Origin of the sequence: uncultured Salinicola sp. (assembly GCF_937921195.1) — a bacterium.
In the GTDB taxonomy this organism is placed as follows: Bacteria; Pseudomonadota; Gammaproteobacteria; order Pseudomonadales; family Halomonadaceae; genus Salinicola.
Window position 1 is genome coordinate 1 of the sequence record NZ_CALFQK010000109.1, and the last position, 54,543, is coordinate 54,543.

Genomic DNA, 54,543 nt, shown 5'->3' on the forward strand with positions numbered 1-54,543 from the left:
CGTCTATGTCGGCGGCGCCGGCGCCCAGGCGGCCGGCAGCAGCGTCTCCGTCAACCACCTGGCGGCGGGACGAATTCCGGGTGGCGGACTGGTCGAGCAGGAGGTGCCGGTGCGCCTGGGCGACGCCAGCGGGACGCTGGACCTGTTCCTCAAGCGGTCCGACTTCGAGAACGCGCGCCGCATGGTGGCGGCCATCAACCAGGAGTTCGGTGCGCCGGTGGCGGCCGCGCTCGATGGGCGGACGGTGCAGCTCAAGCTGCCCGCCAACAGCAACGATCGTGTCACCTTCCTGGCCCGGGTGCAGGGTGTCGACGTCACCACCGAGCGCGGCCCGGCCAAGGTGATCGTCAACGCCCGCACCGGGTCCGTGGTGCTGTCGGATACCGTCACCTTGAACCGCGCTGCGGTGGCCCACGGCAACCTGTCGATCGTCATCGACTCCAATCCGCAGGTCAGCCAGCCCAACGCTCTGGCCGGCGGCGACACGACCGTGGTACCCAATGCCGATATCAGCGTGCAGCAGGAGGGCGGCGCGCTGCAGGTGGTCCAGACCAGCGCCGACCTGATGGATGTCGTCAATGCGCTGAACGCGCTGGGGGCTTCGCCCCAGGACCTGATGTCGATCCTGCAGGCATTGAAGTCCGCGGGCTCGCTCAACGCCGAACTGGATATCATCTGATGACGATGGGCAACGATCTCTCCGGCCAGTTCGCGCTCGACGTCCAGAGCGTGCAGCGGCTCAAGTACAGCGCGGCGAACTCGCCGCAGGGCAGCCTCAAGGAAGCGTCGCGCCAGTTCGAGGCGGTCTTTCTGCAAATGATGCTCAAGAGCATGCGCGATGCCAGCCCCCAGTCCGGTCTGCTGCAGAGCCATCAGATGGACATGATGCGCTCGATGCAGGACCAGCAGTGGGCCCAGCAGTTGGCGGGGAAGGGGCTGGGGCTGGCCGATCAGCTCGTGCAGCAGCTGGAGGGAAGCGGCTTGCCCGGGACGATGGCGCTGCCGGCGGCCAGCGGCAAGGAGGACGCCTCGGCCTTGATTGCCGGCATCCCGCGTGGGACGCCGCGACTGCTGCACGGTGGCCTGCGCACTCCCGGATTCGCGTCGGACGCATCCCGCCATGACATGGCGATCTCTGGAACGCCCGGCAACGGCGCGACGGACAACGATGTCGACGTCGCACCTTCGTCGGCACGCGCCGATGGCGACGATCGTCCGGCCCACGTTCGTGCCTTCCTCGAGCAGTTGGCGGGGCCCGCCCGGCGCGCCGAGCAGGCGTCGGGAGTGCCCGCCGAACTGATCCTCGCCCAGGCGGCGCTCGAGACAGGCTGGGGTCAGCGGGAAATTCCCACCGCCAACGGCGGCAACAGCCACAATCTGTTCGGTATCAAGGCCGGGCGGTCATGGCAGGGCGCCACCACGGAAATCACCACCACCGAATACGTGAATGGCCGGCCGCTCAAGATGGCCGACCGTTTCCGCGTCTACGACTCCTATACGGAGGCATTCGCCGATTACGCCAGCTTGATCGGTGACAACCCCCGTTATCGGGGCGTGGTGGCGGCGTCGTCGCCCGACCAGGCCGCACGGGCGTTGCAGCAGGGCGGTTACGCCACGGACCCGCGGTATGCCGAGAAGCTTCAGGGGATCATGGCGCAGCTGGGCGGATTGGACGCCCTCCCTGACCGCGGGCTGCTGGCCGCCGCCAGCGATGACGACAACCCCTTCGGTCCGGATACGTTACCCTCCGCGATTTTCTAGTGGCTGTTCGGGAGGCGGTGTGCAGTAACAAAACGTTGCGAAATCACCCCGGCCAAGATTCAAGAAGTGGCGGATACAGCCGATAGAAATCATAACTTTGCACGGATCCGCGCCGGACTCTCGATGGCGTTTCACGGGATAGCGATATGAGCCTGTTTTCGATTGGTCTCAGTGGGTTGAGCGCGGCACAGAACGCGCTGTCCACCACCAGCAACAACATCAGCAACGTCTACACCGATGGCTACAGCCGACAGCTGACGCTACTGGGCCAGAACGCCAGTGGCGGCGGAGCGGGCTCCGGCGTCAGCGTCGACGGCATCCAGCGCCAGTACAACGGCTATATCAGCTCCCAGCTCAACCAGGTCAACAGTCGGCAGGCGGCACTGGAGACCTACCAGAGTCAGGTCAACCAGATCGACGATCTGCTGGCGGACAGCGACTCCGGCCTGACGACGCTGATGCAGGGGTTCTTCTCCAGCGTGGAGGATCTGACCGGCTCGCCGGCGGATGCGGCGGCTCGGGAGGGCGTGCTGGGTACGTCCCGCAGCATGGCGGCGCAGTTTCGTGCCTATGACAGCTATCTCAGCGACATGCGTGAAGGCATCAACGGCCAGATCGGCGACGTGGTCACCCAGGTCAACAATCTCAGCGACCAGATTGCCGATCTCAACAAGCAGGTGACGCTGGCGCGCGCCCGCAGCGGCGAAGAGCCCAACGCCCTGCTCGATCAGCGCGACAAGCTGGTCAGCGACCTGGGCGATCTGGTCGACGTCAACGTTCAGGTGCAGGACGGATCCACTTATCAGGTATCGCTCTCCAACGGCATGCCGCTGGTCGCCGGCAACAAGTCCTTCGATCTGGTGGCGGTGAAGAGCAGCGAAGACCCTTCCTCCGTCACCATCGCGTATGAAGATGGCGCCGGAGCGCGCTCTCCGCTCAAGGAATCCGTGATCAAGGGGGGCGAACTGGGCGGGCTGCTGAGCTTCCGCAGTGAAACCCTCGATAGCACGCAGAACCAGCTCGGCCAGTTGGCGGTGACGCTGGCGCAGAGCTTCAATGCCCAGCACGAGGCCGGCGTGGATCTAGACGGCAATGCCGGCGAAGCGTTCTTCGCCATCGGCAGCCCGACCGTCGTCAGCGATGCCACCAATGCGGGCAGTGGAGCCCTGGCTGCCGAGTACGGCGATGTCGGCGAGCTGACGGCGGACGATTATCGACTCACCTACCAGGCTGACGGCAGCTACTCGGTGGAGAATCTCGGCAGTGGCAAGACCAGCTCGGTATCGCTGGCGGCGGATGGCACGTTATCCGTCGGCGGCGTGACCCTGACGCCGAGCGGCACGCCGGCAGAAGGCGACGTCTTCATGCTGCAGCCGACGCGTAACGCTGCCGCGGCGTTCGATGTCGCGGTGAGCGATACCGACAAGATCGCCGCCGCGGATGCCGACAGCGGCGGCAGCGGCGATAACCGAAATGCGTTGGCGCTGCTGGACCTGCAAAACCAGAGGCTGGTCGGGGGAAGCAAGACCTTCAGTGGCGGGTACGCCTCGCTGGTCAGCGATGTCGGTAATCGGGCCGCGATCACCCAGGCCAATCTCACCACGCAAACGGGGTTGAGCGACCAGCTCTTCGCCTACCAGCAGGCCGACTCCGGCGTGAACCTGGATGAGGAGTACGCCAACCTGCTGCAGTACCAGCAGTACTACTCGGCGAACGCCAAGATCATCGAGGCGGGCTCGACCATCCTGGATACGATCCTGGGGCTGCGTGCCTGAGCCAGCGACGAGCCGGTAGCATAGCTCGCGTCGTTATTGAATAATCATTGAGTGCGCCGAGTCGAGGCGCACTCCGAGGAGAGAGCCGTGCGTGTCAGCACCGTGATGATGTTCGAGCGCAGTGTCAGCTCGATGAACCGCCAGCAGAGCGCCTTCATGCAGGTGGGCGAACAGATCGCCTCCGGCAAGCGTGTGGTGCGTCCCTCCGACGACCCCCAGGCCGCCTCGCGCGCGGTCGGCGTGTCGCAGTCGCTGGCGTCCAACGCCCAGCAGAGCGACAGCCGGATCACGGCGCGCAACTCGCTGAGCCAGGAGGAGAGCGTCCTCAACAGCGTCTCCGACTCGCTTACCCGTGCCAAGGAGCTCATGATCCAGGCCGGCAACGGTACCCTGAGCGACGCGGATCGCCAGTCGATGGGGACGGAGCTGCGCGGCGTCTACGAAGCGCTTCTCGGCCAGGCCAACTCGGCCGACGGTAACGGCAGCTATCTGTTCGGCGGTTACCAGGACGGTGCCGAGCCCTTCGTCAAGGACGCTGCCGGCGCGGTGCAGTACGCCGGCTCCGATCAGGTTCGCCAGCAGAAAGTGGACTCCTCGCGCCTGATGGAAGTGGGCAATACCGGTCGTGACGTGTTCCAGACCGTGGCGGGAGGCGCCGGCTACGTCGCCAGGGCCGGCGCCGACAATGCCGGCACGTTGACGTTCACCGGCCCGCAAGTCGTCGATACCACGGCCTCGGGGTATGGGGACGACTACGCCATCTCGTTCGCCGCGAACGGGGATGGTACTTTCGACTACACCATCAGCGGGCCGGATGGCGATACCACCGGCAATTACGACGGCACCAGCGCCACCCTGGAGTTCGGCGGGGTGCGCCTCACCCTGGAGGGCACGCCGGAAGATGGCGATGCGCTGGACGTCGGCACCGCCAGGAACATGAATCCGGATGTATTCGCCACGCTGGAGAACATGCTCTCGGCGCTGGAGAACCCGCTCGATTCCGACGCCGACAAGGCGGCCTTCGCCAATACGCTGTCGACTTCCAGCCGGGAGATGGACAACGCGCTGGATAACGTGCTGACCGTTCGGGCTTCCGTCGGTGCTCGCCTCAACGAGCTGGATACCCTCGACACCGTGGGCAGCGATCGCAAGATCAGCTACACCCAGACCCAGAGCGACCTGATCGATCTCGACTACACCACCGCGATCTCCGATTACGTGCTGCGCCAGGTGGGTCTGCAGGCGGCGCAGAAGGCCTTCGTCGATCTGCAGGGAACGTCGTTGTTCGAGATGATGTGACCGCACTGGTGCTCCGGCGGGCAGCCGGATAGCGGTCGAAGGCGGGCGCGGCGGGACGACGGCACGAAGAAGGGCGCATCCAGATGGTGCGCCCTTGTCGTTGGTGTCGTCCGACGATGGCATCGTGCCCGTGGAAGAGGTGGCTTTCGGGCCGACCCCGTCGCTCGTCTCAGGGAGCGCCACCCATCTGTTCGATCATGCCTTGCATGAAGCGCAACTGCTGAGTGAACAGATCGTTCCAGAACCCGCCCAGATCCGGCATGAGTGCGGTGATGAGCACCAGGCCGGCGGTCAGCGTCATCGGGAAACCCACCGAAAAGACCGACAGCTGCGGAGAGGCCCGGTTGAGAATGCCCAGAGACAGGTTGATCAGCAGCAGCGCGGTGACGATGGGGATGGCCATCAGCAGGCCCGAGGAGAATATGGTGCCTCCCCAGCGGGCCAGCGTCTCGGCAAAGCTGGCGTCGATCGAGGTGGCGCCGATGGGCAGCTCCTCGAAGGTCCAGGCGAGGATTTCGATGGTGATCAAGTGCCCGTTCATCGCCAGGAACATCAGTAGCGTCAGCAACTCCAGCATGCGCGACAACACCATGGTGTTGGTTCCGGCATCCGGCTGATAGAAAGTCGCAAACGCGAGGCCCATCTGCATGCTGATGAATTCGCCGGCGGTCTGCACCACGGCGATCATGATTCGCAGCACCAGCCCCATGGCGACGCCGATCAGGATCTGCTGCAGCATGATGCCGAAGCTTTCCAGCGAGAAGAGAGGAATCGCCGGCATCGGTGGTAAGGAAGGGGCGATGGCGATGGCGATGCCGGCGCCGAACAGCGCCTTGACCGGTGTCGGTACGCTGGGCAGGCTCCACAGCGGCGAGGCCATGAAGAAAGCGAGAATGCGAACGGTGGGCCAGAAGAACAGCTGCAGCCAGCCCAGCCATTGGTCTGAGGTGATGTCGATCATCGCCGGCGACGGGGCCTCAACTGACCATCTGGGGAATGTTCTGCAGCAGTTCCCGGGTGAAGTTGACCAGCAACTGGATGATCCAGGCGCCGGAGACGATCAGCATGGCGAAGACGCCGAGGATCTTGGGGATGAAGGAGAGGGTCATCTCGTTGATCTGCGTCGCGGCCTGAAACAGGCTCACCAGCAGGCCGATCAGCAGCGCGGTCAACAGCAGCGGCGCGGCCATCATCAAGGTCACCTTCATGCCCTGATAGGCAAGGCTCATTACCATCTCGGGAGACATTGCTCACCTCCGTACGGTCGTACGACGCTCCATGACGACGCGATTCATGTCAGGAGTCATGAAAAATAGAAGCTCTGGGTCAGCGAACCGATCAGGAGTTGCCAGCCGTCGACCAGCACGAACAGCATCAGCTTGAACGGCAGCGAGATCGTGGCGGGCGGCACCATCATCATCCCCAGCGCCATCAGCACGCTGGCCACGACGAGGTCGATGATCAGGAACGGGATGAAGATCGTGAAGCCGATCTGGAACGCCGTCTTCAGTTCGCTGGTGACGTACGCCGGCACCAGTATCCGCATCGGCACGTCTTCCGGACCCTGCATCTCGCCGATATCGGCGATACGGGCGAACATCGCCAGGTCGGCCTCCCGGGTCTGCGCGAACATGAACTCGCGGAAAGGCTGGCTACCCCGGTCCAGCGCCTCCTCCAGTGAAATCTGCTCGGCCGAGAACGGCTGCCAGGCCTCGTCGTAGACACGATCCAGCACCGGTGACATGACGAAGAAGGTGAGAAACAGCGCGAGCCCCAGCAGGACCTGGGTCGGCGGCGCCGATGGCGTGCTCATGGCCGTGCGCAGCAGCCCGAGGACGATGATGATTCGCGTGAAGCAGGTCATCATCAACAGCATCGCCGGCAGGAAGGCGAGCGACGACAAGAACAGCAAAGTCTGCAGGCTCAACGACCAGCGCTGGCCGCCATCGGGCAGCGGCTCGCTGATGATGCCGGGCAGGGCCTGGGCCACCGCCCAATGGCTGGCCGTCATCGTCAGCAGGGCCACCAGCAAAGCGACGACGTGGCGCGGCCTGGGTCGGAGTGCAATCGCCACTAGCTGCGGTCCCGCCCGTTCTGTCGACCCCGGGCCGCGCCACGCGCGTTCTGCTTCAGCGCCTGTGCAAAGCGGCTGGCGAAGGAACCGGCGAGCGGGGGCCCCGGAGGCGCCGCGTCGGGTGTCGCCGGTGGCTCGAGCGTGTCCAGTCGGGTCCCCTGTCCGCCACCGACACCCAGCACCAGCCAGCGATCCGCGACTTCGACGATCACCACGCGTTCGCGCTGTCCCACCGGCGTGCTGGCGACGACGCGAAGATGTTGCGTGCCTGCTCGCCGATTGGGTCCGATGCGCTTGAGCAGCCAGGCGCAGGCCAGGATGATCGCGACGACCACGAGCAGGGAGGCCGCGGTCTTGCCCATCATCAGCAGACCGATGCTGTCGCCGCCGCCGGCCTGGGAGGCCTGCCGTAGGGTATCTTCGTTCATCGGTTCAATTTCTGGACGCGCTCTGACGGCGTGATGATTTCAGTGATACGAATGCCGTATTTGTCATCCACGACCACTACCTCGCCCTGGGCGATGAGGTAGCCGTTGATCAGGATGTCCATGGGCTCGCCGGCGAGGCCGTCCAGCTCCACCACCGAGCCCTGGGCGAGCTCCAGCAGCTGCTTGATGGTGATGCGCGTTCTGCCCAGCTCCACCGACAGCTTGACCGGAATGTCCATGACCACGCCCAGGTCGCGGGGCTGGCGAGTGTCGTTCTCCCCCTGGTCGAAGGATTGGAACACCCCGTGATCCGAACTCGGCGCCGCGGCTTTCGCTTTCGCGTCGACATCGGGCGCCTGGGCGGATTCCGTCTCGTCGGCCCGTGTCTCGACGGTCTGTGTCTCGACGGATCCGGCCTCGTCGGTCTCGGGCTCCACGCCCTGTTCCGCCATCGCCGCGGCCCACAGGTCCTCGGCTTCCTGCTGGCTGTCTTCAGCCGCCTCGGAGGATCCCTTCTGGGATCCCGGTTTTTGATCGTCACTCATTGTCGAAGTCCTTCATGGCGGAGTACGTACCATGGTCGATGAGATGTTTCACCCGCAGCGCGCGCTGGCCTTGCCGGCTCCCGTACTCGCAGGTCATGACCGGCACGCCGTCGACTCGCACGTCGATGGCTTTGGGAAGTTCGATGGGAAGAACGTCCCCGACCTCCAGCGACAGCACATCGCCGATGGTCGAGGGGATCTTGACGAAATCGGCGATCAGTTCGACCTGGGTCTGCTTGATTTCGCCGGCCATGCGCGACTCCCACTGGGTGTCGTCGCTGTCGAGCGCACCGATCGGACTGGAGAGAATGTCCCGGATCGGTTCGATCATCGAAAACGGTATGCAGATGTTGAAGTCGCTGGCCAGATTGCCGACTTCGAGATGAAAGGTGCTGTTGACGACGATCTCGTTCGGCGAATTGGTGATGTTGGCAAAGCGGACCTGCATCTCCGAGCGCATGTAGTCGATCTCCAGGGGGTAGATCGATTTCCAGGCGTCGCTGTAGCCCTCCAGCGCCAACGACATCAGGCGCTGGATGATGCGCTGCTCGGTGGCGGTGAACTCGCGGCCGTCGGATTTGGTCAGAAACCGTCCGTCGCCGCCGAACAGGTTGTCCACCACCATGAACACCAGCCCCGGGGGAAACACCAGCAGTGCCGTACCCTTGAGTGGCTTGAGGCTGATCAGGTTGAGGTTGGTCGGCACCGGCAGGTTGCGCGCGAACTCGCTGTAGCTCTGGTAGCGCACGCCGGATACCGTGATATCGGCACTGCGCCGGATCAGGTTGAACAGCGCAACCCGAAACAGACGCGCGAAGCGTTCGTTGATGATGTCCAGCGCCTGCAGGCGTTCGCGAACGACCCGGTGCTGATTTGCCGGATCGAACGGGCGGGTGCGACGTCCGCCTTTCGGTTCGTCGGCGGGTTTGTCGTCATCGCCGCTGACGCCGTTGAGGAGGGCATCGATCTCTTCCTGCGATAACAGGTCGTCTTGGGACATGGTTGGCCTGGCGTCCGCTTACTGCACGATGAAATCGGAGAACAGCACGTCACTGATGGCTAACGTGGGCTGCGGCGTGGTGATCGGCTCGTCGAACAGGCCGAGAATCTGCTGCTTCAACTTGATCTTGCCCTCGGGCTTGATCAGCTCCTCCGCGCTCTTGCCGGAGAGGAGCATCAGCAACCGGCTGCGAACTTCCGGCATGTGCTGGGTCAGGAAATCGCTGGTCTCGTCGTCGTTGACGCGTAGCGACAACCCCACGTAGAGCAGCCGATCTCCGTAATCGCTCTGCAGGTTGACCGTGAAAGGCTGAATGGTCACGAATATCGGCACGGGCGGTTCGGCCGGCTGCTCCTCGACGACATCGGTCGACTCGTTGCCGTCACGGGCATCGAGGAAGAAGTACACGGCGATCGAACTCGCGATCGCCAGCAGGACGATCAACAGGCCCACGAGAAGTAGGGATCGACTTTTACGGGGTGCGGCCATTGCTTCTGCCATTACGGGTCATCTCTGGAAGTTGCAGCGGATTATGCGGTGGCGGGGGGCCTGGCGATCGACGGAAAAGACGCCTTCCGGTCGGCCAACTTCCCCTTTCGTGCCCGAGTGGCGCAGGGCGGGGAGTTGGCCGCCGACGCACCGCACGGCGTAGTGCCACGACTGGCACCGGCCAGTCGCCACCCGTGTTATCGGCAGCGTCGGTCAGGCGTAAAGGTTGATATTGCCATTGTCGGTCAGCGTCAGGTTCCGCACCGCGACGTCGTCGACCGGATCGATACCCGACGCCGTCAACAGCGAGCCGGCGGCGCCGGCTCCGCGGTGCGGGCGGTCGTCGCCGGAAGACTGGCCCTGCTGGAAGTGGCCCTGGTCGCTCACCATCGCCTCGCCCAGCGCGATGCCGCTGTCGGCCAGAGCCTGGCGAAGCTGGGGAATCGCCGCTTCGACCGCGGCGCGAACCGGGGCGTGTGCTGACAGAATCTGAAGCTGTGCCTGCTGGTCCTGGACCGTCAGGGAGACGCTCAACGGGCCCAGTTCCTGGGGATGGAGGCGGAGCGACATCTGCTGGTCGCCGCGCTGGTGCATCTGCAGTACCTGCTGGCCGAAAGAGGCGGGCCACTGGGGGGACTGCACGGGGGCGTTGACGAAGCCTGGCGTTGCCGCACTCGCCGTCGCGGGGCTCGCGGCGCTGGAGGGGGCGGCGGTGGCGTTCGTCAACGCGCCGATGTCCGAGCGGGGAGTCGGGGCGGGACCGGCATCCTGGGCGCTTCGCTCGGGCAGGCCGATCGATGCGGCATCGCCAATCTGGCTGGCCGTGGTCACGGCTGCGTTATCCGGCGTGCCGGGGGTGACGGGCATCTGGCCGTTGGTGGCGGTCATGCCGGGATTTGCCCCTGGCATGGCGCCGTCACTGCGTCGACTATCGATGGCTGACAGCAAGCCACCGAAGCCCGGTTGACCACTGGATGCCTTGGGGCGGTCCGAGGCGTCGCCCTGATCACCTTCGGTGGCTGGTGCACCGATCGCGGCGGCGTCACCGGCCGTCGGTGCGGTGGCGGTGACCTTGAGAGCCAGCTGCGCCGGTACCGGCTGTCCGCCTCTAGGCAAGGTTGCGGTGCCAGCACCGCCCGCGACGGAGGGGGTCAGCGGCTGCGACGCCATGGCCAGCGACAAGCCGGCCACCATGGCCGCAAGCGCTTCGCCATCGGGCGAGCCCGAACCGTCATCGACGTCCTTGGTGCCTGACGACGGGTCGCCGGCAGCGGGCGAAAGGCTGGACAGAATGGCGCGGAGCCGGGACATGTCTCCTTCGTCGAGCGGCTGCAGGACGGGTGCGGTAGCCGCGGCGGAATCCCCCGCGCCGGCTGCCGCGCTTTCGTCGGCTGGTCGCTGTCCCGCGCCGTTGGCGACTTCATCCGCGGGGCGTCGGTTGGACTCCGAATCCGACGCCTTGGCGGCGGATGCGCCTTCCTGTGCAGCTGGCCGCGGTGATTTTTCGGCCGCCACGCGCCGCAGGGAATCGGCGAAGGGGGCGCTCTCGCTGGACGCCTTGCCTTTGGCACTGGCGCTGCGGTCCGAGGACGGCGTCACGGCGGTGATTGAAGAAAGTTCCATGGGCAGGCCATCGGTTTCGTGGTCGGGTGACGCTTCGGATCAAAGCCTCGAGCCGGTGCGTCGAATCTCTACTTCAGCCTTGCTGTGAATGCCGGTCTCGCTGCCGACGGAGCAGCTGTGCGGCCATCTCGTCGCTGTGACGCTGCTCCTGACGAGCGTTGCGATACGCGGCGTCGCGCTCCCCTCTGGCATGCAGGGTCTCGTAGGCGTTGAGCTTCCGGCGTTCTCCCTGCCAATGCTCTCTGCCGCTGTCGACTCGCGTCTGATGCTCCCCGAGCCGCCGCTGCTGCTGTTCGATCGCCTTGTCGAGGGAGCCGATGAACTGCTGGTAGTCGCGCCATTGGCTGGAGGAAACGCCTTGGGTCAGGCTGTCGTGAAGCTTGCGCTGATACTCGTCTCGATAGCGCTGGAGCTGTCCCAGCTGTGTCTGGGCTTCCTGTTGTTGACGCTGCAGCCGGCCGAGATTCTCCACGGCCTTTTCGCTGCTGCGCTGTGCCAGGTCTCGAAGCATCTCCATGGCTTGCATGTTGGCCAAAGCGTTACCTCCTATCCAACCATCCGTCGACGTGGCGACGGGAGAATTCAACGGTTCCCATTGTGACGGTGCCGACACCACACTAAAGGTTCGATAAGCGGCAAAAAAAGCCACTATTCCCGATCGCGGTCAGTGAGGAAGGGGGCGTTGAAACGGCACGCCTGGATGACGGGTCAATCGTCGATCGGAATGAGCCGGTCGAGTTCCGCTCGGGTGTGTTCGATGCCGGCCGTCTCATTCATCCGCTGCTGCAGGAAGGTCTCCAGCCGGGGATAGAGAGCGACGGCGCGGTCGAGCTGGGGATCCTGGCCGCTGACATAGGCGCCGACATTGATCAGGTCGCGATTGCGCTGATAGCGGGAGATCATCTGCTTGAATCCCTGGGCCTGACGCAGGCGCCTGGTGTCGACCACGGCGGGCATGGCGCGGCTGATCGAGGCTTCGATGTCGATCGCGGGATAGTGGCCGCTCTCCGCCAGCTGGCGTGACAGCACGATATGGCCGTCGAGGATGGCGCGAGCCGAATCGGCGATCGGATCCTGTTGATCGTCGCCTTCCGTCAGGACGGTATAGAACGCGGTGATCGAGCCACCGCCGCGCTTGCCGTTGCCGGCTCGCTCGACCAGCGCCGGCAGCTTGGCGAACACCGACGGCGGATAGCCCTTGGTGGCCGGCGGCTCGCCGATCGCCAGGGCGATCTCGCGGGCGGCCATGGCGTAGCGGGTCAGCGAGTCCATGATCAGTAGCACGTTGCGCCCCTGGTCGCGGAAGTCCTCGGCCAGGCGGGTGGCATAGGCGGCGCCCTGCATGCGCTGCAGCGGCGAGGTGTCGGCCGGGGCCGCTACCACCACGGCGCGGGCCAGTCCCTCCTCGCCGAGGATGTTCTCGATGAAATCCTGGACCTCGCGTCCGCGTTCGCCGATCAAGCCGACGACGATGACATCGGCGTCGGTGTATCGGGCCATCATGCCCAGCAGAACGCTCTTGCCGACCCCCGAGCCGGCGAACAGCCCCATGCGCTGGCCACGACCCACGGTCAGCAGGCCGTTGATGGCGCGAATGCCCACGTCGATGGTGGTATCGATGGGAGCTCGTGCCAGCGGGTTGATGGGGGGTGTCTCGAGCGGGGCATGTGGCGCCTGCTCCAGGGGGCCGTGGTCGTCGAGAGGACGGCCATTGCCATCGACGATGCGCCCCAGCAGGCCATCGCCCAGGGGAAAGCGTCTTGCGCTGGCGACGTCGAGGCGGTTGCCGCTGAGCGCCAGCACGCGGGCCCCGGGGAGAAGGCCGCTGGTATCGGCCAGCGGCATGAGGAACAGCTTGTCTCCGGCGAACCCGACGACCTCGGCCTCGGCGAAGCGTTCGTCGTCGCCACTGCCATTGCCGGCCGAGAGTTCGATCAGGCAGGCGCTGCCCAGGGGCAGGCGGATGCCGATGGCTTCCAGTACCAGCCCGGTGGCGCGGGTCACTCGGCCTTCATGGCGATAGTGGGAGAGCGACTCGACCCGCTGGGTGACCTTGTCCAGCGCGAGGCGCCAGCGTTGATGGTGCGAAGCCATCTCCGGCGCCTGAGGCGAACGTGCGGCATCACCCATCGAGGGCCTCTTCGTCGCCGTCTTCCTGCTCTGCGGGGGGCGCTGCATCGGTGTGGGGCGAAGCGGCCCTCGAGCGCCTGCGTTGATCGAGAATGGCCTTCCACTGTGTGCTCAGGCTCGCATCCAGGCCTCCGCCGGCGCTGGTGGCGCGGCATCCGCCGCGTTCCAGCGTCGGATCGGCATGGCACTCCCAGCCGCTGGCCTCGAGGGTGTCACTCATCGTCGAGCTCACCAGCTCGAGATCCTGAGGATTCAACCAGAGCCTGGGTTTGCCGCTCAGCGTGGTGTCGGCATCGAGCAGCTCGCGGACCACGCTGAGGATGTGCTCCGGCTTGGCGGCCAGTGACTCGCCGGCCAGTTGGCGACCGGCGATCAACGCCAGTTCGACCAGTTGGTCCCCGATCTCGGCGTCCAGCGAAGCCAGCGCCAGCCGGAAATTTTCCGCCAGCCCGGCGAGGGGGGTGAGCGTCATCTCCATCCGCTTGTGAAATTCCAGCTCGGCGGCGGCGTTGCCCTCCTTGACACCTTCGCTGTAGCCGGCGTGATATCCCTGCTGGTGGCCCTCGCGGTATCCCTGCTCGAGCCCTTCGCGTCGGGCTTTTTCGACGATGCTCTGACGAGCCCTGGCCTCGGCGTCCTGCTGTTGGCGACGCCGGCGGGTTTCGGTATGGGTGGCGGGGGCGTCGGAAGAGGGCGGATGGCCCAGGTCTCCCATCTGCCAGCGGTGCCACTCGCCATGGTCGCCGGATGCAGGACGATCGCCGCGATCAGACGTAGCCATCGTCGCCACCGCTCAGGGCGATTTCGCCGGAGTCCGCCAGTCGCCGCACCACGCCCAGGATCGCCTTCTGTTCGTTTTCCACCTGGGACAGGCGTACCGGCCCGCGGTTTTCCATGTCCTCGCGCATCAGCTGTGCCGCGCGCTGGGACATGTTGCGCGTGAACTTGTCGATCAGCGCTTCTTCCGCGCCCCGCAGCGCGATGACCAGAGAGTTGGTCTCGATTTCCCGCAGGACCAGCTGGATGCCGCGATCGTCGATGTCCAGCAGATTCTCGAACAGGAACATCTCGTCGATGATGCGCTGTGCGAGGTCCTCGCTGTGGGCGCGAACCACGTCGATGACCTGCTCCTCCTGTGCGGAGTTCATGAGGTTGAGAATCTCGGCGGCGGTTCTCACGCCGCCCATCTTGCTGCGTTTGAGATTGGTGCCGTCCAGCATCGAGGTGAGCACCTCGGTAAGCTCCTGAAGGGCCGCCGGCTGCACGCCGCTGAACGTGGCGATGCGCAGCATGACGTCGTCGCGCTGTTTCTCGTCGAACAGCTCCAGGATGTCGGCGGCCTGGCCGCGCTCCAGGTGTACCAGGATGGTGGCGATGATCTGCGGGTGCTCGTCGCGAATCATTTCCGCGACCATCGAGGCTTCCATCAGATTCAGGGAGTCGATGCCCGACGCCGTATTGCTGGTCTCGAGGATGTCCTCGATCAGGCTGCTGGCGCGCTCGCTGCCCAGCGCCTTGGTCAGCACCGCACGGATATGATCGTTGGAGTGCAGGTTGATGGCGGTGAACTGCTCGGCCTCGTCGTGGAAGTCACGCAGAACGGCCGCCATCTCCTCGTGGGAGACCTGCCCCAGCTTGGCCATTTCCTGACTGATCTCCTGCACCTCGCGACTCGAGAGGTACTTGAAGACCTCGGCAGCGCTGTCCTCATCCAATGAGAGCAGCAGGATGGCGCCGCGCCGGGCGCCGGTCATTGGCGTCGTCATGATTTGTCCATCCAGCTTCTGACGACCATGGCGACCAGGCGGGGATCTTCCTGGGCGATCTCACGGACGTCCTTGAGATCCTGCTCGTAATTCGAGGCGCCGCGCCGGTTTCGCTCACGTCCACGCTGCGCGCCACCGGCGCGATTCGCGTTGTCGGCGCCACCGCTGCCGCCGACAGCCTGATAGCTTGCCGCGGCCGCCGCCGCGTCGGCGGCGGGCATCGGGGAGGCCGCCGGCAGCGGGGCCGATTCGCGGGTCTGGCGACGCATCAACGGCTTGACCAGCTTGAACCACAGGAACAGGGCGACCAGAACCACGACCAGATATTTCAGTATGCTCTTGGCGAGGCTCCAGACTTCGGGTGTCTGCCACCACGGCGGCGTCTCGAACTCCGGCGCATTGGCCTGGAACGGGCTGTTGACGACCTCGAGGGCATCGCCGCGCGCCTCCGAGAACCCCATCGCCTGACGCACGAGGCCTCGGATCTGGTCCATCTCCGTATCGCTCAGGGCGACGCGGGTCGGGTTGCCTGCATCGTCGACCCCGTCGCGATAGTTGACCACGACGGCGACGGAGAGGCGGTCGATATCGCCACTGTGCTGCTTGACGTGTTCGACGGTGCGGTCCACTTCGTAGTTGATCGTGCTGTCACGATGCACCTGGCCGATGTCGGTATTGCTCGCGGTCTGGGTGTCCGTACCCTGCGCGTCCGTCGCCTGACCGTCGGCCTGGTTGCCGTTGTCGTTGGCGGCGTTCTGGTCCTGGGGCGGCGCCTGGGTCGCCGGAGCGTTGATCGGCGAAGCGGCGGTGCCCGGCGGCTGGTTGCTCAGGGCGCCGGGGACGCCCATGGCGAGGTCGCTGTTGCTCTGGAACGACGAGCTCTTCTGCTCGCTGCGGACCGCTGCTGCATCCGGTGACTGATTGGGGCCGTAACGTTCCGCCGTCTGCTCCCGCTGGGAGAAGTCGACCTGGGCCGTGACCTGCGCACGCACGTTGCGCGCCCCGACGATGGGCGCGAGGATCGCCTCGATGCGGTCGGCATACTGGGTCTCGAGGTTGCTGACGTAGTCGAGCTGGCTGCCGTCGAGCTGGTTGGTGTTGCCGGCGGGTCGGCTCAGCAGATCCCCGTTCTGGTCGATGACGGTGACGTCGTCCACGGACAGTTGGGGCACGCTGCTGGAGACCATGTGCACGATGGCGTTGACCTGGCCCTCGCCCAACACCCGTCCCGGTTGCAGATCGAGGACGACGGAGGCGGAAGCGGGCTGGCTTTCGCGGACGAACACCGACGGCTTGGCCATGGCGAGATGGACGCGAGCCCGTGCGACGCTGCCCAGGGTGCCGATGGTGCGGGCCAGTTCGCCCTCCAGCGCGCGCTGGTAGTTGACCTGCTCGGCGAACTGGCTGATGCCGAATGCCTGGTCATCCATCAGCTCGAAGCCGACGCCGCTGGCTTCGGGCAGGCCTTGTTCGGCCAGCTTGAGACGCACGGGTCTCACCTGATCGGCGGGCACCAGCAGCGCTTGACCGCCTTCGCTGAACTGGTAGGGGATGCCCATGGCGTCGAGCTGGGTGATGATGCGGCCGCCGTCGGCATCGGTCAGGGTGGAGTAGAGGACGCGGTATTCCGGCGCGCGAGCCCACATCAGCAGCGCGATCACGACAGCGACGGCGGCGGCGCCGGCCACGATGAGCGGAACACGCGGGCTGCCCTGCAGCTTGTTCAACCAGTCGCGTCCGCCAGCGGCTGTCTCCGACGCGGTTTGCCGGGTCGATTGCCGTGCGGAAGGATTACCTGAACCTGGAGTGTCGTTGGGCGACGTGGCCGTGCTCATGTCGTGCTCCGATCATGGCACGTGGTGCAACTCGACAACATAGCAGTAGTCTGCTCCCTGCAACGCGTCTGCTCATCCGTACCTCGACACGCTCGGAATACCGTTCCGACGCGGCGCTGGCCGGGGCGTTAGTTTGATGGCAGCCATTATGTGTCGGTCTGTTAACGCTGAAGGTAGGAAAAGCCGGTGTTTTCACACGCATTTACCGCAATGGTCGTTGTCGTGCTGTTGGTAGGCTGCGAGCGTCGAGTTCACCGGCGGTTCCCGGCGTCGTGTTCGGAAACGTGGTGCTCGGGAACGTCGTGCTCGGAAATATCGTCATACAGGAAACCCTCATGAGTGCTCCAGCCATTCAAGCAGCGCTTCAGCAGATGCAGGCGCTATCGACCCAGGCCAGCGGTCAGGGTGCGGCATCGCAGCCATCGCTGGCCGAGACCGGCGGCAGCTTCGCCGGCGAGCTGCAGGCATCGCTCGGACGCATCAATCAGATGCAGCAGGCCGCCAACCAGCAGGCGATGTCATTCCAGGCCGGCGATCCGAACGTGGCGCTGAACGACGTGATGATCGACATGCAGAAGGCGAGCGTCTCTTTCGACATGGGGGTTCAGGTGCGCAACCGTCTGGTAACCGCCTATAAAGAGATCATGGGTCTGCAGGTGTAACACCCGGCGACCTCCCTCCGCGCGACCTCCCGGTCAGCGCCCAGGTACCGCCAGCCCCGGCTGGGCATCCCTGCCACCTTCCCCCGCAGCGGAAGTCGACGCGATGCACTCATTCCGCCACTCGAGCGCGGCTGCGGGCAAGCGCCTTGCGATGATGTCGCCAAGCCTCCAGCGAATAGAGGCCGAGGCCGATCCAGATCAACGCGAAGGTCAACAGCTGCGGCCAGGCGAGCGGCTCGCCGAAGACCCACAGCGCCAGCAGGAATTGCAGCGTGGGGTTGAGATACATCAGGAAGCCGATGGTGGAGAGCGTCAGGCGCTTCGTGGCGCCGGCGAAGGCGAGCAGCGGCAGGGTGGTCACCACGCCACTGACGATCATCAGTGCCGTGGTGTCGAAGCTGCCGCCGAAGTGGGACTGCCCGTGCCATGTCAGCCAGGCCAGGGCCGCCAGACTCAGGGGCAGTAGCAGACTCGTCTCCACCAGCAGGCCGGAGAGCGCATCCAGCGGCACGCGCTTGCGCAGCAGACCGTAGCTGCCGAACGTCATGGCCAGCACCAGACTGATCCATGGCAGGGTCCCCAGCAGCACGAGTTGCAGCGTCACCGCCGCCAGTGCTAGCCCCATCGCCATCATCTGCCAGCGGCCGAGCCGTTCGCGCAGGACGAGCATGCCCAGCGCGACATTGACCAGTGGCGTCATGAAATAGCCCAGACTCGCCTGTAGCACGCGATGCGTCTCCACCGCATAGATGTAGAGCCCCCAGTTCAGCGCGATCAGCAGCGCGCAACCCAGAATCCATCCCAGTCTGCGGATCGCCTCCCGGGGTCCGGGGAAACCGTTGCGGATGGCGGCCCAGCGCCCCATGAGCGTGACCACGATCACCAGAAAGAGGCAGGACCAGAGAATTCTCTGGATGAGTACTTCGAAGGCCGGCACCCCCTCGAACAGCGAAAAGAAGAGCGGGAAACATCCCCAGAGAGCGTAGGCGGTAACGCCGTAGCCGACACCGTGGCGCGTCTCGCGGCGCGATGCGTCGTCCACCGGTTTCACGCTGCCTGGCTGGGGCTTGTCTGAGGGGGATGCCGACATGTCGCTTCTCGTGTTCTCGGGTTTGGAGGCTGGGTAATCTATCATGACGGCCATTCGCGTTGACGAATCGATGATTCCCGACATGCGGCAGGAGGAAGTGCCATGAACGATCTACGAGTCAGCCTCGTCCAGAGCGAACTCGAGTGGGAAGACCCCGAGGCCAATCGGCGGCGGCTGGATCACTGCATTGGCTCGCTGGACGGAAGCCGGACGGACCTGATCGTGCTGCCGGAGATGTTCGCCACCGGCTTCACCATGAATGCCGAAGCGGTGGCGGAGCCGGCCGAGGCGAGCCCCACGCTTGACTGGATGCGGCGCCAGGCGCGAGAGCGCGATTGCGTCATCGTCGGCAGTCTGGCGATCGCCGATGCCGGCGCCCGGTACAATCGGCTTTACTGGGTGACGCCGGACGGCGGCGTCGAGCACTACGACAAACGCCATCTGTTCCGGATGGGCGACGAGCCTCTGCACTACGCGATGGGGCGGGCCCGCAAGATTGTGGAGCTGAAGGGATTTCGGCTGCTGCTATCGGTCTGTTACGACCTGCGTTTCCCCGTCTGGCTGCGCCAACGACCGAGCGCGCCCGAGCACCTCGAATACGACGCGCTATTGTGCGTCGCCAACTGGCCGGCGCCGCGCCGGCAGCCCTGGCGAACGCTGCTGCAGGCCAGGGCGATCGAGAACCTCGCTTACGTCATCGGCGTCAACCGCGTAGGGCGGGATGGCAACGGACTGGAGTACGCCGGTGACTCGATGGTCGTGGACTTCAAGGGCGAGCCGATGATCGATCGCCCGACCGGCGAAGGATTCGTCGAGACCGCGACGCTATCCGCCGAGGCGCTGAAGACGTTTCGCGAAAAGTTTCCGGCGTGGCAAGATGCCGACACTTTTCATTGGGAAGCCTGACATGCGGTTGGATAGATTTCTTAGCGAAGCCACGGAACTGACGCGAAGCCAGGCAAAGCGCGCGCTGCGCCAGTTCGAGGTGAGCGTCGATGGCGAGGTGACGCGTGACGGCGCGAGGCAGGTAACCGACGAGCAGGAGGTCCGCTGGAACGAGGAGCGGCTGGAACGGATCGGCATTCGCTATCTGATGATGCACAAGCCGGTCGGGGTCGAGTGCTCGATGCGGCCGACGCACTATCCATCGGTACTCAGCCTGATCGACATCCCCCAGCTGGAGCGCCTGCATCCGGTAGGGCGGCTGGACGTGGATACCTCGGGGCTGCTGCTGATCAGCGACGACGGCAAGTGGACCCATCGCGTGACCTCGCCCAACCACGCTTGCGAGAAGCGCTATAGGGCGACATTGAGCGAACCCCTGTCCGCTGCCGACGCGGCGCGTGTGGCGAGGCAGTTCGCGGAGGGAGTCATGCTGAACGGCGACGAAAAACCCACCAAGCCCGCGACTTTCGAGGCCGTGGGCGAGTCCGAGGTCATGGTCGGGGTGACGGAGGGGCGCTACCACCAGATTCGCCGGATGCTGACAGCGGTCGGTTATACGGTGGTGACGCTTCATCGTGAATCCATCGGCCCCTTGGTTCTCGACCCGGACCTGGCGCCGGGGGAGTGTCGCCATCTGCGTCCGGAAGAGATTGCGTCCTTCTAGGCATCGCGGCCGTGAGGCCAGTGCGGATTGATGACTTTATACCGTTATCTTGTTTCGCGGCAAATTAACAAGCCGGAGTGTCATCAGGTCAGCGAGGACGCTTCGATGAGGGCGCGAGTGTAGGCGGTGCGGGGCGAGTGGAGCAGCGTTTCACAGTCGCCCTGTTCCATTACCTTGCCATCCTTGAGCACCAGAATCCGGTGTGCCATCGCGCGTACCACGGCGAGATCGTGGCTGATGAACAGGTAGGTGAGGTCATGCTTCGCCTGGACGTCACGCAACAGTTCGATCAACTGCTTCTGCACCGTGCGATCCAGTGCCGAGGTCGGCTCGTCGAGGATCAGCAGCTCGGGCTTCAGGATCAGCGCACGGGCAATGGCGATGCGCTGGCGTTGACCGCCAGAGAATTCGTGGGGGTAGCGGTGACCGCAATCCGCTGGCAGATCGACGTCGTGAAGGGCCTCGGCGATACGTTCTGTCACCACCGTCGGCGTTAGTTCGGGGTGATGAAACCGTAGCCCTTCGCTGATGATGTCGGCAACCGACATGCGGGGAGAGAGCGAGCCGTAAGGATCCTGGAACACGATCTGGAGCGCGCGCCGCTGTCGTCGAAGCGTCTCGCCGCCCAGCCGATCCAGACGCTGGTCGGCAAAGCGGATTTCGCCGCTGGACGGCAGCAGTCGAATCAGCGCCGAGGCCAGGGTCGACTTGCCCGACCCGGATTCGCCGACCACGCCGAGGGTCTCGCCGCGGCGGAGTTCCAGCGACAGCGGTGCGACGGCGACGAAGGCCGGGGGCCTGGGCCGGAGTAGCGGCTTGGGTCGTTTGAACGTCACGCTGAAATCGCTGGCACTCAGCAGAAGCTCGCCTTGCGGTGGCAACGGTCGGGGACGGCCGGAAGGCACGGCGTCGATCAACTGGCGCGTATAGACCGCCTGCGGTGTCTCGAAGACTGCGCGAGCCGTGCCGGTCTCCACCTGCTTGCCCTGTTGCATGACGATCACCCGGTCGGCGTGGCGCCGGACCAGGTTGAGATCGTGGCTGATCAACAGCAGGCCCATGCCGAGGCGCTGCCGGAGCTCGTCCAGCAGCGCCAGAATCTGCCGTTGCACCGTGACGTCCAGCGCCGTGGTGGGCTCGTCGGCAATCAGCAGCTGCGGCTCGTTGGCGATCGCCATGGCGATCATGACCCGTTGACGTTGCCCCCCGGAGAGTTGGTGAGGCCAGGCCGCCATGAGCTCGTCGACCCTGGGGAGCTCGACCTGTGCCAGCAGCGCCCGGGCGCGCCGTGTCGCGGCGTTGCCACGCAACCCCTGGTGCAGGCGCAACGTTTCCCGCAGCTGCTTGCCGATGGTGTGCAGTGGATTGAGCGAGGTCATCGGCTCCTGGAAGACGAAGCCGATGCTGCCGCCGCGAAGATCGTTCCATTCCCGCCGGCTCAACCGGCCCAGGTCGCGACCCGCGAAGGTGCGCCTCCCTGCCACCTGGCTGCCGGGCGGAAGCAACCCCAGCGCGCCGAGGACGCTGACCGACTTGCCGGAGCCGGACTCGCCCACGATGGCCACGGTCTCGCCACGCTCCACATGCAGGTCCAGCTCGGACACGGCTTGCGTCTCGCCGAAGTGGATCGATAACCGACGCAGTTCGAACAGGGGCGTTTGGCTCATGGCTGACTTTCCTGGTCGTGGTTCGCTGGCGTGGGACGCGCGGCAGCCGCCGAGGTGACGATATGGCGTGGGTCGAAGGCGTCGCGGAGGCCTTCGCCGATGAACACCAGCAGCGACAGCATCAGGCTCAGAGAAACGAAGGCCGTGATTCCCAGCCATGGTGCCTGCAGGTTGTTCTTGCCTTGTGCCACCAGCTCCCCCAGCGAGGGCGAGCCCGGCGGCAGGCCGAAACCGAGAAAGTCGAGCGCCGTCAGCGTGGTGATGGCGCCGGTGAACAGGAACGGGATGAACGTCAGCGTGGCCACCATGGCGTTGGGCAGCACATGGCGGCGCATGATCAGCCGGGAAGGCAGGCCCATGGCTCGAGCCGCCCTGACGTACTCGAGGTTCCTGGCGCGCAGGAATTCGGCACGCACGATGTCGACCAGGCCCAGCCAGGAGAACAGCAGCATGATCCCCAGCAGCCACCAGATATTGGGTTCGACCAGGCTGGCCAGGATGATCAGCAGGAACAGCACCGGGAGTCCCGACCAGATCTCGATCAGGCGCTGGCCGAACAGGTCGATCTTGCCGCCGTAGTACCCCTGCGCGCCGCCGATGAACACGCCGAGCAGGATCGAGCCCACGGTCAGGGCCAGGGCGAATGTCACCGACAGGCGGAAACCGTACAGCACCCGAGCGAACACGTCGCGCCCCTGATCGTCGGTTCCCAGCCAGTGGCGTGAATCTGGCGGGGAGGGGACCGGGCCCTGAATGTCGCGATCGAGGGTCTGGTAGGAGAAGGGGACCGGGGGCCACAGCATCCAGCCGTGGCGATCGATCTGCTCGCGCACGAAGGGGTCGCGGTAATCGGCCGTGGTGGGGAGGAAGCCGTCGAACTCGGTCTCCGGGTAATCCACCAGCATGGGGAAGTACCACGCTCCCTGATACTGCATCACGATCGGCTTGTCGTTGGCGATCAATTCCGCCGCGAGGCTGAGCGCGAACAGCAGCCCGAAGAGCCACAGCGACCAGTAAGCGCGTCCATGGTGCCGGAAAACCTGGAGCCGCCGCCGGGTGATCGGCGAGAGCCGCTGACGTCGATTCGGTGTCATCACGACTCCCGGGTAGCAAAATCGATGCGTGGATCGACCCAGACGTAGGTCAGGTCGGAGACCAGTTTCAGCAGCAGACCGATCAGGGTATAGAGATAGAGCGTGCCGAAGATCAGCGGGTAGTCACGCTGCATGACGGCCTCGAAACCGAGTAGGCCCAGTCCGTTGAGCGAGAAGATCACCTCGATCAGCAGCGATCCGGTGAAGAAGATGCCGATCAACGCGGCCGGCATGCCGGCGATGATGATCAGCATGGCGTTGCGAAAGACGTGGCCGTAGAGCACGCGTCGGTCGGAAGCCCCCTTGGCGCGGGCGGTCAGTACGTACTGCTTGTGGATCTCGTCCAGAAAACTGTTCTTGGTCAGCATGGTCAGGGTGGCGAAGCTGCCGATCGCCGAGGCGGCGACGGGCAGCGCGATATGCCAGAAGTAGTCCTGAATCTTGCCCAGCAGGGAGAGCTCGCCGAAGTTGGCCGAGGTCAGCCCGCGCAACGGGAACCAGTTGAGGTAGCTGCCCCCGGCGAACACCACGATCAACAGAATGGCGAACAGGAATCCGGGGATCGCGTAGCCGACGATCACGATGCTCGAGGACCAGATATCGAACGCGCTGCCATGGCGTAGCGCCTTGCGAATGCCCAGCGGGATCGAGATCAGGTAGACGAGCAGGGTGGTCCAGAGGCCCAGCGAGATCGATACCGGCAGTCGATCCAGAATCAGGGTGGCGACCGGCTGACCCCGGAACAGGCTGTCGCCGAGATCGAACGTGGCGTAGTCCCGCAGCATGAGGGCGAAGCGCTCCCAGGCGGGCTTGTCGAATCCGAACTCCTCGGTCAGCGTCTGGCGCAACTGGTCGTTGACGCCCTGGAGGCGCCGGGAGTCGTTGCCGCCGACGCTGTCCCCGCCACCGCCTTCGAGGCCGGTGCTCGCGGTGCTGCTCAACCCCTCGAAGCGTGCCATCATCTGATCGATGGGGCCGCCCGGTGCCGCCTGGACGATGATGAAATTGAGCAGCAGGATCCCCAACAGCGTCGGGATCATCAACAGCAGGCGGCGAACGACGTAGCTGGCCATGGTCGGCAGTCACTCCTGTCCGCGCTGACGGGCGGCGATGGCGCCGGCCCGTTCGGGGTCGACCCACCAGACCGAGAAATCCGGCGTATAGCGCGGGAAAGGTCTGGGATACGCGAACTTGTTCCATACCGCGACGCGGGTGCCGTCGAAGTTCCACTGCGGCACGACGTAGAACCCCCACCGCAGGACGCGATCCAGCGCTCGCGAGGCAGTATCCAGCTTTTCGCGACTGTCCGCACGAATCAGTTCATCGACCAGCGCATCGACCACCGGGTCTTTCACGCCGGCCAGGTTTCGGCTCTGGGGGACGTCGGCGTACTCGCTGGTCCAGAAATCCCGCTGTTCGTTACCCGGGTTGGCCGACTGCGGAAAACTGCCGACGATCATGTCGAACTGGAAGCGTCTCAGGCGATCGAGATATTGATTGACGTCCACCACCCGGATCTTGCTGCGAATGCCGAGCCGCTCCAGATTGCGTACGAAGGGCTGGGTGATACGCTCCCACTGGCTGTCGTAGAGCAGGAACTCCAGGGTGAATGGCCGACCGGTCTCGAGATTCACCAGCGTGCCGTCGCGCACGTCGTAGCCGGCTTGGCGCAACAGCTCCAGCGCCTTGCGCAGGCGCGGGCGGAGCGCTTCCGGTTGCGCTATCGGCAGTGGCTGGTCGAATACCGCGGCGGGCAGTCGATCGCGATAGGGTTCGAGCAACGCCAGTTCATCGTCTCCGGGCAATCCCCTGGCCGCCATCTCCGAATTCTGGAAGTAGCTCTCGGTACGCTGATAGGCGCCGTAGAACAGGTGCCGGTTGACCCAGTCGAAATCGAACGCGAGCCCCAGCGCGCGGCGGACTCTCGGGTCGCCGAGCTGTGCCCGGCGCGTGTTGATCACGTATCCCTGCATGCCGGCGGGCTGCCCATCCGGCACGATCACCCGCTGGATGGCGCCATCCTCGACTGCCGGCGTGTCGTAGGCGGTGGCCCAGTTCTTGGCGCTGCTTTCGATGCGCATGTCCAGCGCGCCGGCCATGAACGCCTCCAGGGCGACCGACTGGTCGCGGAAATAGTCGTAGACCAGGCGGTCGATATTGTAGCGCCCCCGATTGAGCGGCAGATCGCGGCCCCAGTAGTCCGCGACCCGGCGATAGACGATGCGCCGGCCGGGGTCGATCTCGGCGATCTCGTAGGGGCCGGACCCCAGGAGCTTGTCCAGCGTGGGGCGGGTGAAGTCGCGGTCCTGCCAGTAGTGCTTGGGTAACACCGGCAGTTGACCCAGGATCAGTGGCAGCTCTCTCGACTGATTGTTCGAAAACTCGAATCGCACCGTCCGTTCGTCCAGCGCCGAGACCGACTCCACGCTGGCGTAGTAGGCGCGATAGAAGGGCGAGCCCTTGTCGCGCAGCAGCCGAAAGCTGAACACCACATCCTCGGCGGTGACTGGGTGGCCATCGTGAAAATGGGCTTCGGGCCGGAGGTCGATCTCCATCCAGTGACGCTCCGGGTCGAGCCGGATTCCGCCGGCCAGCAGCCCATACATGGTGAAAGGCTCGTCGGCGCTGGACTCCATCAGCGTGTCGTAGATCTGATTGAGCCCATCCGCCGGCGTGCCCTGGATGATGAAGGGGTTGGTCGAGTCGAAACTCCCGTTGGCGGCCCGGCGCAAGGTACCACCTCTGGGTGCCTCGGGGTTGGCGTAGGGCAGATGCTCGAAGTCCGCGGGCAGCCCCGGGTCGTCGTAGAGCGCGACGGCGTGCACGGTCGGGACATCGCCAGGCGCTGTTCCGGGGTCATGAAGCTGGCCATCGGCAGATACCGGCAGCGGGGCGGCCAGCGCCAGTGTGATGACCGCCAGTAGCCATCGAAATCCGGCCATCGTCGACATCCTGCTTCCGGTGGCGATGCCTGCGCGGGTGGCAGGCGTTCCGACACGCCTTATCGGCAACGACCATGATTTCAAGGCGCTATCTCCGGAGAACTATCGGTGGCTGTTCTGGGCCAGCGCCGTTGACGGGACGGTCAACGCCTGTCCGATGCGGATGGTGCTGCCGTCGAGGCCGTTTTCGCGCTGGATCTCGCCGATACTGACCCCGAAGCGCGCGGCAATGGCGGAGAGCGTATCGCCGCGACGAACCACGTAGCGGTTCATCACCGTGCGCTCCGAGGCGGGCAGCGTTGCGAGATTGGCCAGGAAACGCTGCTTGGCCGCCACCGGTATCAGGATACTGGCATCGTCGCGCGGCCGGGTCGATGCCCGCTTGAATCCCGGGTTCAGCGCCCGCAGCGTCTGCGGGTCGACGCCCGCAAGCTCGGCAGCCATCGAGAGTGTCAAGGGGCCGTCGGTCTCGACCTGGGCAAACTGGACCTTGTCCGGAATCGACGGCAGGATCACGCCGTATCGCTCCGGCTCGGCGACCACTTCGGAGAGCGCCAGCAGGCGCGGGATGTAATCCATGGTTTCGGCGGGCAACCGCAGGTGCCAGTAGTCGATCGGCTCGCCGCGATTGGCGGCGGCCTCGCGGGCGGCGTTCACCGTGCCGGCGCCGGCGTTGTAGGCAGCCAGCGCCAGCAGCATATCGCCGTCGTACCAGCGATCCGCCTGCTGCTGGATGTAGTTCATCGCCGCCTGGGTGGCGGCGACCACGTCATGACGCCCGTCGTACCAGGCCGTGCGCGACAGCCCCATCGCATCGCCGGTTGCCGGCATGAACTGCCACAGGCCTGCGGCGCCGCCGGGGTTGGTGGCCGTCGGGTCGTAGCCGCTCTCGATGAACGGCAGTAGCGCGATTTCGCTGGGCAGGTGGTGGGATTCCAGCTGCTGCGTCACCCAGCGCAGCCAGGGCTTGGCCTGCGAGGCGACTCTTTCGACGTGCTGCGGGTGGGCGCGATACCAGTCGAGCCATTCGGCGACCCTGGGGTTGGCCGTTTCGTGGGACAGCCGGAAGCCCTTGCGCAGCCGGCTCCAGACATCGGGGGCGCTACGCCCTTGCAGGGCGAGAGCGGACCAGAACGAGTGCCGGGACGCGCTGCTCGCCGTATCCGGAGCTTCCTTGGCCATGGCCGCCAAGGGCAGCGTCGACAGCAGCAGGCCGCCGGTGAGGCCGACGAGGATCCGGCAGCGTCCGGTTCGAAAATTCATGCGTTCAACATCCTTGATGACACCGCTGGCCGATCGACGCGACCGGGCGGTGGATACCCTCGTCTTTCACGGTGATGGTCAGAATCGGTCTTTCCAGGCTCGCAGCGTGGCGAACGCGGTGGCGTCGTCATCGACGGGCCCCTGCTGGCGAAGCGTCTCGAGCAGTCCCGGATCGCCGATGCGCAGAAAGGGGTTGATCTGACGCTCCCGGCCCAGGGTGGTCGGCAGGGTGGGGCGATCGAGATCGCGCGCCCTCTGGCACTCGGCCCGGTAGCTGTCCCGGATCGCGTTGTCGGGCTCGGCGGCGGCGGCAAAAGCGAGGTTGGCCAGGGTGTATTCGTGGGCGGCGAACACCAGCGTGTCTTCCGGCAGCGCGTCGAGCTTGGCGAGCGACTCCTGCATCTGCTGGGGAGAGCCCTCGAACAGCCGGCCACAGCCACCGGAAAAGAGCGTGTCGCCAGCGAACAGCAATCCTGGTGTGCCGGGGGCGTGGAAGGCGATATGATCCAGGGTGTGACCGGGAACGGCGTAGACCTCGAAGCGACGACCCAGGACACGACATTCGTCGCCCTCGCCGACGCGGTGGAGGATGCCGGGAATGGCTTCGTTGTCGGGACCGTAGACCTGCGGCGCGTAGCGCTCGGTCAGCGCTTGCAGCCCACCGGTATGATCCTTGTGGTGATGAGTGACGAGGATGGTGTCGAGCGTCAGCTTCTCCTGCTCCAGCCAGGCGATCACGGGATCGGCGTCACCGGGATCGACGACGGCGACACGATCTTGGGTGTCCTGGCGCAACACCCATATATAGTTGTCCTGGAACGCGGGAATCGGCATCACGGTCAACATGTGGCATCCTTCTCCGGCAGGTTGGTCTCGAGATTCAGGTGTCGAGGTTCGAATGCCGTTGTGACCCGCGCGTCGAGCACAGGTTCACGGAGACGACCACCATCCGGTCGTCGAACGTGGCGTCGAACCGTCGTCAAAAAGCGATAACCTTGGGGAGTAAAGTCGTCCGTGTCAATCTCGCCGCCCGTTCAGAGCTTGCCGTCCGCCGTCCGAGAGGGGCGCCGGTTCTGGGAATCGACACCCGGAGTGGCGCTGTGGCGAGCCGAGCGTGCCTGTCTCGGGCCACACTGTGAACAGCATCGGGGCATCGTCAGCCTGCAGATGGGCATGGCGCCGATGATGAGCGACATGTGCCCCATCCGCCATGCGCTGGATTGGGCGCCTTCGCCCGATCTCGCGCGAGACGGGAACAGTCTGATCTGCCTGCCCGATAGTCTGCCGCTGGCCGACGACAGCGTCGATCTGACGCTGTTGCACCATCTGCTGGAGGCGGTGGACCGACCGCACCACGTGCTGCAGGAAGCCGCCCGGGTCACGCGCTCGGATGGCCGCCTGCTGGTGTTCGGCTGGCATCCGTTCGGGCCGGCCGCGGCGCGCCGAGACAAGCGTCCGGCGCCGTGGCGGAAACAGTGGCGAACGCCGGGGCGCCTGCGGGACTGGTTGACGTTTGTCGACTTCGAGATCGAACGGGTAGACTACTGCGGCTTTCGATTGCCGGGTCGGGCGATCGATAGCGATCGTCTGGAGACGCTCGGCCGCCGCTACAATGTGCCGCTGTCGACGGCCTATCTGCTGGTTGCGCGTCGGCGCAACGTGCCCGTCCAGCCGATCAAGCTGCGCGAGCCGGTGCTCCAGGGTCGCCGGTCGGGCGCATGGCTGGGACTGGCGAAGGAGGCCGGGCCCGATCGGCTGCGCAGCCGCGACGAATCGATCCTCACGCCGGCCAGTGCCAAGTGCCGGACGACCGTCGAACCCGTGGCACAGCCCCCGGGTGGCGGCCAGAACGATCGGCTCCCCGCGTCGAGGCGGGAGCGATCCGAGGCGCATGCCGCCGCTCGCGACGGGTCGCCCCGGACGATCGCCTGAAGCCCACGGCCCGACCGCATCGAAGACCGATAGATTTCAACGACCGCCTGCCACTGAGAGAGTACGTCTTGTCCGCTCCGACCTCCGAATCCTCGCCGATGCCCGCCGTGACGATCTACACCGACGGCGGGTGCCGCGGCAACCCCGGGCCTGGTGGCTGGGGGGCCTTGCTGGTCTCCGGCCGGCACGAGAAGCCGATGAAGGGCGGCGAGGCCGAGACCACCAACAATCGCATGGAACTGATGGCCGCCATTCAGGCGCTGCGCGCGTTGGACCGGCCGTGCCGGGTCTCTCTCTGGACCGATTCCCAATATGTCCGCAAGGGCATCACCGAATGGATCCACGGCTGGCAGAAGCGCGGCTGGGTGACCGCGGCGAAGCAGCCGGTGAAGAATGCGGAACTCTGGCGGGAGTTGCTTGCCGAGACCCGTCGTCACAGTATCGAGTGGCACTGGGTCAAAGGCCACAGCGGGCACGAGGGCAACGAGGCTGCCGACCGCCTGGTCAACGAAGCCATCGATGAAGTGGTTGCCAGGCGCCGCGCCTCCCGATAGCGGTTTACCGTCCCGAAACGACATCATTGCCGCCAGGCAAAAGCGAGGATAACCATGCGCCAGATCGTCATGGACACCGAAACCACCGGTATCGATCCGCGTGAAGGCCATCGCATCATCGAGATCGGTGGTATCGAATTGGTCAACCGCCGTTTCACGGGGCGGACCTATCATCAGTACGTCAATCCGGAGCGGGACATCGAGGCGGAAGCCGTCGAGATCCACGGCATCACCAACGACCGGGTCGCCAACGAGCCGGTCTTCGCCCAGATCGCCGACGAGCTCTGGGAGTTCATGCGGGGCGCACAGCTGGTCATCCATAACGCGCCCTTCGACGTCGGGTTCTTCGATCACGAATTCAGGCTGCTGAAAGCGTTGCGCGGCGAACCCGTGCTGGGGCCGGTAGCGGAGCATTGCAGCGTGCTGGATACGTTGAAGATGGCCCGCGAAATGCACCCAGGGCAGCGCAACAGCCTCGACGCCCTGTGCAAGCGTTACGACATCGACAACGGCCAGCGCGTGCTGCACGGCGCACTGCTGGACTCCGAGATTCTCGCCGATGTCTATCTTGCCATGACCGGTGGCCAGACCGCGCTGTCGCTGGCCGGCAACGACGAGGGCGGCGATCGCGAGGCGGGTGGTGCCAGCGGGCTGCGTCGCATCGACCGCGAAGGCTTGAGGCTGGCGGTGACCAGGCCCAGCGAGGCCGAGTGGCAGGCTCATCATCAACGTCTGGAGCAGATCCGCAAGGCGGCCGGCGAGTGTCGTTGGGACACGCTGGCAGCGCCGGAGAATCAGCACTGATGTTGCAGCGGGAGATACCGCCGATGGACGTGGTCGGCGGCTGGCTGCTGCGGATGAACGGCAGCGGTGTGGCGCCGGCCGAATCGGGCGGCATGCTCGGCTACTGTGAGCGGTGGCCCGAACAGGCGCTGCGCCTGGGGTATTGGGAGGGCGAGCCGGTCGCCGTCGTGGTCGAGGCGGACGGCGACGACTGGCCGGGCTTCCGTGACTGGCTGGCCCGGGTGAGCGTCGCGCAGAGCGAACTGCTGGCGACCGCGCTGCAGGTTACCCGCTGGGAGCGAGATCACCGTTTTTGCGGGCGCTGTGGCAACGCCACCCGTCGCCTGACTCACGAGTTCGCGATGCAGTGCGACCACTGCGGGTTGCGCGGTTATCCGCGGATATCGCCCTGCATCATCACCCTGGTGACCCATGGCAAGGACATGCTGCTGGCGCGGAGCCCCCGTTTTCCGCCACAGCGTTATTCGACACTCGCCGGTTTCATCGAGCCCGGAGAAGCCGTGGAGGCTGCCGTTCGCCGGGAGGTGATGGAGGAGGTGGGCGTGGATGTCGGGCGCGTCAGCTTTTTCAAGAGTCAGTCCTGGCCATTCCCGCACTCGCTGATGATGGGGTTCTTCGCCGAAGCGGCCAGCCGGCGTATTCGTATCGACGGCGAAGAGATCGTGGACGCGGCCTGGTTCAGTCCCGAGACGCTGCCGCAACTGCCACCGGCGTACTCGATTTCACGTCAGCTGATCGAGACGCACCGCGGCGCGGTCGCAGTGCGTTGACCCGCTGGGGTTCATTGGCTGGTGTTGGCGAAAAGCTTGGGAAGGCGGCTCGCGAGGCCGATGTCTCCGGTGACCTTGACCTTGCCGGTCAGCAAGGCCTGCATCGAGTTGAGCTCCTTCCTGACCAGAGCCAACAGCGTTCCGGTATCGCTCGAGATGGTGACGCCGGGATTCGGATGGCGACCGGGCTGAATGTCGAGCGAACCATCATTGATGGTCATGTGATAATCGTCGACATCGTCGAGGTCGAACTGATAGATGGCCGAAACGCCCTCGGCAGCCTTGGCGTCGAACCGCGCCCTGAGTTTGGCGATCAACTGATCGTCGTCCATGATGACATCTCCCGTGACAGAAGCGCTAAGCAGATCATCGCCGGTATCGGCATGCAAGCGCCGGAGCAGCTTACTCGCTCTCCCGGGAGCAGCTCAAACCGATGAGTTTCCCAACCAAGGAGCGTGATGTGATCGAATGGCTGGCCGAGTACGGCCTTTTCCTGGCGAAGACGGCAACGCTGGTCATCGCCATCGGGATCATTCTGGCGCTGGTGGCCCATGGGCGTCGCAGAGGCCGGGGCGATAGCGAAGCCCGGCTGAAGGTCACGGAGCTCGATGAGCGGTTTCAGCGCCGGTCCCGACAGCTGAGCCTGGCCGCGGTGCCCAAGGCGCGTCGGCGGCAGCTGGCCAAGCAGCTGCGAAGATCGGTCAAGCTGGACCAGAAGCAGGGGGCGTCCCAGGAGGCCGAGCGTGTCTGGGTGCTCGACTTCGATGGCGATCTCAAGGCTTCCGGCACGCCGGCGCTGGCCGAGCTGGTGTCGCTGCTGCTGGAAACGATCCGCGATGGAGACGAGGTCGTGCTGCGCCTGCAGTCCGGTGGTGGACTGGTGCACAGTTACGGATTGGCTGCGGCACAGCTCGACCGCCTGCGTGATGCCGGCGCGCGGTTGACGGTCTGCGTCGACAAGGTCGCCGCCAGCGGTGGCTACATGATGGCCTGCTGTGCCAACCGGCTGATCGCGGCACCGTTTGCGGTGATCGGATCGATCGGCGTGGTGGCGCAGATACCCAACGTCCACCGTTTGCTGAAACGACACGACGTGGACGTCGAACTCCTGACGGCGGGGCGCTACAAGCGGACCTTGACCGTGCTGGGTGAAAACAGCGAAGAGGGCCGCACCAAATTCCTCGAGGATCTCGAGTCCACCCACGATCTGTTCAAGCGTTACGTGTCCGCCCGTCGTCCTTCGCTGGATATCGAGACAGTCGCGACCGGCGAGATCTGGTACGGCAGCGAAGCCCTGGAGGCTGGTCTCATCGATGCGGTGGGCACCAGCGACGCCTATCTCCTGGAGAAGCAGAGAGATCGAGCGCGGGTGTTGAAAGTGTCGCTGACGTCTCGTTCCGGCTTGATGGGAAAGCTGGGGAAGGGCGTGGAGAGCGGTTTGGAGACTGGCATCGATCGGGTGCTGCAGCGGGTCGACGATCTTCGCTGGCAGCGCCGCTAGAACGCCCGCTACGCGATATCCAGTTCGCCGAGTGTCTGGATCAGCCGCTCGGCCACGTTGCCGCGCAGCGAGTAGTAGATCACCTGGGAACTGCGTCGCGTCGCTACCAGGCGTTCCTGTCGAAGCACCGCAAGATGCTGGGAGAGCGCCGACTGGCTGAGCGTCATCTCCTGATTGATCTGCGTGACCGAGCGCTCGCCCTGCATCAGCAGGCAGAGAATGCGGAGCCGGCTCTCGTTGGCGATGGCCTTGAGGGCAGCGGTGGCGGGGCCAATCTGGTGGTTTCCGAGCGGGATAGCCTTTGTCGTCATAGTCAGAATTCCAAGCGCGCCGGGCGGGTTGCCGCTACTGAACCCCATGTTCAGTCGTTTCTGATATTAGCTTAACGTAACTTAGAGTTACAATGTTTTTTCGCGTATACGCCCGCTGCTCCGCTGGCACTCTGCCCGCTGGATCCCTATAATTCGCGCCCGCTCTCGATAGCCCCGACAACTTCTTGCCACCCAGAGGGTTCCCTAACCCCTCGGCCTGGCTCCGCAGACAGCATTGCGGAGCCAAGGCAGACAAAAAAGGTTTCTCATGCCTGCACTCGATAATCCCCGACTCCGATTCGCCCTGCTGTGGCTGATCAGTTTTCATGTACTGGTGATCACGGCCAGCAACTACCTGGTTCAACTGCCTTTCACCCTGTGGGGGCTGCATACCACCTGGGGCGCGTTCAGCTTCCCGTTCATCTTCCTGGCAACCGATCTGACCGTGCGGCTGTTCGGCAAGTCGCCGGCGAGAAGGATCGTTGCCGGCGTCATGGTGCCGGCGCTGATGATCTCCTACGCGGTATCGGTCCTGTTTCAGCAGGGGCGTTTCCAGGGCTTCGAGGCGCTGGCGCAATGGAATCTCTTCGTTGGCCGCATTGCACTGGCGAGCTTCATGGCCTATGTGCTGGGCCAGTTGCTCGACATTCACGTGTTCGACCGGCTGCGCAGGCTTCGTGCCTGGTGGGTCGCGCCGACCCTGTCCACCATCGTCGGCAATCTGGCGGACACCTTCGCCTTCTTCGCCATCGCCTTCTGGCAAGGCCCCGACCCCTTCATGCGCGAGCACTGGGTGGAGATCGCCTGGTTCGATTATGCGGTGAAACTGTCGATCAGCCTGATCTTCTTCCTGCCACTTTACGGGGTGCTGCTGGCCTGCCTCGGCCGTCGCCTGCTGGCGCGACGCGATCAGGCCAACCTGCCGGGCATGCCGCGCGAGCAGGGATAGCCATCGCCTGCATTTGTTATCCTAGGGGCCGAAGCGGTGGCCGTTCCGGCTACCGGACCGGATTGGGGAGAGACGACGTTGCACCTTCACTGTATCGACACCGGCGCCTCGGGCGAGGAGAGCCCGGCGCTACCGCTGATCGTACTGCACGGCCTGTTCGGTAGCGCGGACAACTGGCGCTCCCATATCAAGCAGTGGCAGAGCGGTCGTCGCGTGGTTGCCGTGGATTTGCGCAACCATGGTCGCTCGCCCCATGTCGAAGGGATGCGGTACGCGGCGATGGCATCCGACGTCATCGTGCTGCTGGACGATCTCGGCATCGAGCGGTTCGATCTGCTGGGCCACTCGATGGGCGGCAAGGTCGCCATGACGTTGGCCCGGTCGAACCCGGCGCGGGTGGCGCACTTGATCGTCGCCGATATTGCGCCTGTCGCCTACGACCACGGCCACGACGACGTCTTTGCCGCGATGCGGCGGGTCGAGGCGGGCGAGCCGACGTCCCGGCGCGATGCCATGGCACTGATGGAGGAGGAGATCGAGGATGCAGCCACGCGACAGTTCCTGGCGACCAATCTGCTCCGCGGCGACGACGGCGTCATGTACTGGCGTGTCGGGCTCGACGAGATCAGTGCCGGTTACGAGGACATCATCGCACCGCCGGACGGCGATCGGCCTTTCGAAGGCCCGGCACTGCTGATTCGCGGCGGTGCCTCCCCCTACGTTCAGGATCGTCATCGCGACAGCGTCGATGCGGTCATGTCCAATGTCGAATGGCAAACCCTGAAAGGGGCGGGCCACTGGCTGCATGCCGAGCAACCCGACGCGTTTCGGGACGCGGTGAATCGCTTCACGACCGTTTCATGAGCAGGCGGCATCCCGGCCGAACCGACCTCATGTCGCGTCGATCTCGCCATCGATGGGGATCGGCTCGACGGTGTCGTCGGGCGATGAGAGGAAGCGGTTGAGAATTCGATAGGTATCGATATCGAAGCCGCGGGTGTCGGGAAGCGAATGCAGGTCGTCGAGCCGCTCGACGCTTCCCTGATAGTGCCAGTGATCGACGACATGCAGCCCGACATCGCCATGAGGGCCGTTTTCCCGGAAGGCGACGCGACCGGGCCACGGCCAGTTCTCGATACGTAGCCGTTCCATCGCGTCGCGTGCCCGCCGCGCGTGCGCCTCCCGGGTTTCCGCGCCGCAGCAGGCACCGAGACAACGGCCGATCTGATAGCCGAAACAGCGACCCTGTCCCGATTCCAGCCCCAGCACCCGCAGGCAGAGCGACGCCTCGGTGGCGATGTCTCGCAGCGTCATCTGGGCATCACGACGATTGCGAAACAGTCCATAGAACCGGCTGCGTGCCGCCACCACCCACTGGCCATCGGTCAGTGTCGGCCGCTCCTCGCCCGGCGGCCAGTTCCAGCTCACCATGCGCACGCGCTTGCGAAGCTGCCGGTTGTATAGCGGTATCCAGCGCTTGATCAGGTCCGCTTCCAGGAGTTGGGCACCAAGATCGCCGCTGGTCCGCCGCCAGGCGATACGCTGGGCCTGGGCCATCATCTGCCCGTGTCTTCTGGACACCGGCTGCTGGAGATGGCTGCGAACGCGGCTGCGGATGTCGACGCTCTTGCCGACATAGAGCGGCAGTTCGTTGTAACCGAAGAAGATATAGACTCCCGGGCGCGCGGGTAACGCGCCGAGGTCCTGCAGGCTCGTGCTGGGCAGCGTCCGGATCGGGTCCTGCTGCGGGTCGTAGCCTAGCGGCTCGGGGTTCAACCGGCCGCAACATGATGATCTTGAAGTCATATCATCAATCTAGCCGATTTTTCCCTAGGGCGCGTTGAGATCCACCGCCAGGCGAGACACCGGACTTTGCGCCTTGATCTGACCGCGCTCCAGCAGGAACGCCTCGAAATCGCGATAGCGCTTGGCGTCCAGTGCGGCAGGGCGCAGGGCGAAGCGGGGGAGGGTGGCATCCCAGGCGGCGGCATTCAGGGGAGTGTCCAGCGCGGGATCGTAGCCGATGAAACTCTGCCATGCCTGGTCCGGGTGGTTGATGATCCAGGATGTCGCCTCTCCGATGGCATCCATGAATCGCCGATCCGCGTCCCGGTGCTGGTCGAGGGTTTCACGATTGGCCACGAAGATCAGTTCGTCGTAGTCGGGGACGCCCTGCTCCTCGATATAGAACGTCTTGCTTTCGACACCCTCCTGTTTCATCTGGGCCGGTTCGAAGTTGCGAAACGCGCCGGTCACGGCGTCGACCTTTTCGCTGATCAGCGCGGGTGTCAGCGAGAAATTGACGTTGACCATGTCGACATCGTCCAGGCTCAGGCCGTTGTGCTCCAGCATGGCCGCCAGCAGGACCTCTTCGACGCCACCGACCGAGTACCCGATCTTCTTCCCCTTGAGCTGGGAGATCTCCTCGATACCGCTGTCCGCGCGCACCAGCAGCGCGTTCAATGGCGTCGCGATCAAGGTGCCGACACGGACGATGGGAAGCCCCTGATCGACCTGGAGGTGCAGTTGGGGCTGATAGCTGACCGCAAGATCGATTCGTCCGGCGGCGACCAGCTTGGGCGGAACGCTGGGGTCGGCCGGCGCCTGAATATCGACATCCAGGCCACGTTTCTCGAACAGTCCGCGCTGCTGGGCGATGATGATCGGCGCATGGACCGGGTTGACGTACCAGTCGAGCATCACGCTCAACGGGATCATTTGCGGTGGTGCCAGATCGTCATCGGCCTCCTGCGCCAGGGTGGGCAGGGCCGCGGCCAGGGCGAGCAGGGCCAGGCCTGCCGCCAGAGTGCGGCGCCACATCGTCGAAAGCGTCTTTGTCATTTCCCGTTCCTTTTCATCTCATGGTCCCTGTTTCCGTTTTTGCGCGCGTCGGCCGGTCGCGCCCCTCTCTCGCTCACTGGTCGGGCGTCATGCGGTCCTGCTGCCAAGGCATCGCCGCCCTCAGGGCAGCATCGACGCCGAAATAGAGCAGCACGGCGAAGATGACGAGTACGACCAGGGCCGCGAACATCAAATCGATCTGCAGTCGCGCGTTGGCATTGAGCATCAGGTAGCCAAGCCCCTGACTCGAGCCCACCCATTCGCCGATCACGGCGCCGATCGGCGCGGCGCTGGCTGCCATGCGGAGTCCGGAGGCCAGCGACGGCAAAGCGGCCGGCAGCTGGGCCTTCAGCAGCCGCTGACGCCGGCTCAACCCGAACGTCCGGGCCAGATCGAGCCAGCCTTGCGGTGTCTGTCGCAGGCCATCGTAGCCGGTGGAGGCAACCGGAAAATAGATGATGACCATGGCCATCAGGATCTTCGGACCCAGACCGTAACCCAGCCACAGCATCAGAATCGGAGCCAGCGCGAACAGCGGAATGGCCTGGCTGATCAGAAGCAGCGGCAACAGCGTTCGGCGAAGCGCGCGGAATCGAGCCAGGGCCAGTGCCGTCGTCAGCCCCAGCAGGATGCCGCCGATCAGCCCAGCCACGATCTCGATGGCGGTAATCGCGGCATGGCGGGCGAGCAGCTCCCGCTGTTCGATCAGCGCGCTGGCGACTGCCGCAGGCGAGGGAAGGATGTAGCGTGGCACCCCGGTCAGGGTCAGCACCAGTTGCCAGATCGCCACGAGCACGGCGAGTGCCAGCAGCGGGCGGACCCACCGTTTCCAGGCACGTCGTTCAGCCATGCGTCACCTCCCGCAGTTCGGCTACCAGCTCGGCCTGGCGATGCGACAATTCGCGGCTGTCGAGCGGGCGGGGACGGCGGCCTTCGGGCACCGGCATCGATACCAGTCGAGCGGGTTCCCCCTGCAGGATCAGGATCCGGTCGGCCAGGCGCAGCGCCTCGAGCGGGTCATGCGTCACCATGATTACGGTGCGTCCGTCCAGAAGCCGGCTGGCGAGATCATGGAGCTCCAGGCGAGTGATGGCGTCGACGGCGGAGAACGGCTCGTCCATCAGCACGATACTGGCGTCCTCGAACAGCGTGCGGGCGAGAGCCACGCGCTGGCGCTGGCCTCCCGAGAGTTCGTCGGGCCATCGACTGGCCTTGTCGGTCAGGCCGACCTGGGCCAGCAGTCGCTCGGCGCGCTGTCGATCCTGGGCGGTGGGGCGGCCCCGCCAGTGCGCGCTGAGCATCACATTGCCGATCACCCGATGCCACGGAACGAGAAGGTCGTGTTGCGCCATCCAGGCGAGCCGGCCCCTCAGCGGGGCGCCGTCACTGGTATCGAGTTCGAGGTGATGGTTGTCAGGCAGCCTCAGGCTGGCGATCATTCGCAGCAGCGAACTCTTGCCGCTGCCGCTGCGACCGAGCAGGCAGGTCCAGCTGCCGGCGTCGAATCGTGCCTGAAGCGCTCGAAACAACGGGCGGTCGCCGAAAGTCAGCGAAGCTTCGCGGACGACGAGTCCGGGTGGTGGCATGACAGCTCCCAGTGGGGCGCGGGCGGAGTCATGCGAGAACTGCTGGCATTTCCTCCGCCGGTACTAGCCGGTTCAGGTTCCAGGGTTGTGCATGGCACTCTCAGCCCGTCGACGGGCACCCCTATCCAGTGCTGCGGATTGTACGCCGACCAGCCGCCCCTGCCCACCGCCGTGGGCCTGGCCGATACGAGGACGAGTTTCATTGAGGAACGACGACGCTCCGATCGAGGCAGATGCCGCACTCACCCGTCGAGTCGCGGAACTGACCGGAAAATCACTGTCGCCACTGCCACTGCGCTGGCCGGACAGTGCCAACTGGCTCTGGAAGAGCGAAGGGCCGTCACCGCAGTTGTTCAAGCTGGCCCGGAGGTCGGCGACGACCGATGGCTTCTGGTGGGGTGTCCGGCAGCTGTTCGGTCTCGATCGCTGGCGAACGCCCGAGGCGCTGACGCGAATCCCATCGATGCTGCCCTCCTGTCTGCCGATGGCGCCAGTGCCGATGACACTCCTCGGCCGGCTGGAGGGGGCGCCGCTCTGGTGCCTGCCCTGGTGCTTTGCCACGCCACCGCCGATGAGCGAGGGGCTGGCCGCGCGGCTCGGAATCCAGCTGGCGCTACTGCATCGCCGAGCCCTGCCGGGCTTCGGCCATCCCGCAGGGGAGGTCTCCCCGCTGTCGGACTGGCCCGAGCGGGCCCGCCATTTCACGCAGACGCACCCCAATCGTGGCTGGCTCGCCGAAATGCCGGCGTGGCCATTGCCGTCGAAAGCCGTCTGGTCATTGCCGGACCTGCGCAGCGATCAGTTTCTCGCCGGAGCCCCGGATTGGCGATGGAGCGACTGGGAGGCGCTGGTCTGGGCGCCGCTGGAGTGGGACCTGTGTCTGCTCGAGCTGATACTGGAGAGTCGCGCCCAGCGTGATGCGTTCGTCGCGGCCTATCGTCGCCACCATGTCCTGCCGGATCTCGCCCGTTACCGACCTGGCATGCGATCGCTGGCGCTGTTGCTGGCACTGCATGGCGAGGGGGCAGCAGCCAGGACCCTCCATCACCCTCACTGGCTAAAAGATTAAATTTGCAGCCCTTTTTCGCCACGCAACGGCATTCGTGCATGGCATACTAAGGTATCCCAATTGATAACCGATGGCTGATTCTTGGATTCGATCAATAGCCTGTTCCTTGTCTGCGGGGCGCTGATAGCCCTGAGTATTCTCGCCAGTCGCGTGTCGTCACGGATTGGGGTGCCGCTGCTCGTGCTGTTCCTGGGGCTGGGCATGCTTGCCGGCGAAGAGGGCGTGCTGGGCCTGAAGTTCGATGACTACTCCCAGGCTTTCCTGATCGGTCACCTGGCGTTGGCGATGATCCTGCTCGATGGCGGGCTGCGGACGCGTCTGCGAACTTTCCGCGTCGGCCTGAAGCCGGCGTTGTCGCTGGCAACCATCGGCGTCTTCCTGACCAGCGGTATCATGGGCCTGCTGGCCATGTGGCTACTCGACCTGTCGCTCACGGAAGGCCTTCTGGTCGGCGCGATCGTTGGCTCCACGGATGCCGCGGCGGTGTTCTCGATGCTCAAGGGGCAGGGCGTCAATCTCAATGAGCGCGTGGGGGCGACGCTCGAGATCGAATCCGGTACCAACGACCCGATGGCGATCTTCCTCACCATCACGCTCGCCGAGCTGCTGACGGGCGCGGTGGGAGGGATCGGGGAGACGTTGATGCGATTCGCCCTGCAGTTCGGTCTGGGGCTTGCGGTCGGCCTGGGCGGCGGTTGGGTCTCGGCCAAATTGCTGCGCTGGCTGGATCTGGCTCCCGGCCTCTATTCGCTGCTGGCGCTGGCGCTGGGGTTCTGTATCTTCGGGGCGACCAGCGCGGCGGGCGGAAGCGGCTTCCTGGCCATCTATCTCACCGGCCTGATGATCGGCAATCAGCCGGGGCGCCACCTCAACCACATCCTTCCCGTCCACGATGGGCTGGCATGGTTGAGCCAGATCGGGTTGTTCCTGGTGCTCGGCCTGCTGGTCACGCCATCGGAGATGGTCGATTACGCGCTGCCGAGCGCCATCCTGGGTATTGCCCTGATCGTGCTGGCACGTCCGGTCGCCGTGATGGTCTCGCTGGTCCCGTTTTTCAACTTCCGCTGGCGAGAGATCTGCTTCATCTCCTGGGTCGGGCTACGTGGGGCGGTCCCCATCGTGCTGGCCATCTTTCCCGTGATCAGCGGGGTCGAGAACGCGACGCTCTACTTCAATGTGGCGTTCTTCGTCGTCCTGATCTCCTTGCTGCTGCAGGGTTCGACCCTGGCTCGCGTCGCCCGCTGGATGCGGGTGGTATTGCCGGAAACCACCACCCCCGACCGTCGAGGGCAGTTGGGCGTCCTGCCGGAGAACGACTACGAGATGTTCGTCTACAAGGTCGAGAACGAATCGCTGGACGACGTGCCGATTCGGTTGCTGCGCCTGCCCTCGGGAACACTGATCTCGGCGATCTTCCGCCAGCACGCCATGCTGCACCCCAAAGGAAGCACCCGGTTGCGAATGGGAGACGTGATCTGCCTGATCGGTCGTACCGGGGACCTTCCCTCTCTCAACCGGCTTTTCAATGGGGAGGCGAAACTGAAACGGGAGCGAGCCTTCTTCGGTACCTTCACGCTCGATGGTGAAGCGCTCATGCAGGACGTCGCCGGCGCCTACGGTCTGACCCTGAGCCCGGGAGAGCAGGAGATGACGCTAGGGGAGTTCGTGGCGCTGCGCGTCGGCGGTCATCCCGTCGTCGGGGATGACGTCGACTGGCATGGGTTTCACTGGGTGGTCAGTGAGATGGAAGGCAACCGTGTCACCCGGGTGGGATTGCGTCTCTACCACTGACGCTACCGAATACCGTCGTTACTCGACGTCGGCATCATCGGTGGGGTTGTCGAGGCGCTTGCCGGTTTCGCGCGAGGTCATCCGGTTCATGCTGTCGGCTCGCTTCTGAGCCTCTGAGGCGTCCACGAAATGCCCCAGGCTGCCACCCGTGTCACCGTCATAGACTTCGTAGCATGTCTGCTCGGGATTACCGGGTTTGTGCGTCTTTCTGATCTCGACGAATGGTTCTGCCATGATGGAATCCTCCTGGGGATGCATCGACTTTCAGGTTAGCTGTGGTGATGGCGTTGTGGTGATGGTGTCGTGGTGATGGTGTCGTGGTGATGGTGTCGTGGTGATGGTGTCGTACAGTAGGCTCGCGGGTGCATGGAGAAGGGCAGCGCGGGAAGCGATCAGTCCGGGTCCAGATCCCACTGCAGGCCGAACTGAAGGCCGTTGATCGCTTCGTCGATGAAGCCCGCATTCTGATCGTTGCCGCCGTCGTCGGCTTGCTCCAGCGACGTCTGTGCCTGCGGATCCGGCCATCCCAGTCGTGCCATGCACAACTGATACTCCCGCTCACCAGCGATCTGATGGGTCTGACGCTCGCAGGTGTCGCTGTCCCGCAGGAAGTTCGTGGCCGTCAGTCGCGGCGTCGCCGACACGCAGCCTGCCAAGAGAAGAGTCACGATGGAAAGGATTAACGCTCGGTGCATTGTCGACATCACTGGAAGCTAGATGCAGGGTAGCACCGTTTGCGAGTGCATCCGCCCCTTTGGTGAAAATTTCACCTGACAGCGATCAATGGGCCCCTATCTCGTTCACGAAGCAAGCCCGGTCGATGGCAGGCGCCAGTTGAGCAGCACATCGTGATGCGTGATATGAATGACCCGAATCCGGTCATCGTCATCGAACTGCTCGACGAGACGCTCCCATTCGTGGATGGGCTCGTTCTCCGCCCGGCTGATAGTGACTTGGTGGTAATGATTGGTGTGCGCTTGCGAAATGAGCTGCTCGACACGACGGGCGAGCTGTTTCTCGGGCGTCGGGAAGGGGATGATCATCGATCGCTCCGCAATGACTGTTCATTCATACAGTATCCGCTATGGGCGGAGAGAAAACAACCCGCGTCGGGCACGGGCAGGCTGCGCGCTACCGCGTCTAATGCGGATGACTTCCCATGTACGACCGAATGGCAGCGATGGTGGTCTGCATGTCGTCGCAGAATGACTGGGAGGGCTGGAATTCCGCGCCGCTCGCCAGCTTCTTCATCTCATCGTCGTGATTGGAGACCTGGCCGTTCTCGCGCAGGCCTCTGGCCATGCTGGTCAGCTCCTGTTGCGTTTGCTGCGGGTTGTCGCTGCTCGATATATAGGCGTCGATCTCCCGGGTCTGCTCGCTGACGTGCTTCATCAAGCTATCCGACGTGCACTCGAACTCCGCGGCCGTGGCCTGCGCTGACATGGTGGCCATGACCAGCAGCCCGGCAAAGGCGATATTTCTAGTGTGATGCAAGGCGATACCCCTCAAGTTGGATGATCTGTTTCCTTTACTGACCCACGACATGGACAGTGCCCGGCTCGCTGTCGGCGATCTCCAGGTCCGTGCCCCGAATGGCCGTTCCAAGCGCTTCACGGATGGACATCGTCCCGTGAATGCCATTGACCCGAACGCTAGCCGTCCTGGTCAAGTCGGTCTTCACGAAACAGCCAGTAGCGTGGGCCAGCTGCTGGGCCGTCTCGTCAAAGCGCCGCGCTGGGATATCGTAGTGTGCGACCTTGTCGCAGGCATCCGTCGAGGCGACCGATGCGTGCGGCTCCTGACCCTGACTCGAACACCCGGCCAGGGCGGTGAGCGCGAGCGCCGCCAATGCACGTTTCATCCACTCCCTCCCGGCTTGCCACTGTGAGCCCATGAGTCACGAGAGTAGCGGCTAACGATCGAGGTGAATAGGCGGTGAGGGTGTCGATGTCTCTGCCACGGGCCGGAGAAGCGGGGCTGGGTACCGGCTACGGCGGCGCGCTGGAGCTCGATCATGGCCATCGCCCAGGCCTCGGGCGCCGAGTGAGCCAATGGCAGCGAGCTGATCGAAGTGACACGCGTCGATCAGGTGCTGGCCGCGCTCCGCGGCAGGGACGCAGTCGCCAAACGCCAATCACAACCCAGTCACACTGAACGACCAGTGCATGCTATCGAGTCTCTGATTGGCAGAAGAAGAGGGCGGTATGATGAGGTCAGAAACGAGAAAAGCCCCGCAGCGCTGAGGCTGACGGGGCTTTCGAATGTAAGGTGGCGGAGGGACAGGGATTCGAACCCTGGGTAGGCTATTAACCTACGCCGGTTTTCAAGACCGGTGCATTCAACCGCTCTGCCATCCCTCCGGCTTACGGCGGGGAATACTACCAGCTTATCGGAGCGCGTCAATAGGTTCTTTAGCTTTCAAGGAGTTATTTCGCTTTGGCGCGAGCGTATAACGCTTGTCAGGGGAACTTTGCAAGGGCATTCTGGTCTATGGGTGAGTATCAACAGAACTGAGGGGACGACAAATGGATTACCGAACGTCGCACGACATCACCGATCGTCGATCGAGTGCGGTCAGCACCAACAAGGTGTTGCGCAACACCTACATGTTGCTGGCCATGACACTGCTGTTCTCTGCCGTGACCGCTGGCGTCGCCATGGCCATGGGCGTCACGCAGCTCAACATCTTCGTATTCTTCATCGGCGCCTATGGCCTGATGTTCCTGGTCCACAAGACCGCCAACTCCGGTGCCGGCATTGCGGCGATCTTCGCCTTCACCGGCTTCATGGGCTTCACGCTGGGGCCGATCATCGACCTCTACCTGTCGATTCCCAACGGCGCACAGCTAGTGATGACGGCGCTGGGCATGACCGCCGCAACCTTCCTGGGGCTATCGGCCGTGGCGCTGATCACGCGCAAGGATTTCAGCTTCCTGGGCAACTTCATGATGGCAGGCGCCATCGTGCTGGTCCTGGCCATGGTGGCCGCGCTGATCTTCAACATCCCGGGCCTGGCGCTGGCAGTCTCCGCCGGTTTCGTGCTGTTCTCGTCGGCGGCGATTCTGTACCAGACCAGTGAAATCGTGAATCGCGCCGGGGAGACCAACTACATCCTGGCGACCGTGACGCTCTACGTTTCGATCTACAATCTGTTCATCAGCCTGCTGTCGATCCTTGGGGTCATGTCTCGCGACTGACCTTAACGGCTTGATATCGACGCACGGCTTGATATCGACGGAAACGGGGCCCCACTACGGTGGGGCCTCGTCGTTTGGTACCATTGCCGTTGCAGATATATCCCGGCAGCTTGCACGGAACCATCGGTCGTCATGCTCAATTACGCGTTACTGTTACATGCCGCGCCCTACAGTCACCAGGCGGCGTTGTCGGCGCTACGCTTTGCCGACACCGTCGTGGCGAATGGTCATCGAATGAAGACGGTCTTTTTCTATCACGACGGCGTCCACAATGCTTCGGCCCTGATGGCACCGCCGCAGGACGAGGTGCACCTGGCCGACGGCTGGAAGCGGCTTCACCAAGAACATGGCACCGAGCTGCTGGTCTGTGTGGCAGCCGGGTTGCGACGGGGGCTGCTGGACGTCAGCGAAGCCAACCGTCATGGAGCGGTGTCGCACAGCCTCGAGGCCCCATTCGAATTGACCGGTGTCGGCCAGCTCATCGATGCCATGCTGACCAGTGACCGAATGATCACCTTCGCGCCATGACCGACGTCTCTACCTCCCGCCCCGTACCGCAGGATCTATTGGTGGTGTTGCGCCATCCGCCCCACGGTACCCATTGGCTGCGCGAAGGGCTGGATGTGGCGCTGGTCGCCGCGGCGTTCGGCCAACGCGTCGGCCTGCTGTTTCAGGGGGATGGCATCTACGCGCTGTTGAAGGGGCAACAGGCCGGCGCCTTGGGCCAGAAGGGCACCCATCCGCAGCTCGCCATGCTGGAGATGTATGACATCGAGACGCTGTGGGTCAGCGCCAGGGGGCTGAACGAACGCGGCCTCTCGACGGACGACCTGATGCTGCCGGTGGTACCCTTGGAGGCCAGCGCCGTGACGGAGCTTCTCCAGCGCCACCCCCACACCTTGATTTTCTAGGCTCGGAACGACGTTCATGATGCTGCATCTGCTCAACCGGTCCCCGCGATCGACCGCCACTTACCAGGATCTGAGCGAAGCTTTCGGCGCGGACGACCACCTGCTGCTGATCGAGGACGCCTGCTACGCAGCGCAGGCCTCGGCCAGCGCGGCACTCGAACCCTTCGGCGGTCGCGTCTCCGTGCTCCAGGAGGATCTGGTCTCCCGGGGATTGGCCGAGCGGATCGATCCTTCCGTCGGTGTCATCGACATGAACGGCTTCCTGGCGCTGACGGAGACCCACGAACGCTGCGTGAGCTGGTTCTGATGGCGACCATGACGGCAACAACATTGATGGTGGACGGCCATCCTGTCGCCCTCGATCCCGAGGGCTACCTGGTCTCGCTCGCCGACTGGTCGGAGCGCGTCGCCGAGGCATTGGCCGCGGACGAGGGGCGCGAGCTGACGCCCGATCACTGGGAGGTCATCTGGGTGCTGCGCGACTTCTACCGGCGCTTCGAGACGGCGCCGGCCATGCGCCCGCTGGTCAAGGCGGTGAAGCAGGCCTTGGGAGAGGAGAAGGGCAACTCGATCCACCTGATGCGGCTGTTCCCCGAAAGCCCGGCCAAGGTCGGAGCCCGCCTGGCAGGCCTGCCCAAGCCGACCAACTGCCTCTAGCCACCGATTAGCGCCATGAACTTCCTTGCCCACGCCTGGCTTTCACGTCAAGGCAGCGACGACTTCCTCTACGGCAATCTGGTTGCCGACGGCGTCAAGGGCGCGCATCTGGAGTCGTGGCCGCCGGCCGTGGCCGCGGGCATTCGCCACCATCGCCAGGTGGATGCCGCCATCGACCGTCACGCTGAGGTGCTGCGTCTGCTGCGGATGGCGCCGCAGGCCCAGCGACGTTTTGCCGGAATCGCGCTGGATCTGGTCTGGGACCACTTCCTGGCCAGCCGCTACCCGGATGCGCGGTTGGTCGAGCGCTGCTATCGAGTGCTCGGGGAGCGGCGAGCGCCATTGCGCCTCGAGGGGATGGTGCCTGCCATGATCGACGGCGACTGGTTGCAGCGCTACGCCGACTTCGATTTCACCTGCCGTGCCATTGCCGGCATCGGCCAGCGGCTGCGCGGCCCCAATCAGCTCGCTGCGCTGACGCCCTGGTTACGCGCGGAGTACGCCAGCCTCGAAGCCGCTTTCGTCGCGCTGTGGCCCGACATGCAGCAGCGATTCCGCGAGTGAATCGCCGCACCGGCGTCTGGGCGCTGGGGCTGGCGCGCCGCTGATCTAGCCCTGTAGCCACAGGCAGTCGACCCGATCGCCGGGGCTAATATGGCTATCGGCAGGGATGACGGCAAAGGCATTCGTCTCTGCGCAGGAGGTCAAGACCGCCGAGCTCTGCTCGGGGTAAGCCGTGGCGAGGATGCGCTCCCCTCGAAACTCGAGATTGGCGCGCATGTAGTGACGTCGCCCCTGGGTTCGGGTCTCGAACTGGGCCTCGGCGCCGATCACCGGGAGCGACTCCAGGTCATGGCAGCCCTGGAGCCTGCCCAGCAGCGGCCGCAGATAGAGCCAGGCGCCGACATAGCTCGATACCGGGTTGCCGGGCAGCCCCACCAGGCGCGCGGAACCGATCGTCCCCAGCGCCAGCGGCTTGCCCGGCCGCATTGCCAGGCGCCAGAGCGAGAGCGTTCCGAGCCGTTCGAGAGCCGGCTTGACGTGATCCTCCTCGCCGACACTGACACCGCCCGTGGTCACGATGACATCGGCAACGGCCGCGGCTTGCTCCAGCCGCGCCAGGGTGGTGTCGAAATCGTCGGCAACCCGGATCTGGCTGACCAGTTCGCCACCGAAGCGCCGGATCAGGGTGGCCAGCATCGGGCCGTTGCTATTGTAGATCTGTCCGCGGGCCAGGGGCTGGCCGGGCTCGACGATCTCGTCTCCGGTGAGCAGCAGTGCCACTTTCGGCCGCCTGACCACGTCGACCGTCGAGCACCCCTGGCCGGCGAGCAACCCCAGCGCGGCGGCACCCAGTCGCGTGCCGGCGGTGAGCAGCGGCTGCCCGGTGGTCACGTCCAGCCCCCGACGTCGCACGTTCTGCCCGGCCTGGGTCACGGGAACGATCGCGCTCTCCCCGACCAGTTCGACGTTTTCCTGGATTGCCACGCAATCCGCCCCGGCCGGTATCTCGCTGCCGGTGAAGATCCGTGCGCAGGTGCCGGGGATCAGCGGCTGCGGTGGCTGGCCGGCGGGGATACGCTGGGAGATCGGCAGCTGCCTGCCACTGTCCGCGCTGGCCAGCGCGAATCCATCCATGGCGCTGTTGTCCGCCGGCGGCACATCGATGGCGGCCCGCACGTCGTCCCTCAGCACGCGGCCGTCGGCGTCCGGGCAGGCGATGCGCTCGCCTTCGAGCCGCGAGACGCCCTCGAGCAGCGCTTCCAGGGCACGCTCGACGCTCTGGAGTTCTTGGGGTCTCTCAGCCATGATCCTGCGTGTCTCGTCCCGGGATCACCAGATTGGCGAAGTTGCAGGGTCGGTGGCGGCTATCCAGCTGCTCCTCGAGAATCCGGTCCCAGCCGGTGCGGCAGGCGCCGGTGGAACCGGGCAGACAGAAGATCACGGTGGCGTTGGACAGGCCGCCCAGGCAGCGGCTCTGCACGGTCGAGCTGCCGATCTCCTCGAACGAGAGCTGACGGAAGAGCTCGCCGAACCCTTCGATGTGCTTGTCGAGTAGCGGGGCGACGGCTTCGGGCGTGGAGTCCCGGCCGGTGAATCCGGTGCCGCCTGTCGTCAGCACGACCTGCACGTCATCGTCGGCGATCCATCCCGCGACCACGGCCCGGATCCGGTAGACGTCGTCAGGCACGATGCGTTTCTCGGCGAGGCGATGTCCCGCCGCCTCGAGCCTCTCGACGAGGGTCTGCCCGGAGCGGTCGCCAGCCTCGTCCCGTGTATCCGAGATCGTCAGTACCGCGATCGACAGCGGAATCATGGGCGACTCGCTCATGACGCCTCCCGACCGCCATCGGCCCCGACCTTGCGTGCCTGGCGCGCCTCCAGCGCAGCGAGCTGCTCATCGGTCGCCGGCGCCTGATGGTGAGCCTTCCATTCGGCGTAGGGCATGCCGTAGACGTACTCCCGCGCCGTTTCATAATCCAGCTCGGCGCCGCGCGTCTCGGCCGCACTGACCAGCCACTTGGAGAGACAGTTGCGGCAGAAATCCGCCAGGATCATCAGATCGATGTTCTGGACGTCCTTGTTCGCGTCAAGATGACGAAGCAGCCGGCGAAACGCGGCGGCTTCCAGTTCGGTGCGGGTCTGCTCATCGAGGTGGTGCATGGCAGCAACTCCTGTCGTGGAGGATGGTTGGCATTCAGGGCCGGATGACCGTGGCGTCTCGGTCAGTCGTTATCGCCGGGCGTGCAGACCGAGAGCACCACGGCATCGTTCGGACTCGTGGAGACCAGGGCGTGGCCCATGTCGCTGTCGAAATAGAGCGAATCGCCGGCCGCCATCGCCAAGGGTTCGTAGAGTTCCGAGTAAATCAGGATTTCCCCTTCGAGGATCATCAGGAACTCCTCGCCGTCGTGGCGGACCCACTCCTGGAACTCCTCGAAGCGACGCGCCCGCACGATGGTCTTGAACGGGATCATCCGCTTCTGTGCCAGCTGGCACGAGAGCAGCTCGTGCTCGTAGGTCGGGGTGGGGTGCCGCTTGCCGTCGCCACGCGGGGTGAGATCGCGTCGGCCGCTGGATTGGCGTCTGGGCTTGGTCGGCTTGAGCAGCTGGGGGAGATCGATGCCCAGGCCGGTAATCAGCTTCTGGACGGCGGTGAACGTCGGCGAGATCTGGTCGTTCTCGATCTTGGACAGCGTCGAACGGGCCAGACCGGTACGCGTACTGACGTCGCCCAATGTCCACTGGTTCGAGAGCCGTATCTCCTTGAGCCGTTCGCCCAGGCGCAGGGGCTCGACGAAGGCTTTGCGACCGGCGGCGATGCGCAGTGCGGCATCCTGATCGTTACTGGCGGCCATGAAACTCTCTGTCGGGAGCGTGGAGTGTCGAGTCGTTGTCTCGTGTCGGAATGCAAGAATATCACAGCGTGAGGCGGCGGCTCTGCGCCGAGAACGACCTCTGCGACACCTCAGACCGAATAGGCGTGGCCCAGCAGCGCGATCAGGTGCGCCTCGACGCTCAGTGGCAAGGTCTTGAGGTGATATCCACCCTCCAGCACCGAGACCAGCTTGCCGCCGGCGTGACGGCGAGCGACATCCATGGCGAGCGCAGTCACCCAGTGGAAATCCTCGTGATCGAGTGCCAGCTGGCCCAGCGGGTCGTCACGGTGGGCATCGAAACCGCTGGAGAGGAGCACCAGCTGGGGGCGATGACGCTCCAGCGCCGGCAGCCAGTGCTGCTCGACGGCGGTTCTGAACCCCCGACTACCCGTGCCGGCAGGCAAGGGGGTGTTGACGATGTTGGGCCACGCGCCGGTCAGGTAGCGCCACGGATAGAACGCCTCCTGGTAACTGCTGCAGACCAGCACCGCCGGATCGTCGTGGAAGATATCCAGCGTGCCGTTGCCCTGATGGACGTCGAAATCGAGAATGGCAATCCGCTCGATGCCGTGGGCGGCCCTGGCATGGGCGGCCGCCACGGCGACGTTGTTGTAGAAGCAGAAACCCATCGCCAGCGCGCGCTCGGCGTGATGGCCGGGTGGACGGACGGCGCAGAACACGTTGTCGGCGCGATTGCCGCAGACCAGATCGACACCGCGGACCGCCGCGCCGGCCGCGAGCGATGCCGCGTCCAGTGAGTGAGGCCCCATGCGGGTGTCGCTATCGAGTTGCTGGAGGCCGCTTTGCGGTCGCTGGGCATTCAGCGCACTGAGGTAATCTGGGGCATGCACCCGCTCCAGCTGGAGCACCGATGCCGGGCCGGGTTCCGACTGCATCGTCTGCTGCAGCACGCCGCTGAGCATCAGTCTCGCGCGGATGGCCTCGAGTCGCATGGGGGACTCCGGATGATGGGAGCCCATGTCGTGCAGCGCGATGTCGGGATGGGTGAGATAGGAGGTGATCATTGGGACTCGCCGGCCGGTTCGAGGTGGCTCCATTCTGGGCGAGGCCGGCGCAACAAGTCACATCGTCTCGCTGCGACTTTGGTCTAGGGTCTGAACCTCGATGACGTGACCGTGTAGGGTTGAACGCATCATTGTCGACGTCGTGAGGTTCGCGGTGGCCACGCAATTCCTGCGCCGTTTTTTCGCGCCGAGATCACTGGTGGTGATTGGCGCCTCCCCCAAGCCGGAATCGATGGGGGGAATCGTCCTGCAAAATCTGCTGCAGGCCGGCTTTGCAGGGCCGGTCTGGGCGGTCAACCCACGGGGATACCAGGAGGTTCATGGCGTGACTTGCTTCCGGCGTATCGCCGATCTCCCCGAGATTCCCGATCTCGCCGTCGTCTGCTCGCCGCTGAGCGGGGTTCCGACGGTGTTGGAGCGGCTGGGGCGCAGGCAGGTCAGGGCAGCGCTGATCGTATCGGGGGGAGCATCGCTGGACGCCGATTCCAGCGACGGCAGAGCGTTGCGCGCGCGACTGCAACGGGCGACATTGCGCTCCGGCATGCGGGTGCTCGGGCCGGAGTGCCTGGGCATCGCCGTTCCCTCCATGAAGCTCAACGCCACCTATGCCAGCCAGCCGATAGGCGATGGCAGCGTCGCCTACCTCGGCCAGTCCGGCATGCTGGGGAACGCGATGATCGACTGGGCCGCCGGTCGCGAGATAGGCTTTTCCCATCTTGTCACACTGGGTGACAGCCTCGACGTGCAGCTGCCCGACCTCATCGACTATCTGAACCAGTCCGGCCGCTGCCGCGCGCTGCTGCTGCATCTGGAAGCCTTCACCAATGCACGTCATTTCATGACGGCGCTACGGGAGTCGTCGCGCAATCGCCTGGTACTGGCGATCAAGAGCGGGCGTACCCCCGAGGCGACCCTCAGTCCGGTACCGCCGACTGCCGGTGTCGATCGTCGAGATAGCATCGTCGATGCCGCACTGGCCCGGGCCGGGGTCGTGCGGGTCGGTGATTCCGACGAGCTGTTCGATGCCCTGGAGACGCTGTCGCGGCTCAAGCCACCGAAAGGCGACCGTCTGGCGATCGTGTCGAACGGCGTGGGCCCCGCGCTGCTGGCGATCGACAGGTTGATCGATGGCGGAGGCCGGCTGGCAGAGCTCGGCGAGGGCACCGCCGAGGCGTTGATGGCGCGCCGGCTGGATGTCAGCAGACCGGGACGCAACCCGGTCGATCTGGGTGGAAGCGCGACCCCGGACGACTATCTGAGCGCGCTGGAGATCGTGACCCGCGACCCCAACGTCGACGCGGTTCTGGTCCTCCACGCCCCGACGCGGCTGGCGCCGTCGCTGGCAACGGCCAACGCCCTGATCGACGCGCGCCAGCGCTTACGCCACCGCCTGCTGGTGAGCTGGATGGGCTTGAAGGAGGCGCTCGAGGCTCGCGCGGCCTGCAATCGCGCCGGCATTCCCAGCTACGTGTCCCCGGAAAAGGCGGTCAGGGCCTTTCTCCACCTGGTGCGCTATCGCCAGGTACAGCATCTACTGCAGGAGACGCCTCCCTCGCTGCCATTCGACTCCAGTGCCGACAGCCGGCAGCGCTGTCACGCGCTCATCGACGACGCCCTGGCCCGTCGGCGAGACCGGCTGACCCACCAGGAGACCGGCGACGTACTGGCCGCCTACGGCATCGAGTGCGCCCCCAGCGAGTACGTGTTCGACCTGGAGCAGGCGGAGCGTGCCACCGAGCGACTGCAAGGCCCCTGGGCGGTCAAGATCGTCCATCGCGACAACTGCGAGCCGTTTCGCTACTGGGGCGAGTCCCGGCGGCAGGCGATCTCGCTGGTTCAGGATCTGGAGCAGCCGGGCAGCGTGGTGGACGCCGTCGTGCGGCTGGAGGCCCGGGTCGGCGAAGCGCTACCGGACAGCCCCATCTACAGCTACTGCCTCCAGACCATGCAGCGCGGCAAGGGGTCGCTGCAGCTGTGTGCCGGTATCACGCGGGATGCCGAATTCGGCCCGGTCATCGTGTTCGGCATGGGGGGCTACAAGGTTGACGTCATGGCCGACCGCCAGACGGCGCTGCCGCCGCTCAACATGCGCCTGGCGGAAGAGCTGCTGGACCGCACGCGGGCGGGCCGACTGATCCGGGAGCACAGCGAGGACCCGGACAGCGCCGTCGGCTGGGTCGCCCGCCTGCTGGTCAAGCTCTCCCAGATGGCCTCGGATCTGCCGCGCCTCAAGGGGCTTGAGATCAATCCGCTACTGCTCAATCACGAAGGGATGATGGCGGTCGACTTCGCGCTCGATCTGGGGCCGGCGTCGACCCAGGCGATCATGCCCTATCCGGAGCAGTTGCGGGAGACCGTGACACTGAACGGCATGGAGATCGAAATTCGGCCGATTCGTGGCGAGGATGCGCCGTTGATCACCCACTTCCATACCTTCCTCTCCGAGCGGAGCATCCGGTACCGCTACTTCCATCACAAGGCCGTCCTGTCACCCCGGGAACTGTCACAACTGAGCCAGATCAACTACGACCGCCAGATGGCGTTCATTGCGGTGCGTCGTGTCGAGCAGGCTCCCAGCCAGCAGGGCGGGGGAGTCGGCACGGCTGCGCGACAGGAGGAGATGCTCGGCGTGGTGAGGGTATGGAACGACTCTGACAACATCCGCACCGAGTTCTCGATCATCGTTCGCGATGATCTCCATGGCATCGGCCTGGGACGCCGATTGATGCAGAAGATGATCGACTACAGCCGGCAGGTGGGGACGCTGGTCATGATCGGGACGATCCTCAGCGACAACCTGCCGATGCGGCGGCTGTTGACCGCGCTCGGGTTCACGCTGCGGACCAACGTCGAGGAGGGCGCGGTGGAAGCCACGCTGAAGCTGAACGAACCGCAGAGCGACTGGCAGCGCCATCGCCTCGACGCGGCTCTGGATTGATCGGGAAGGAGGAACCGGAGCAGGCTTTGAACGCTCATTCAATTATAAGATATTGTCGTTTGAAGGGTTATTGATAAAACCGTATGATACGAAACCTAACAACACTAACAGATACCGTTCGACACGCATCGTGACGACCGCGTGAAGGGCATTTTCTGCTTTGCCAACCTTAGGCCTGACATGACCGACACACAGCAAACCAAGATTCAAGTGCGGAACTTGAGCAAGGTGTTCGGCGACGACGCCAAGAAAGCACTCAAGCTACGCGACGAGGGCCTCAACCGCGCCCAGATCCTCGAAAAGACCGGGCAGACCCTCGGGCTCTCCAATATCAACTTCGATGTCCGGGAAGGCGAGCTCCTCGTCATCATGGGGCTCTCCGGCTCGGGCAAGTCGACGCTGATCCGCTGCCTCAATCGTCTGATCGAGCCCACCGAGGGTGACATCATCATCGGCGGCGAGAATATTCCCCAGCTCAGCGACAAGGCGCTGCTCCACTGCCGTCGTCGACACTTCTCGATGGTGTTCCAGAACTTCGCGCTGTTTCCGCACCGCACGGTGCAGATGAACGCCGAATATGGACTCGAGATCCGCGGCATCGACAAGGCCGAGCGGGCGGAAAAGGCCAAGAGCTCGCTCAAGCAGGTCGGGCTGGAGGGGTGGGAGCATGCCTATCCCAACCAGCTTTCCGGTGGCATGCAGCAGCGGGTCGGGCTTGCGCGCGCGCTGGCCAACGACTCCAGCGTGCTGCTGATGGACGAGGCGTTCTCCGCACTCGATCCGCTGATCCGGCGTGACATGCAGCAGGAGTTGATCGAACTGCAGCACCGGATGAAGAAGACCACGATCTTCATCACCCACGATCTCGATGAAGCGCTCAACATCGGCGACCGCATCATCCTGCTCCGCGATGGCGAGATCGTGCAGATCGGGACGCCGGAGGAGGTTCTGACGCAGCCCGCGGACGATTACGTCGCGCGCTTCACCGAGGGGGTGGACCGTTCCCGGGTCGTCACGGCGCGCCGGGTAATGCGTCCGGTGCGCGCCACCGCCCGTCACGACGACGGCCCGCGGACCGTACTGCGCAAGATGAGCGAAAATGCGCTGGACTCCATCTACGTCGTCGACCGCGAGCGCAGGCTGCTGGGCATCGTCGAAGCCGATGGCGTCGACGAGGCGGCGAAGGCCGGCAAGGATTCGATACACGAGCTGCTGATCACGGACTTTCCCAGAATCGGGCCGGACGAACCGCTGGCGACGCTCTACCCCATGTTC

General features: G+C 64.8%; 60 protein-coding genes, 1 tRNA gene and 1 riboswitch (1 of these 62 only partly in view). Of the genes, 24 read left to right on the forward strand and 37 right to left on the reverse strand.

The genetic code is table 11. The features are described from left to right. The 4 genes from Q0602_RS12175 to flgL all read left to right on the forward strand — a co-directional run. A partial coding sequence (locus Q0602_RS12175; RefSeq protein ID WP_298843570.1) for a flagellar basal body P-ring protein FlgI occupies positions 1–679 on the forward strand: 679 nt, incomplete at its 5' end. Beyond that, on the forward strand, positions 679–1,761 hold the full coding sequence (gene flgJ / locus Q0602_RS12180) for a flagellar assembly peptidoglycan hydrolase FlgJ (protein ID WP_298843573.1): 1,083 nt from the start codon (positions 679–681) through the stop codon (positions 1,759–1,761). The genes Q0602_RS12175 and flgJ, both read left to right, overlap by 1 nt. 146 nt (positions 1,762–1,907) lie before the next feature. Further along, complete coding sequence (flgK, locus tag Q0602_RS12185) at positions 1,908–3,536, forward strand: flagellar hook-associated protein FlgK (RefSeq protein ID WP_298843576.1); 1,629 nt, start codon at positions 1,908–1,910, stop codon at positions 3,534–3,536. Positions 3,537–3,623: 87 nt separating this feature from the next. Next, a complete protein-coding gene (gene flgL, locus Q0602_RS12190; RefSeq protein WP_298843583.1) occupies positions 3,624–4,835 on the forward strand; it encodes a flagellar hook-associated protein FlgL in 1,212 nt (403 codons plus the stop codon). 169 nt (positions 4,836–5,004) lie between these two features. Here flgL and fliR read toward each other — a convergent pair whose 3' ends face one another. From fliR to fliF, 13 genes are all read right to left on the reverse strand, one after another. Beyond that, complete coding sequence (fliR, locus tag Q0602_RS12195; RefSeq protein WP_298843586.1) at positions 5,005–5,796, reverse strand: flagellar biosynthetic protein FliR; 792 nt, start codon at positions 5,794–5,796, stop codon at positions 5,005–5,007. Positions 5,797–5,812: 16 nt separating this feature from the next. Then, positions 5,813–6,082, reverse strand: a complete 270-nt coding sequence (gene fliQ, locus Q0602_RS12200) for a flagellar biosynthesis protein FliQ (protein WP_110599955.1) — start codon at positions 6,080–6,082, stop codon at positions 5,813–5,815. Positions 6,083–6,138: 56 nt separating this feature from the next. Continuing rightward, complete coding sequence (gene fliP, locus Q0602_RS12205) at positions 6,139–6,846, reverse strand: flagellar type III secretion system pore protein FliP (protein ID WP_295040173.1); 708 nt, start codon at positions 6,844–6,846, stop codon at positions 6,139–6,141. 62 nt (positions 6,847–6,908) lie between these two features. Continuing rightward, complete coding sequence (gene fliO / locus Q0602_RS12210; RefSeq protein ID WP_298843590.1) at positions 6,909–7,337, reverse strand: flagellar biosynthetic protein FliO; 429 nt, start codon at positions 7,335–7,337, stop codon at positions 6,909–6,911. Further along, the gene (fliN, locus tag Q0602_RS12215; protein ID WP_298843593.1) at positions 7,334–7,882 is read right to left on the reverse strand and encodes a flagellar motor switch protein FliN; all 549 of its coding nucleotides are present in this window, start codon (positions 7,880–7,882) and stop codon (positions 7,334–7,336) included. Before fliN ends, fliO begins: the two co-directional genes overlap by 4 nt. After that, positions 7,875–8,882: a flagellar motor switch protein FliM gene (fliM, locus tag Q0602_RS12220; protein WP_295040160.1), complete on the reverse strand. Its 1,008-nt coding sequence runs from the start codon at positions 8,880–8,882 to the stop codon at positions 7,875–7,877. Before fliM ends, fliN begins: the two co-directional genes overlap by 8 nt. 18 nt (positions 8,883–8,900) lie before the next feature. Then, positions 8,901–9,383 carry a flagellar basal body-associated protein FliL gene (fliL, locus tag Q0602_RS12225; RefSeq protein WP_367276966.1) on the reverse strand — a complete coding sequence of 161 codons (483 nt, stop codon included), beginning with the start codon at positions 9,381–9,383 and terminating at the stop codon, positions 8,901–8,903. Between the two features lie 201 nt (positions 9,384–9,584). Further along, positions 9,585–10,994, reverse strand: a complete 1,410-nt coding sequence (locus tag Q0602_RS12230; protein ID WP_298843598.1) for a flagellar hook-length control protein FliK — start codon at positions 10,992–10,994, stop codon at positions 9,585–9,587. A 73-nt stretch (positions 10,995–11,067) separates the two neighbouring features. After that, positions 11,068–11,520 carry a flagellar export protein FliJ gene (fliJ, locus tag Q0602_RS12235; protein ID WP_295040171.1) on the reverse strand — a complete coding sequence of 151 codons (453 nt, stop codon included), beginning with the start codon at positions 11,518–11,520 and terminating at the stop codon, positions 11,068–11,070. Positions 11,521–11,702: 182 nt separating this feature from the next. After that, complete coding sequence (fliI, locus tag Q0602_RS12240) at positions 11,703–13,124, reverse strand: flagellar protein export ATPase FliI (protein ID WP_298843601.1); 1,422 nt, start codon at positions 13,122–13,124, stop codon at positions 11,703–11,705. Then, the gene (locus Q0602_RS12245; protein ID WP_298843604.1) at positions 13,117–13,905 is read right to left on the reverse strand and encodes a flagellar assembly protein FliH; all 789 of its coding nucleotides are present in this window, start codon (positions 13,903–13,905) and stop codon (positions 13,117–13,119) included. Before Q0602_RS12245 ends, fliI begins: the two co-directional genes overlap by 8 nt. Continuing rightward, positions 13,892–14,890 carry a flagellar motor switch protein FliG gene (fliG, locus tag Q0602_RS12250; protein ID WP_295040169.1) on the reverse strand — a complete coding sequence of 333 codons (999 nt, stop codon included), beginning with the start codon at positions 14,888–14,890 and terminating at the stop codon, positions 13,892–13,894. The genes Q0602_RS12245 and fliG overlap by 14 nt, the downstream gene beginning before the upstream one ends. Beyond that, positions 14,887–16,725, reverse strand: coding sequence for a flagellar basal-body MS-ring/collar protein FliF (fliF, locus tag Q0602_RS12255; RefSeq protein ID WP_298843608.1), 1,839 nt, complete (start codon positions 16,723–16,725; stop codon positions 14,887–14,889). Before fliF ends, fliG begins: the two co-directional genes overlap by 4 nt. Before the next feature lie 335 nt (positions 16,726–17,060). Here fliF and fliE point away from each other — a divergent pair, with 335 nt between their 5' ends. Next, the gene (gene fliE, locus Q0602_RS12260) at positions 17,061–17,387 is read left to right on the forward strand and encodes a flagellar hook-basal body complex protein FliE (RefSeq protein ID WP_298843611.1); all 327 of its coding nucleotides are present in this window, start codon (positions 17,061–17,063) and stop codon (positions 17,385–17,387) included. Between the two features lie 109 nt (positions 17,388–17,496). Here fliE and rarD read toward each other — a convergent pair whose 3' ends face one another. Then, the gene (rarD, locus tag Q0602_RS12265; RefSeq protein ID WP_298843617.1) at positions 17,497–18,477 is read right to left on the reverse strand and encodes an EamA family transporter RarD; all 981 of its coding nucleotides are present in this window, start codon (positions 18,475–18,477) and stop codon (positions 17,497–17,499) included. Positions 18,478–18,579: 102 nt separating this feature from the next. Between rarD and Q0602_RS12270 the strand changes: the two genes are divergently transcribed. Both Q0602_RS12270 and Q0602_RS12275 read left to right on the forward strand, forming a co-directional pair. Beyond that, entirely contained in the window at positions 18,580–19,383 is an 804-nt protein-coding gene (locus Q0602_RS12270) for an amidohydrolase (protein ID WP_298843620.1), read from the forward strand. A gap of 1 nt (position 19,384) precedes the next feature. After that, the gene (locus Q0602_RS12275) at positions 19,385–20,086 is read left to right on the forward strand and encodes a pseudouridine synthase (RefSeq protein ID WP_298843625.1); all 702 of its coding nucleotides are present in this window, start codon (positions 19,385–19,387) and stop codon (positions 20,084–20,086) included. 83 nt (positions 20,087–20,169) lie between these two features. Here the strand turns inward: Q0602_RS12275 and Q0602_RS12280 are convergent, their stop codons facing one another. The 6 genes from Q0602_RS12280 to gloB form a co-directional block, all read right to left on the reverse strand. Then, positions 20,170–21,753 (reverse strand): ABC transporter ATP-binding protein, encoded by a 1,584-nt coding sequence (locus Q0602_RS12280; protein WP_298843628.1) that lies wholly within the window; start codon positions 21,751–21,753, stop codon positions 20,170–20,172. Further along, positions 21,750–22,847, reverse strand: coding sequence for an ABC transporter permease (locus Q0602_RS12285; protein ID WP_295036268.1), 1,098 nt, complete (start codon positions 22,845–22,847; stop codon positions 21,750–21,752). Before Q0602_RS12285 ends, Q0602_RS12280 begins: the two co-directional genes overlap by 4 nt. After that, positions 22,847–23,920, reverse strand: coding sequence for a microcin C ABC transporter permease YejB (locus Q0602_RS12290; protein ID WP_295036269.1), 1,074 nt, complete (start codon positions 23,918–23,920; stop codon positions 22,847–22,849). Before Q0602_RS12290 ends, Q0602_RS12285 begins: the two co-directional genes overlap by 1 nt. A 9-nt stretch (positions 23,921–23,929) precedes the next feature. After that, positions 23,930–25,789 (reverse strand): ABC transporter substrate-binding protein, encoded by a 1,860-nt coding sequence (locus Q0602_RS12295; protein WP_298843632.1) that lies wholly within the window; start codon positions 25,787–25,789, stop codon positions 23,930–23,932. 102 nt (positions 25,790–25,891) lie between these two features. Continuing rightward, positions 25,892–27,052, reverse strand: coding sequence for a transglycosylase SLT domain-containing protein (locus Q0602_RS12300; protein WP_295036271.1), 1,161 nt, complete (start codon positions 27,050–27,052; stop codon positions 25,892–25,894). 78 nt (positions 27,053–27,130) lie between these two features. Next, on the reverse strand, positions 27,131–27,898 hold the full coding sequence (gloB, locus tag Q0602_RS12305; RefSeq protein WP_298843637.1) for a hydroxyacylglutathione hydrolase: 768 nt from the start codon (positions 27,896–27,898) through the stop codon (positions 27,131–27,133). A gap of 168 nt (positions 27,899–28,066) precedes the next feature. Here gloB and Q0602_RS12310 point away from each other — a divergent pair, with 168 nt between their 5' ends. From Q0602_RS12310 to nudC, 4 genes are all read left to right on the forward strand, one after another. Next, positions 28,067–28,984 (forward strand): class I SAM-dependent methyltransferase, encoded by a 918-nt coding sequence (locus tag Q0602_RS12310; RefSeq protein ID WP_298843640.1) that lies wholly within the window; start codon positions 28,067–28,069, stop codon positions 28,982–28,984. Between the two features lie 98 nt (positions 28,985–29,082). Further along, positions 29,083–29,538 carry a ribonuclease HI gene (gene rnhA / locus Q0602_RS12315; protein ID WP_295036297.1) on the forward strand — a complete coding sequence of 152 codons (456 nt, stop codon included), beginning with the start codon at positions 29,083–29,085 and terminating at the stop codon, positions 29,536–29,538. Positions 29,539–29,592: 54 nt separating this feature from the next. After that, a complete protein-coding gene (gene dnaQ, locus Q0602_RS12320) occupies positions 29,593–30,342 on the forward strand; it encodes a DNA polymerase III subunit epsilon (protein ID WP_295036275.1) in 750 nt (249 codons plus the stop codon). Then, positions 30,342–31,112 (forward strand): NAD(+) diphosphatase, encoded by a 771-nt coding sequence (nudC, locus tag Q0602_RS12325; protein ID WP_298843644.1) that lies wholly within the window; start codon positions 30,342–30,344, stop codon positions 31,110–31,112. Before dnaQ ends, nudC begins: the two co-directional genes overlap by 1 nt. Positions 31,113–31,123: 11 nt before the next feature. Here nudC and Q0602_RS12330 read toward each other — a convergent pair whose 3' ends face one another. Further along, complete coding sequence (locus Q0602_RS12330) at positions 31,124–31,444, reverse strand: SCP2 sterol-binding domain-containing protein (protein ID WP_295036277.1); 321 nt, start codon at positions 31,442–31,444, stop codon at positions 31,124–31,126. Positions 31,445–31,572: 128 nt separating this feature from the next. On the opposite strand from Q0602_RS12330, the gene sohB reads away from it, so the two are divergent. After that, the gene (sohB, locus tag Q0602_RS12335) at positions 31,573–32,613 is read left to right on the forward strand and encodes a protease SohB (RefSeq protein WP_295036298.1); all 1,041 of its coding nucleotides are present in this window, start codon (positions 31,573–31,575) and stop codon (positions 32,611–32,613) included. 8 nt (positions 32,614–32,621) lie between these two features. Here the strand turns inward: sohB and Q0602_RS12340 are convergent, their stop codons facing one another. Beyond that, on the reverse strand, positions 32,622–32,924 hold the full coding sequence (locus Q0602_RS12340; protein WP_295036278.1) for a helix-turn-helix transcriptional regulator: 303 nt from the start codon (positions 32,922–32,924) through the stop codon (positions 32,622–32,624). A 268-nt stretch (positions 32,925–33,192) separates the two neighbouring features. Here Q0602_RS12340 and Q0602_RS12345 point away from each other — a divergent pair, with 268 nt between their 5' ends. Further along, positions 33,193–33,873 carry a 7-cyano-7-deazaguanine/7-aminomethyl-7-deazaguanine transporter gene (locus Q0602_RS12345; protein WP_295036279.1) on the forward strand — a complete coding sequence of 227 codons (681 nt, stop codon included), beginning with the start codon at positions 33,193–33,195 and terminating at the stop codon, positions 33,871–33,873. 78 nt (positions 33,874–33,951) lie between these two features. Continuing rightward, entirely contained in the window at positions 33,952–34,737 is a 786-nt protein-coding gene (locus Q0602_RS12350; protein ID WP_298843647.1) for an alpha/beta fold hydrolase, read from the forward strand. A gap of 27 nt (positions 34,738–34,764) precedes the next feature. On the opposite strand, the gene Q0602_RS12355 is transcribed toward Q0602_RS12350, so the two are convergent. From Q0602_RS12355 to Q0602_RS12370, 4 genes are all read right to left on the reverse strand, one after another. After that, a complete protein-coding gene (locus tag Q0602_RS12355; RefSeq protein WP_298843649.1) occupies positions 34,765–35,679 on the reverse strand; it encodes a hypothetical protein in 915 nt (304 codons plus the stop codon). 24 nt (positions 35,680–35,703) lie between these two features. Next, positions 35,704–36,714 (reverse strand): ABC transporter substrate-binding protein, encoded by a 1,011-nt coding sequence (locus tag Q0602_RS12360; RefSeq protein ID WP_298843651.1) that lies wholly within the window; start codon positions 36,712–36,714, stop codon positions 35,704–35,706. A 73-nt stretch (positions 36,715–36,787) separates the two neighbouring features. Then, positions 36,788–37,564 (reverse strand): ABC transporter permease, encoded by a 777-nt coding sequence (locus tag Q0602_RS12365; protein ID WP_298843653.1) that lies wholly within the window; start codon positions 37,562–37,564, stop codon positions 36,788–36,790. Further along, a complete protein-coding gene (locus Q0602_RS12370; protein ID WP_298843656.1) occupies positions 37,557–38,300 on the reverse strand; it encodes an ABC transporter ATP-binding protein in 744 nt (247 codons plus the stop codon). Before Q0602_RS12370 ends, Q0602_RS12365 begins: the two co-directional genes overlap by 8 nt. Positions 38,301–38,332: 32 nt before the next feature. Further along, positions 38,333–38,433: riboswitch (TPP riboswitch) on the reverse strand. Positions 38,434–38,502: 69 nt separating this feature from the next. On the opposite strand from Q0602_RS12370, the gene Q0602_RS12375 reads away from it, so the two are divergent. Beyond that, positions 38,503–39,369 carry a hypothetical protein gene (locus Q0602_RS12375; protein WP_298843659.1) on the forward strand — a complete coding sequence of 289 codons (867 nt, stop codon included), beginning with the start codon at positions 38,503–38,505 and terminating at the stop codon, positions 39,367–39,369. Between the two features lie 81 nt (positions 39,370–39,450). Then, entirely contained in the window at positions 39,451–41,160 is a 1,710-nt protein-coding gene (locus Q0602_RS12380) for a potassium/proton antiporter (protein ID WP_295036286.1), read from the forward strand. An 18-nt stretch (positions 41,161–41,178) separates the two neighbouring features. Here Q0602_RS12380 and Q0602_RS12385 read toward each other — a convergent pair whose 3' ends face one another. The 6 genes from Q0602_RS12385 to Q0602_RS12410 all read right to left on the reverse strand — a co-directional run bounded on the left by Q0602_RS12385 (position 41,179) and on the right by Q0602_RS12410 (position 43,520). Next, positions 41,179–41,394, reverse strand: a complete 216-nt coding sequence (locus tag Q0602_RS12385; RefSeq protein WP_295036287.1) for a hypothetical protein — start codon at positions 41,392–41,394, stop codon at positions 41,179–41,181. A 158-nt stretch (positions 41,395–41,552) separates the two neighbouring features. Continuing rightward, a complete protein-coding gene (locus tag Q0602_RS12390; RefSeq protein WP_298843664.1) occupies positions 41,553–41,804 on the reverse strand; it encodes a hypothetical protein in 252 nt (83 codons plus the stop codon). Positions 41,805–41,960: 156 nt separating this feature from the next. Then, positions 41,961–42,203: a DUF1654 domain-containing protein gene (locus tag Q0602_RS12395; RefSeq protein ID WP_298843667.1), complete on the reverse strand. Its 243-nt coding sequence runs from the start codon at positions 42,201–42,203 to the stop codon at positions 41,961–41,963. A 97-nt stretch (positions 42,204–42,300) separates the two neighbouring features. Next, complete coding sequence (locus Q0602_RS12400) at positions 42,301–42,654, reverse strand: hypothetical protein (protein WP_298843669.1); 354 nt, start codon at positions 42,652–42,654, stop codon at positions 42,301–42,303. A 34-nt stretch (positions 42,655–42,688) separates the two neighbouring features. Then, on the reverse strand, positions 42,689–43,021 hold the full coding sequence (locus Q0602_RS12405; protein ID WP_295036291.1) for a hypothetical protein: 333 nt from the start codon (positions 43,019–43,021) through the stop codon (positions 42,689–42,691). Between the two features lie 408 nt (positions 43,022–43,429). Continuing rightward, positions 43,430–43,520: transfer RNA gene (locus tag Q0602_RS12410), tRNA-Ser, on the reverse strand. Between the two features lie 165 nt (positions 43,521–43,685). Between Q0602_RS12410 and Q0602_RS12415 the strand changes: the two genes are divergently transcribed. The 6 genes from Q0602_RS12415 to Q0602_RS12440 all read left to right on the forward strand — a co-directional run bounded on the left by Q0602_RS12415 (position 43,686) and on the right by Q0602_RS12440 (position 46,489). Continuing rightward, positions 43,686–44,357, forward strand: a complete 672-nt coding sequence (locus tag Q0602_RS12415; protein WP_110599747.1) for a Bax inhibitor-1/YccA family protein — start codon at positions 43,686–43,688, stop codon at positions 44,355–44,357. A gap of 132 nt (positions 44,358–44,489) precedes the next feature. Next, on the forward strand, positions 44,490–44,885 hold the full coding sequence (gene tusD, locus Q0602_RS12420) for a sulfurtransferase complex subunit TusD (RefSeq protein ID WP_295037300.1): 396 nt from the start codon (positions 44,490–44,492) through the stop codon (positions 44,883–44,885). After that, positions 44,882–45,268 carry a sulfurtransferase complex subunit TusC gene (tusC, locus tag Q0602_RS12425; RefSeq protein WP_298843674.1) on the forward strand — a complete coding sequence of 129 codons (387 nt, stop codon included), beginning with the start codon at positions 44,882–44,884 and terminating at the stop codon, positions 45,266–45,268. The genes tusD and tusC overlap by 4 nt, the downstream gene beginning before the upstream one ends. 16 nt (positions 45,269–45,284) lie before the next feature. Then, positions 45,285–45,575, forward strand: coding sequence for a sulfurtransferase complex subunit TusB (gene tusB, locus Q0602_RS12430; RefSeq protein ID WP_295037297.1), 291 nt, complete (start codon positions 45,285–45,287; stop codon positions 45,573–45,575). A gap of 8 nt (positions 45,576–45,583) precedes the next feature. Next, the gene (locus Q0602_RS12435; protein ID WP_298843677.1) at positions 45,584–45,925 is read left to right on the forward strand and encodes a TusE/DsrC/DsvC family sulfur relay protein; all 342 of its coding nucleotides are present in this window, start codon (positions 45,584–45,586) and stop codon (positions 45,923–45,925) included. A gap of 15 nt (positions 45,926–45,940) precedes the next feature. Further along, positions 45,941–46,489 carry an ACP phosphodiesterase gene (locus tag Q0602_RS12440; protein ID WP_298843680.1) on the forward strand — a complete coding sequence of 183 codons (549 nt, stop codon included), beginning with the start codon at positions 45,941–45,943 and terminating at the stop codon, positions 46,487–46,489. 45 nt (positions 46,490–46,534) lie between these two features. On the opposite strand, the gene glp is transcribed toward Q0602_RS12440, so the two are convergent. From glp to Q0602_RS12465, 5 genes are all read right to left on the reverse strand, one after another. Then, the gene (gene glp, locus Q0602_RS12445) at positions 46,535–47,734 is read right to left on the reverse strand and encodes a gephyrin-like molybdotransferase Glp (protein WP_298843683.1); all 1,200 of its coding nucleotides are present in this window, start codon (positions 47,732–47,734) and stop codon (positions 46,535–46,537) included. Continuing rightward, the gene (gene moaB / locus Q0602_RS12450) at positions 47,727–48,257 is read right to left on the reverse strand and encodes a molybdenum cofactor biosynthesis protein B (RefSeq protein ID WP_298843686.1); all 531 of its coding nucleotides are present in this window, start codon (positions 48,255–48,257) and stop codon (positions 47,727–47,729) included. The genes glp and moaB overlap by 8 nt, the downstream gene beginning before the upstream one ends. After that, the gene (locus tag Q0602_RS12455) at positions 48,254–48,589 is read right to left on the reverse strand and encodes a DUF1244 domain-containing protein (protein ID WP_298843689.1); all 336 of its coding nucleotides are present in this window, start codon (positions 48,587–48,589) and stop codon (positions 48,254–48,256) included. The genes moaB and Q0602_RS12455 overlap by 4 nt, the downstream gene beginning before the upstream one ends. A 62-nt stretch (positions 48,590–48,651) precedes the next feature. Continuing rightward, positions 48,652–49,284 carry a helix-turn-helix domain-containing protein gene (locus Q0602_RS12460; RefSeq protein WP_149434828.1) on the reverse strand — a complete coding sequence of 211 codons (633 nt, stop codon included), beginning with the start codon at positions 49,282–49,284 and terminating at the stop codon, positions 48,652–48,654. Between the two features lie 110 nt (positions 49,285–49,394). Next, complete coding sequence (locus tag Q0602_RS12465; RefSeq protein WP_295037290.1) at positions 49,395–50,330, reverse strand: histone deacetylase family protein; 936 nt, start codon at positions 50,328–50,330, stop codon at positions 49,395–49,397. A gap of 154 nt (positions 50,331–50,484) precedes the next feature. On the opposite strand from Q0602_RS12465, the gene Q0602_RS12470 reads away from it, so the two are divergent. Beyond that, entirely contained in the window at positions 50,485–53,268 is a 2,784-nt protein-coding gene (locus Q0602_RS12470; RefSeq protein WP_298843694.1) for a bifunctional acetate--CoA ligase family protein/GNAT family N-acetyltransferase, read from the forward strand. Positions 53,269–53,448: 180 nt separating this feature from the next. Next, positions 53,449–54,543, forward strand: partial view of a glycine betaine/L-proline ABC transporter ATP-binding protein gene (locus tag Q0602_RS12475; RefSeq protein ID WP_298843697.1) — the 5' portion only. It continues 108 nt past the right edge of the window; only the first 1,095 of its 1,203 coding nucleotides appear in the window; its start codon is at positions 53,449–53,451; the stop codon falls past the right edge of the window.

What these genes read in the sequence shown, in the direction of transcription:
- flgJ (WP_298843573.1), top strand. Translation starts at nt 679, where the DNA reads ATGACGATGGGCAACGATCTCTCCGGCCAGTTCGCGCTCGACGTCCAG.
- flgK (WP_298843576.1), top strand. Translation starts at nt 1,908, where the DNA reads ATGAGCCTGTTTTCGATTGGTCTCAGTGGGTTGAGCGCGGCACAGAAC.
- fliR (WP_298843586.1), bottom strand. Translation starts at nt 5,796, where the DNA reads ATGATCGACATCACCTCAGACCAATGGCTGGGCTGGCTGCAGCTGTTC.
- fliQ (WP_110599955.1), bottom strand. Translation starts at nt 6,082, where the DNA reads ATGTCTCCCGAGATGGTAATGAGCCTTGCCTATCAGGGCATGAAGGTG.
- fliP (WP_295040173.1), bottom strand. Translation starts at nt 6,846, where the DNA reads ATGACGGCCAGCCATTGGGCGGTGGCCCAGGCCCTGCCCGGCATCATC.
- fliO (WP_298843590.1), bottom strand. Translation starts at nt 7,337, where the DNA reads ATGAACGAAGATACCCTACGGCAGGCCTCCCAGGCCGGCGGCGGCGAC.
- fliN (WP_298843593.1), bottom strand. Translation starts at nt 7,882, where the DNA reads ATGAGTGACGATCAAAAACCGGGATCCCAGAAGGGATCCTCCGAGGCG.
- fliM (WP_295040160.1), bottom strand. Translation starts at nt 8,882, where the DNA reads ATGTCCCAAGACGACCTGTTATCGCAGGAAGAGATCGATGCCCTCCTC.
- fliL (WP_367276966.1), bottom strand. Translation starts at nt 9,383, where the DNA reads ATGGCAGAAGCAATGGCCGCACCCCGTAAAAGTCGATCCCTACTTCTC.
- Q0602_RS12230 (WP_298843598.1), bottom strand. Translation starts at nt 10,994, where the DNA reads ATGGAACTTTCTTCAATCACCGCCGTGACGCCGTCCTCGGACCGCAGC.
- fliJ (WP_295040171.1), bottom strand. Translation starts at nt 11,520, where the DNA reads ATGCAAGCCATGGAGATGCTTCGAGACCTGGCACAGCGCAGCAGCGAA.
- fliI (WP_298843601.1), bottom strand. Translation starts at nt 13,124, where the DNA reads ATGGGTGATGCCGCACGTTCGCCTCAGGCGCCGGAGATGGCTTCGCAC.
- Q0602_RS12245 (WP_298843604.1), bottom strand. Translation starts at nt 13,905, where the DNA reads ATGGCTACGTCTGATCGCGGCGATCGTCCTGCATCCGGCGACCATGGC.
- fliG (WP_295040169.1), bottom strand. Translation starts at nt 14,890, where the DNA reads ATGACGACGCCAATGACCGGCGCCCGGCGCGGCGCCATCCTGCTGCTC.
- fliF (WP_298843608.1), bottom strand. Translation starts at nt 16,725, where the DNA reads ATGAGCACGGCCACGTCGCCCAACGACACTCCAGGTTCAGGTAATCCT.
- fliE (WP_298843611.1), top strand. Translation starts at nt 17,061, where the DNA reads ATGAGTGCTCCAGCCATTCAAGCAGCGCTTCAGCAGATGCAGGCGCTA.
- rarD (WP_298843617.1), bottom strand. Translation starts at nt 18,477, where the DNA reads ATGTCGGCATCCCCCTCAGACAAGCCCCAGCCAGGCAGCGTGAAACCG.
- Q0602_RS12270 (WP_298843620.1), top strand. Translation starts at nt 18,580, where the DNA reads ATGAACGATCTACGAGTCAGCCTCGTCCAGAGCGAACTCGAGTGGGAA.
- Q0602_RS12275 (WP_298843625.1), top strand. Translation starts at nt 19,385, where the DNA reads ATGCGGTTGGATAGATTTCTTAGCGAAGCCACGGAACTGACGCGAAGC.
- Q0602_RS12280 (WP_298843628.1), bottom strand. Translation starts at nt 21,753, where the DNA reads ATGAGCCAAACGCCCCTGTTCGAACTGCGTCGGTTATCGATCCACTTC.
- Q0602_RS12285 (WP_295036268.1), bottom strand. Translation starts at nt 22,847, where the DNA reads ATGACACCGAATCGACGTCAGCGGCTCTCGCCGATCACCCGGCGGCGG.
- Q0602_RS12290 (WP_295036269.1), bottom strand. Translation starts at nt 23,920, where the DNA reads ATGGCCAGCTACGTCGTTCGCCGCCTGCTGTTGATGATCCCGACGCTG.
- Q0602_RS12295 (WP_298843632.1), bottom strand. Translation starts at nt 25,789, where the DNA reads ATGGCCGGATTTCGATGGCTACTGGCGGTCATCACACTGGCGCTGGCC.
- Q0602_RS12300 (WP_295036271.1), bottom strand. Translation starts at nt 27,052, where the DNA reads ATGAATTTTCGAACCGGACGCTGCCGGATCCTCGTCGGCCTCACCGGC.
- gloB (WP_298843637.1), bottom strand. Translation starts at nt 27,898, where the DNA reads ATGTTGACCGTGATGCCGATTCCCGCGTTCCAGGACAACTATATATGG.
- rnhA (WP_295036297.1), top strand. Translation starts at nt 29,083, where the DNA reads ATGCCCGCCGTGACGATCTACACCGACGGCGGGTGCCGCGGCAACCCC.
- dnaQ (WP_295036275.1), top strand. Translation starts at nt 29,593, where the DNA reads ATGCGCCAGATCGTCATGGACACCGAAACCACCGGTATCGATCCGCGT.
- nudC (WP_298843644.1), top strand. Translation starts at nt 30,342, where the DNA reads ATGTTGCAGCGGGAGATACCGCCGATGGACGTGGTCGGCGGCTGGCTG.
- Q0602_RS12330 (WP_295036277.1), bottom strand. Translation starts at nt 31,444, where the DNA reads ATGGACGACGATCAGTTGATCGCCAAACTCAGGGCGCGGTTCGACGCC.
- Q0602_RS12340 (WP_295036278.1), bottom strand. Translation starts at nt 32,924, where the DNA reads ATGACGACAAAGGCTATCCCGCTCGGAAACCACCAGATTGGCCCCGCC.
- Q0602_RS12345 (WP_295036279.1), top strand. Translation starts at nt 33,193, where the DNA reads ATGCCTGCACTCGATAATCCCCGACTCCGATTCGCCCTGCTGTGGCTG.
- Q0602_RS12355 (WP_298843649.1), bottom strand. Translation starts at nt 35,679, where the DNA reads ATGACTTCAAGATCATCATGTTGCGGCCGGTTGAACCCCGAGCCGCTA.
- Q0602_RS12360 (WP_298843651.1), bottom strand. Translation starts at nt 36,714, where the DNA reads ATGACAAAGACGCTTTCGACGATGTGGCGCCGCACTCTGGCGGCAGGC.
- Q0602_RS12365 (WP_298843653.1), bottom strand. Translation starts at nt 37,564, where the DNA reads ATGGCTGAACGACGTGCCTGGAAACGGTGGGTCCGCCCGCTGCTGGCA.
- Q0602_RS12370 (WP_298843656.1), bottom strand. Translation starts at nt 38,300, where the DNA reads ATGCCACCACCCGGACTCGTCGTCCGCGAAGCTTCGCTGACTTTCGGC.
- Q0602_RS12385 (WP_295036287.1), bottom strand. Translation starts at nt 41,394, where the DNA reads ATGGCAGAACCATTCGTCGAGATCAGAAAGACGCACAAACCCGGTAAT.
- Q0602_RS12395 (WP_298843667.1), bottom strand. Translation starts at nt 42,203, where the DNA reads ATGATCATCCCCTTCCCGACGCCCGAGAAACAGCTCGCCCGTCGTGTC.
- Q0602_RS12405 (WP_295036291.1), bottom strand. Translation starts at nt 43,021, where the DNA reads ATGAAACGTGCATTGGCGGCGCTCGCGCTCACCGCCCTGGCCGGGTGT.
- Q0602_RS12415 (WP_110599747.1), top strand. Translation starts at nt 43,686, where the DNA reads ATGGATTACCGAACGTCGCACGACATCACCGATCGTCGATCGAGTGCG.
- tusD (WP_295037300.1), top strand. Translation starts at nt 44,490, where the DNA reads ATGCTCAATTACGCGTTACTGTTACATGCCGCGCCCTACAGTCACCAG.
- tusC (WP_298843674.1), top strand. Translation starts at nt 44,882, where the DNA reads ATGACCGACGTCTCTACCTCCCGCCCCGTACCGCAGGATCTATTGGTG.
- tusB (WP_295037297.1), top strand. Translation starts at nt 45,285, where the DNA reads ATGATGCTGCATCTGCTCAACCGGTCCCCGCGATCGACCGCCACTTAC.
- Q0602_RS12435 (WP_298843677.1), top strand. Translation starts at nt 45,584, where the DNA reads ATGACGGCAACAACATTGATGGTGGACGGCCATCCTGTCGCCCTCGAT.
- Q0602_RS12440 (WP_298843680.1), top strand. Translation starts at nt 45,941, where the DNA reads ATGAACTTCCTTGCCCACGCCTGGCTTTCACGTCAAGGCAGCGACGAC.
- glp (WP_298843683.1), bottom strand. Translation starts at nt 47,734, where the DNA reads ATGGCTGAGAGACCCCAAGAACTCCAGAGCGTCGAGCGTGCCCTGGAA.
- moaB (WP_298843686.1), bottom strand. Translation starts at nt 48,257, where the DNA reads ATGAGCGAGTCGCCCATGATTCCGCTGTCGATCGCGGTACTGACGATC.
- Q0602_RS12455 (WP_298843689.1), bottom strand. Translation starts at nt 48,589, where the DNA reads ATGCACCACCTCGATGAGCAGACCCGCACCGAACTGGAAGCCGCCGCG.
- Q0602_RS12460 (WP_149434828.1), bottom strand. Translation starts at nt 49,284, where the DNA reads ATGGCCGCCAGTAACGATCAGGATGCCGCACTGCGCATCGCCGCCGGT.
- Q0602_RS12465 (WP_295037290.1), bottom strand. Translation starts at nt 50,330, where the DNA reads ATGATCACCTCCTATCTCACCCATCCCGACATCGCGCTGCACGACATG.